The sequence below is a fragment of the Acinetobacter sp. ANC_7553 genome (genome assembly GCF_056779895.1).
Genome location: NZ_JBWYIV010000001.1, coordinates 287,952 through 345,622, shown reverse-complemented (window position 1 = coordinate 345,622; position 57,671 = coordinate 287,952). Strand labels below are relative to the sequence as shown.

The window sequence follows — 57,671 nt, the reverse complement described above, 5'->3', positions numbered from 1 at the left end:
TTAAAATCATTGATTGCATCGAATGAATTTGTTCTGTCAAAAAATGGATATGTTGATCTGTAATTTTTTTCACATCAGCACTTTTTCTGTCAGGATTTTTCCAAAGCTCAACTAAACTTTTGATTTGATCGATCGAAAAACCAAGATCTTTAGCATGTTTAATAAAACTTAAAGTCGAAAGGTCTTGCTCTGTGTAAACACGATAACCGCTAGCGTTTCTGATCGGAACAGAAATGAGATCGATTTTTTCGTAATATCGAATCATTTTAGCAGTTAAGCCTGAACGTCGTGCTAATTCGCCAATATTCATGATCTTTCCTTTGTTTTAAGCTGCTAATTTAATTTCAAAGTTTTGAGTCTTAAGGCATTCGCTAATACAAATACCGAAGAAAGTGCCATTGCGATTGCGGCTAAAACAGGTGAGAGCAGGATACCAGTCAAGGGATAAAGTACGCCTGCAGCAATCGGAATCAGACAAATATTGTATAGAAAAGCCCAGAACAGATTTTGATGAATATTTCTAATGGTCATTTCGCTTAATTTGATGGCTTTAGATAAGTTATTCAAATTTGATGACATTAAAATAAGGTCAGCCGTTTCAATGGCGACATCTGTACCTGAACCTATCGCAATACCGACTTGAGCTTGCGCAAGTGCTGGAGCATCATTAATCCCATCACCAACAAAAGCAACATTTCCATATCGGGTTTGAAGGGTCTCAACAATGTTTAACTTTTGATGTGGTTTGACCTGTGCATAAACTGCATTGATATTAAGTTGATTCGCCACATATTGCGCTGCATTTTGATGATCGCCAGTAATCAAAGCAATGTGCTTGTCGTTCTTTTTAAGTTGAGTCATAACCTCGTAGGTTTCAGGTCTTAATTGATCCGTGATTAAAATAATTGATGCAAGCTCACCATCGATCGAGACCGCGATGGGTGTTTGAGCTTCATCTAGTAATCTTTGATGGTGGGAGAGTGCATGAGAGATCTTAGCGTTTTCTCGAGTAATAAATTCTACAGATCCAATTTTAATATCCTGATCATCCAATTGTGCTTGAATGCCGAATCCTGAAATACTCTTAAATTCTGAAATTTCGATCATCTTTACATGATGATCGGATGCATATTGAACAATCGCTTTAGCAATTGGGTGCTCGGAATGATATTCAACGGATGCAACAGTTTGTAGAACCTGTTGATGTGTAAATGGTGCGAAAATCTCGATATGACTAATCGCAGGTTGCCCTATTGTTAATGTTCCAGTTTTATCAAATGCAAATGTTGAAATTTCTCGAAGTTTTTGAAGTGAAGTCGCATTTTTAAATAAAATTCCGTGTTCAGCAGCACGTCCCGTCGCAACCATTATCGACATCGGGGTTGCAAGTCCCATCGCACAAGGGCATGCAATAATCAAAACAGAAACGGCATTAATCAACGCATAGCTGAGATTAGGTTCAGGTCCAATCACTAGCCACGCGATGAAAGTAATCATCGAAATCAAGAGGATAACTGGAACAAACCATAAGGTGACTTTATCGACTAAAGATTGTATGGGGAGCTTTTGTGTCTGAGCATTTTCAACCAACTGAATAATTGAAGATAAAATGCTACTTTCAGAAGAATGTTTGGTTTCAATGACAAGAAATCCATTTTGATTGAGGGTTCCACCAACGACTTCTGAACCCATCAATTTGTGGATTGGAAAAGATTCACCACTGATCATTGATTCATCCACAAAACCCTCACCTGAAATAACCACGCCATCTACAGGAATTTTTTCACCAGGCCGAACTTCAACCTGCATACCGATTGTAATTTTATCAATCGATATATCTTTAGTCTGGAGGTCAGATACTCTAACTCGCGCTGTTTTAGGTTGTAAGCCAATCAGATGTTGAATTGCTGCAGAAGTTCGACCTTTAGCTCGTGCTTCTAGATATTTGCCTAACAAAATAAATGTAATAATGAGTGTTGCAGGCTCGTAATAGACATGTACTGATTGTTGTGGCAATAAACTTGGAAAGAACGTAGCAACAATAGAATATAAATAGGCAGCTCCTGATCCTAAACTCACCAAAGAATTCATGTCAGGATGTAAATTTATCAGTGACTTGATACCTTGTGTGAAAAAATGCCGTCCAGGTATAAAAATAACTAAAGTCGCAAGAATAAATTGGAATAACCAGCTCTGATTCTGACTGATGTAAGTACCTATAAAATGATGAAATGAAGGCAAGAGGTGCGAGCCCATTTCAATGATAAATATAGGTAAACTGAGTACAAGTGCGATAATAAAATGCTTGAGAATTTTTTTTGATTCAAGTTCGCGATTTGGAAGTGCTGTGATCGTTTGCTGTTCAAGTACAGCTTCAAACCCTGATCTTTCAATACGCTCAATAACTTGATCAACAGGAACTGGATAAAGTAGATCAATGCTTGCTATCTCAGTTGCCAAACTTACTTGTGCTGCTAATACACCTGGTATTTTTAGTAAAGAACGTTCAACTCGGCTCACACATGCAGCACAAGTCATGCCTAAAATTTTTAATTTTATTGTTGCACATTTTTTAATTTTAAAACCTGTTTTATTTACGGCTTGAATGATTTGTTGATCTGTTACGTCTGTTGTTAACTCAATTTGAGCTATTTCAGTGGCGAGGTTCACACTGGCATCTTGAATACCATCGACTTTTTTTAATGAGTTTTCAACTCGGCTTACACAAGCAGCACAGGTCATTCCTTCAATTTTGATTTGAATAGATTTAGTTGAAGTAGATGACATACTTAACTCCATATGCTGATTGAAATAAGGTCACGATCATTCTAAACCTTCCCATTGTGGTAAGGTCAATAAGATTTGTTTCTTGTTTCATCATTACTGATTGGAATCCAAATTAGGCGTACGTTCTTTCCTCACTTAAATTAAAAACAATATTCCAAAAATCCATTTAAATTGAATAAATTTTCTTAAATAAAAAATCATCAAAACAAATCAGAATAAAAAATAACCAACAAAAAGAATTATCGATATGATCTAAAGCATTCAATTTAATTGATTAACAATCTTCAAAATTTCAGATATTTATAAAAAATGGGTAATGATATGAATGATAAATTAAGTTTTGGTTTATTCGCGATTTTATTGAGTACCATGGCATTAAGTTCTAATGCGCACAGCGCAGATTATAAATGGAAGATAAGAGGTGCGATTAGCAATATTGATCCCACATCTTCTCCAGGTAGTATTTTTAATCAAACAGCACCCGTCACAATAGATGATGCTTGGGGAGTCACTGGCACGATCTCTTATTTTTATACACCAAATATTGCATTTGATGTATTAGTCGGTTTGCCACCACAGCATAAAATTAATGTTGCTGGTAATGAAGTCGCAAAAACAAAACATTTACCTCCAATTTTTAGTGTGCAATATCACTTCTTACCCAATGAAAAGTTACAACCTTATGTGGGTCTGGGCTTAAATTACACCTATTTTTTTAATGACCGATTATATAGTGGTGATAAGTTCGATCTCTCAGATTCTTTTGGTTGGGCTGGTCAAATAGGCGTAGATTACCAATTTAACCCTCAATGGAGTGTTGGTGCTGATATCCGATATGCGGATATCAAAACTGATGTAAAAGTAAATGGAGAAAAGGTAGGAAGTGTGGACGTAGATCCAACGGTGTATAGTTTAAATATCGGATATAGATTCTAAATATTAGGGTTTAAAAAAAGGAGTCAATGATAAGACTCCTTTTTTATAAATATCAACAACAACCTTCAATTAGTCATTGATGATCCCAGTAACACCAGTCACGATCATATCAATGGCAATCGTACCGATAAGCAATGCAGCAACACGACCCACGATATCTACATATAAGTCGATATAATTAGAATATTTATGCTGTAAATTATCATGCAAATATTTCATTAATATCAAAAGACTACAGGTTAAGAATAAGGTCATAAAGATGACTGTGATCGTCTGCCATAAACTTAATTGAATGCCAGTGATTACAGATGCAGAGATTGTTCCTGGACCGATCATAAAAGGCATGGCGATCGTACCAGCCAAATGGTTTGGTGCTCCACGCATGACCCCAATCGTATCAGCACCTTCAAATACATAACGATAACCGATCACCAAGAAAATGATTCCACCAAAAATTTGGAAAGATTCAAATCGTGCATGAAGTACATCATTAAAAAAAGCTTCACCTGTTTTAGCAAAAATGACAAAAACCACAAAGCTAATCAAACTACCTTGGATCAGCGCCATATTAAAAACTTTTGCATCTGAATTTCGAATAATCCCAAGCATATAAATGCTCATTAAAAAGGGATTAAGCAACGAAAAAAATAGAGCAAAGGCGTTTAGACTTTCTGACATGGTCATTTTCCTTGTTTAGATGAGCTACTACTAACTAAATGTCACGATCAGGAAATTGTGGACGTTTACCTGGACTGATACGGTTAATATGAAGGTACATCATATGACGTTCATATTTGTCCAAAATGTCGTTAATCACTTGTTCTTTGTTGTAACCGACCAAATCATTACCTTGCGAACCTTCAAACAAGTAACTTTCTAAACGATAGTAATAACGCTTTGTTCGTTTAGCACGGGTACTAAAGTTAGGGGTGTCATAACGAACGGGCCAAATCTCATATACGAAATTTTCTTCTTCATTCAAGTGAATAATGAGGTCCAAATGATAAAGCTCAGCATTATCTTCAAGACGCTTTGTATTCACATCGACTTTGACACCTTTGGATAAAAGTTCCTGTGCCACGGCATTCATTGCAGGTTTACACACGTCATCTAACATTTTTAATGTTTGTTCATGGCTTGGATGCAGCATTACGCGACTGAGTCGCTTTTTCCAATTGAGAATATCCACATTGCCCACGACTGGCGCGGCATTTAAGCTAGTACTGGCTTGTCTGAAATCTTCCAATCTCAAAGATTTATACAAACCCGCCATCACAAAGAATATGACAAAGCTAAAAGGCAGACCCATGATGATGGTTGTGTTCTGTAAGGCAGTAATACCATTTGCCATCAGCATCGCCAAGGTGAGTAAACCAATGGCTATAGCCCAAAATACGCTGAGCCATCTTGGAGAGTCATGCTCGATATTGGTGAATTTTGTCGTGAAATTACCCAAAACAAGAGCGCCTGAGTCTGCAGAAGTAACGTAAAATAATAATCCTGTAATTGTTGCTATACCTGCTAAGAAGGTAAAACCAGGATATTGTGCAAGTAGGTCATAGAAACCATGCGCTGGATTTTCTAAAACGGTTGTTGCAAGTTGTGCATTACCATCAAAAATTACATTGTGAAGTGCACTATTTCCAAAGATGGATAACCAAGTCAGTGTAAATAGTAGAGGAATAATCAACGTACCAAATACAAACTCACGAATGGTACGACCACGAGAAATACGTGCTAAAAACAGACCAACAAATGGCGACCATGCAATCCACCAAGCCCAAAAGAAAAGCGTCCAACTGTTCATCCATTCTTTAGGTTGTTCGAATGGAAAACTCATTAAACTCAATTTCGGAAATTGACTGAGGTAATCACCTAAATTTTGGATTAAGCCTGCGAGTAAGAATTCTGTATTACCAATCAAAAGAATAAAGAGGAGTAACCCAATCGAGACATAGATATTGATTTCAGAAAGTACGCGAATCCCTTTATTCACACCTGCCGTTACTGAAATTACAGTAATGACCACCGCGATACCGATCAAGCCAGCTTGAATCCACAAATTTTCAGGTAGATCGAAAAGAACATGAAGGCCATAATTGAGTTGTACGACACCAATACCGCAGGTAGTCGCGATACCAAAAATCGTACCTAAGACGGCTGCTGTATCTACAGTGTGACCTATAGGGCCGTTAATTTTTTTTCCAAAAATAGGGTAGAGAGCTGAACGGATCGTAAGGGGAAGGTTATAACGATAACTGAAGTAACCTAAGGCTACACCAACCAATGCATACATGCTCCAACCAGTTAAACCATAATGAAACAAGGTCCATACCATAGACTGACGTGCTGCTTCAAAGGTTTGTCCTTCGCCCACAGGTGGGTTCATGTAATGCGATAAAGGTTCAGCCACGGAAAAGAACATGAGATCAATACCAATACCCGCAGAAAAGAGCATTGCAGACCAACTTAGTAAACTAAATTCAGGCTTAGAGTGTTTAGGTCCTAATTTAATTTCGCCATATCGAGAGCATGCGATAAATACAATAAAGACAAAATAGAGTGTCGCAGCCAACAGGTAATACCAACTAAAGGTTCTGCTTACCCAATTGAGGGTTTGTGTAATGACGTTATTAGCAGCTTCATTAAACAAAATTGTGGTGATCGAAAACAAAAGTATCAATGATGCTGATACATAGAACACGACCTTATTCAAACTATCCTGCGTTTGATCATTTTTGTTATGCATAAATCAGTGACCATTCAATGAGTAATGAAATGATCTACAGCGCAGTTCGATTTATATCCTGATAGAAGCTTGCTTGATCCACAATTACAAACTTTTGCAAATACAAAACAAACTGAGCTGTACATCATGGAAGTAATAGCACTATAATTTTTATTGATTGAACGTTCAATTAAAAAAACGTTTACTAATGTTACAGCGTTATTATTGATAAACGCTGATTATAATCTCCTGTAGGTTTAGGTCATCTTATGCCAAAAGTTGGTATGCAACCCATTCGTCGTCAACAATTGATTGATGCTACTCTCTCCACTGTAAATGAGCTCGGTTTTGCTGATGCATCCATTCAACAGATTGCGCAAAGAGCAGGTGTCTCCACGGGTATTATTAGTCATTATTTTGGTGGCAAGAATGGATTGATTGAGGCAACCATGCGCTATTTACTACAGCAACTTGGAGAAAGTGTAAGGGATCTAAAATCAGAGGTTGGACATTCTCCAGAAGATCGTTTAATGGCGATTGTTAAAGCGAATTTTGCAACTCCTCAGACCAATCAAGCCGCGATGAAAGTATGGCTCGCGTTTTGGGCTATTAGTTTGCATCAACCAGATCTACACCGATTACAGCAAGTGAATCACTGTCGTCTACATTCAAATTTAAAACATGAGTTTTTAAAACATTTAAGCCCCCTAAAAGCTGAGCAAGCAGCCCAAGGGTTGGCTGCATTAATTGATGGGTTCTGGTTAAGGGGCGCATTAACAAGAAGTGAGATTGATACCGATCTTTCTATCCGTCTTTGCCATGCCTTTATCCAGCAGCAACTTACACAATAATTTTTAATATTTACTATATCTGAGGCTAATCGTATGAATAAATTCCCGTTACAACGTCCTTATATTCATGGACAATTCGTCGATGCTCAATCAGGTCAAACTTTTGATTCGATTAATCCAGCCACGGGTCAAGTTCTTGCGACCATTCAAGCATGTTCTCAACAGGATGTGGATCAAGCCATTCTATCTGCCCAACAAGGACAGAAAGTTTGGGCTGAAATGACTTATATGCAGCGTTCAAGAATTTTAAATAAAGCTGTAGCTATTTTACGTGAAAGAAATGATGAACTTGCCACCATTGAGTCCTTAGATAGTGGTAAAGCATATAGTGAAACATCGACTGTAGATATTGTGACAGGGGCTGATGTACTCGAATACTACGCTGGAATTTTACCTGTACTCGAGGGTCAACAGATTCCTTTAAGAACAGATTCATTTGTCTATACACGCCGTGAACCTTTGGGAATTGTAGCTGGTATAGGAGCATGGAATTATCCAATTCAAATTGCCTTATGGAAGTCAGCACCTGCTTTGGCGGCAGGGAATGCAATGATTTTCAAACCCAGCGAGATTACCCCATTAACAGCCTTTAAATTGGCAGAAATTTATACCGAAGCTGGAGTGCCAGATGGGGTATTCAATGTTGTAACAGGGGGCGGTGATATTGGTGCCTATTTAAGCCAGCATGTAGATATTGCGAAAATTTCATTTACTGGTGGTGTGAGCACTGGAAAAAAAGTGATGGCTCAAGCTGCTGAATCGAGTCTTAAAGAAGTCACGATGGAGTTGGGTGGGAAGTCACCATTAATTATTTGTGAAGATGCTGATTTAGACTTAGCTGCAGATATTGCAATGATGGCAAATTTCTATAGTTCTGGACAGGTATGTACGAATGGGACACGAGTGTTTATTCCAGAATCATTAAAACTAAAATTTGAAGAAAAGCTATTAGAACGTATTCCTTATATCCGCTTAGGTAATCCGCTCGATCCAGAAACAAATTTTGGACCAGTATCTAGCTTTGCGCATATGAATAAAATTTTGGCATTCATCGATTCTGCTAAAAGCGAGGGAGCACGTTTAGTGTGTGGTGGTTCTAGAGCAACAGATGATCATTTAAAAAATGGTGCTTTTGTACTGCCTACAATCTTCAGTGATTGTCGAGATGAGATGACCGTTGTTCAAGAGGAAATCTTCGGTCCTGTGATGAGTATTTTGACATATACATCAGAAGAAGAAGTGATTCGTCGCGCTAATAATACTTCTTATGGATTAGCTGCTGGCGTGGTTACCCCTGATATTGTCAAAGCACATCGAATCATCCACCAAATTGAAGCAGGTATATGTTGGATCAATACGTGGGGTGAATCGCCAGCTGAAATGCCAGTCGGTGGCTATAAGCATTCTGGTGTAGGAAGAGAGAATGGTTTAACGACTTTACAACACTACACGCAAATCAAATCGGTACAAGTGGAATTAAGTCCATTTCAATCTGTATTTAAAGCCTAAGGAGAACACTATGACATATGATTACATTATCATAGGTGCAGGTTCTGCTGGGAATGTACTTGCAGCGAGACTCACCGAAGATCCAGATATTAAAGTTCTGCTCCTTGAAGCGGGTGGCCCTGACTACCGTTTAGATTTTAGAACTCAAATGCCTGCTGCTTTGGCTTATCCTTTACAAGGTCGACGTTATAATTGGGCATATTTGACCGATCCAGAACCACATATGAATAACCGCCGTATGGAATGTGGACGTGGTAAAGGTTTAGGTGGTTCATCATTAATTAACGGTATGTGTTATATCCGTGGGAATGCCATGGATTTAGAGCAATGGTCTCAAATGAAAGGACTCAGTCATTGGCGCTATGCTGAATGTTTACCTTACTATAAAAAAGCAGAGTCTAGAGATATTGGTGCAAATGAATATCACGGTGATCAAGGCCCAGTAAGTGTTGCTACGCCAAAGTCAGACAATAATGAGTTATTTCATGCAATGGTTGAAGCGGGTGTGCAAGCTGGATATCCACGTACGGATGATTTAAATGGATACCAACAAGAAGGCTTTGGTCCAATGGATCGTACGGTGACACCTCAAGGCAGACGTTCCAGTACCGCTCGTGGCTATTTAGATATGGCTAAAGGTCGTCAGAATTTAACGATTATTACGCATGCCACAACCAATCGAATCTTATTTGAAAAAAAACAAGCTATCGGTGTTGAATACATTCTTGGTCAAGATGCAACTAATTTACACAAGGTCTATGCTGAGCGAGAAGTATTGCTGTGCGCAGGTGCTATTGCATCGCCTCAAATTTTACAGCGCTCTGGGGTAGGAGCTAAGTCATTATTAGAGTCACTGGATGTAAAGGTTGTGCAAGATTTACCGGGAGTGGGTGAAAATCTGCAAGATCATTTAGAAATGTATCTTCAATACCAATGTAAGAAGCCCGTCAGTCTTTACCCTGCATTAAAATGGTATAATCAACCTAAAATTGGCGCTGAATGGCTGTTTTTGGGTAAAGGAATTGGTGCAAGCAATCAGTTTGAAGCAGGTGGATTCATCCGCTCTAGTGATGAGTTTGAGTGGCCGAATCTCCAGTATCACTTTTTACCAATTGCAATTAACTACAATGGTACCAATGCAATCAATGAACATGGTTTTCAAGCACATGTTGGATCTATGCGATCGCCGTCAAGAGGAAGAATTCGCTTAACCTCGAAAAATCCTTTTGATCATCCGAGCATTTTATTTAACTACATGAGCACTGAACAAGATTGGCGCGAATTCCGTGATGCAGTGAGAATTACACGAGAAATTATGCATCAGCCTGCATTAGATCAGTATCGAGGTAGAGAAATTAGCCCAGGTTCAGCATTAAAAACAGATCAGCAAATTGATGAATTTGTAAAAAATCATGCAGAAACAGCGTATCATCCTTCGTGTAGCTGTAAAATGGGTGAAGATGATTTAGCTGTTGTAGATGGTTACGGTCGTGTCCATGAAATAGATGGGTTGCGAGTGGTCGATGCTTCTATCATGCCGCTGATTATTACTGGTAATCTCAATGCAACGACGATCATGATGGCCGAGAAGATTGCTGATCACATTCGTAATCGACCTGCTTTAACCCCTTCAGATGCACCATTTTATCGTGCAGAAACTTCACCCTTATTTTCTTAATTATAAATTTTATGATGATTAAAACGACTCAAGCAGTGCTGTTGAGCACTGCTAGCTTTATTATTTTACCCAGTTATGCAAATTCTACGAATCAAGAAACAAATTCACCAATTCAATTTGATGGATATGTCACATTAACCTCCAAATACATTTCACGTGGTTTAACAAATGCACCAGAAAATGATGACCTCGCAATTCAAACAGGTCTAAACCTTAGTTATAACAACTTCTATGTCGGGTATTGGGGGTCTACACTAGGCTACTCTTATGCTGAACTTCAAGGTGATAAGCGCCGTAAAACTGATAAATTAGAGCACGACTTTATTGTCGGCTACAGTTTTGATACTGGTAGGACAAATTGGAATATTTGGAATGCCACTTATTTCTATCCGAACACGTCAAATACAACTTCCAATGAAATGGGGGTAACTGCCACACACCAATTCAATGATAAAAACTCTTTATCAACCAGTTTATCTGCATATACATATGATGTCGTGTATGCAAACCAAGGGGATACTTATCTAAACGTAATATATACCCATCAACTCAATGATAAATTATCTGCTACAGCAAGTGCTGCAGCGAGCTATTATAATGATAAAGGGAAATATGAAGGTCTAGAGCTTGGTGATACAGAACGAGAATTTGCTTATCGCTTCTCATCTATCGGGCTAGACTATGCCTTGACACCAGAACTCGGATTGAGTGGACAATATATTTTTGGTGGTAAGAACCGCTATAACGAAAAACAAAAAAATTTAGGTGTAGTGTCTTTCACCTATAGTTTCTAATTTAAGAAAATCCACAAATGCTTAGGCTTAAATTCTGAACACCAAAATAGCCTAAGCAAAATTGTAATTTTTAAATTAAACTCATCAATAAATAAAATCTCGACATATCAAAGATTACTAGTAAAAAACTTATCAACTTGGTATCTATTTAATGAGTGATAGAAATAGGGATTGAGCAAAAATAGGTCATGAATATGACGAGGAGAATAAAATTTTACGCATTTTTTTATTCAAGAATCTATTTAGAAATAGTTCATGTGAAAAAAGTTCAGTGAGATTTTTTGATGTTACATAGATGACTATGCTCAAGTACTAACTGATTTCAGCCAAATTCATAAATCAACTAAACATCCTATAATTTATAATTCGTGAAGGGCAATGGATTGAAAAAATAGAACTATGAATGTTCATATTAAACATAAGGTTAGAATTTGATTCTCTCCAATATTAAAAAAGGGCTTTTGATTGCTATCTTCAGAGATAAACAACTAAACGTCTAATCTCATTTATTAAGTTTTAATATTTTGAAGAATTTTTTTCTCATCCTTAACGTCGCTATCGGAAAAATAGCAAAGATTTATGAAGAATATTTTTAATTGTTTTTATTTTATTGCTGTCATCAATATTACAAATATACCTTAGACAAATATCTCCCTAAAATCATTGAACTTATTTCGCTTTTTGAGCCAGTATTAAGAATGCTTTTAACCTGAGTGAGCTGGCTTATCTATGAGTAAAATCTCTAATTTAGATATCAAATTGTACTAAAAGTAGTAGAGTCACTCAAAGAAAGCAAAAAAATTAAAATTTCAGCATTAAAATTCAGAGCTTTAAATGCTAAAGCTCTGAATTTAATAAATTAACGTGTAATTTTCCAAGTTTGATATGAATTATTGCTTTGACATCCAATCATTTGTAAGCGTGCCATACTATTTGCACCATCAGCGGCATCAAGGCATAGACCTGTTTTTAAGTTGATATATTGGCTTGTATGGCGGCTATACATCCATCGTTGACTACTATCATTATTGCACGGCGCAACTTTAACGAAATTATCTTTAACATCGCCCATCAAACAAGCATCCCGATGAGTTAAATATAAGCGATGTGTGTGATCCGTACTCAGACGTTGATTACCGTTGTTAGGATCGCATGAATACAATCCCATTTGTTGACCACCATCCAAGCTATCTGCACAAAAACCTCGTGCGCCATTTTTCAAAATGAAAGGTTTTTGCTGGGTGTAATTGGCATTATTCACAGTTGAAATACAAGTAGAATCATCCGTGCAATGCGCTGATGCCACTTGTACACAATTTCCATAAGTTTTAGTCGTTTGTGATTTAGACTTAATTGAAGCGTTTGCTACTGCAGGGTAGGTCGCTGAAACAGATGTATGAACATCATTACAACTGTTATAGCCATAAATACCGTTGGGTTGTTGATGCTGTCTGAAATTTTCGGTAAATGTAACTAAACTATCAAAACCACCCCAGGTCTGCGGCACATTGATTTTTGCAATTTCAAGTTGTTTACCAGTACTCATATTTTTAACAAAGGCTGAGACTGTACTGTCATTATTTTTCACAATCTTAAAATTATATTTCGTGCCTTCTTTCCATTCATAAGGTAAGTCACATTGAACGCCATCACCTTCATGATCAAATTGTCTGCAATACGCAGGGTATCCTGATTTCCAAGATGTCGTTTTCCAGATTGAGAAATTTAAATACTTCTCATCATTGCTTCGTTGCTGTAATCCAACATAACCGATATTTCCATTTTTTAATGAAAATTGATTGGCCCAAAATGTATTACCATCATTTCCTGGCTCATTGTTAATGATGATTTGATTTTCAAGTGTTGCAAAGCCATTAGCAGGAATACTGTTCCAATGGTAGTCAGTCGAAACTATTCCGCCTGCAACCACGGCATACGCATTTGAAACTCCAAGTAACACAGAAGTACTTAAGGTGGTACGAATAATGAGATTGGGCAAATTCATTGTTATATGCTCATATGATTATAAAAATTAGGTCATAGATTCTTTAGTTTTACTTATGATTCTACAGTGATGAATACAATTTAGAATCACTATAAATAAATTTTATTAAAGTTTAACTAAACACTAAACATATTGAAATGTTATAACATAACAATTATGATTTAGGTTATTTCAAAAATCAAGATCATTCATTGATTGCAATAAGCGATCAAATGATGTGGTTGAACATGAAAACGAGTAACTCACCATGAATATTGATTCTTCAAAACCTTATAAATTACCTGTCACTGTTCTGTCTGGATTTCTTGGTGCAGGAAAAACCACACTTTTAAATCATATTTTAAATAATAGAGAAGGAAAACGTGTCGCAGTAATTGTGAACGATATGTCAGAAGTCAATATTGATGCTACTTTAGTCAGAGAAGGTGGGGCGGAATTATCACGAACTGAAGAAAAACTCGTTGAAATGAGTAATGGATGTATTTGCTGTACTTTGAGAGAAGATTTGTTAGTAGAAGTAAGACGATTAGCGGAAGAGAAAAAATTTGATCAACTCGTCATTGAATCTACCGGAATATCAGAGCCTCTACCTGTAGCCGAAACATTTACATTTGAAGATGAAGACGGCGTATCTCTAAATGAGTACGCTCGTTTAGATACCATGGTGACGGTAGTCGATGCATTCAATTTTTTACGAGATTATCGTTCATATGATCTTCTTCATGAGCGTGGCGAATCACTTGGAGAATTTGACCAACGTACTGTTGTGGATTTACTGATAGATCAAATCGAATTTTGTGATGTTATTATTTTGAATAAAACTGATTTAATCGATGAGCATCAGAAGTCCGAACTTTATGCGATTCTCAAAAAGCTTAACCCTAGAGCAAAAATTGAGTCATCCACATTTGGTCAGGTTGAACTCGATAAAATACTCAACACAGAGCTTTTTAATTTTGATGAAGCCTCACAAGCACCTGGTTGGTTAAGAGAGTTGAGAGGAGAGCATAAGCCTGAAACTGAAGAATATGGAATCGAAAGTTTCGTATATAGAGCAAGAAGACCCTTTCACCCACAACGTTTTTACAATTTTATTCATTCAGAATGGAAAGGTGTTATACGCTCAAAAGGATTTTTTTGGCTTGCTGCGGAACCAACAATGGCTATGTCTTGGTCACAAGCTGGAGGTATGGCTCGGCATGGTCAAGCAGGATATTGGTGGACTTCGGTACCACAAGAGGAATGGCCACAAGATACGCAATCTATTCAGGAAATTGAATCGAGTTGGCATTCAGAAACGGGGGATGCCAGACAGGAAATTGTTTTAATTGGTCAAGAGATGGATAAAGAGCAATTAATCCAAAATTTTGATCAATGTTTACTTACTGATTCGGAGATGAGTTTAGGACCAATCGTTTGGTGTAATTTCTTTAACCCATTTGAAACTGAAAAAGAACTACTCGCCTAAATTGTGCAAGTGATTCCTTAACAAATTAAAAGTAATCTGAGTTCTCCTGCATTTTCTTTTGGAGCACGGTGAACACAAGGAAGTACTTTCTGATCAGGATGATCTACAGCCAAACGCCAGAGATGACCAACTCCTAAACTTAAAGGTGTTGCACTATTTTTAGGTTGATAGTGAAGATCCATATAGGTCTCTTCAAGAAAATCGTCAAACTCATGGTCTTCGCCATCAAACAAGGATTTAATTTTTTGACGGATTTCTGGGATAAGAATTTTTTGTTCGACCTGATCATTGGAAATAATATCGCTAGCCGCCCCGTAATAGGTACACAAATATGTATCCGTTGCTAATGGCGATCGATCTACATGAAAAGAATATACATCAGTGCTGATAAAATCCAATTCTTCATCACGCTGATACTCTTTGATTAAGTTTAAAGACGGCGATGCACCCAATTCGGTGAGCAACATTATATCATTGAGGATAATGTCTCTCGCTTTGCTTGCAGAGTCTGAAAGTTTGAGTTGCTCTAATTGTTCGATGGTAATTTCAGTAATATCTTCTATGAGTGTAAGTTTTTCAACGATTTCTTCGAAATTGAAGTCTAAATGCCTATACCAACATAAAGCATTGACAGGGTCTTCAAAAGCTTCATTCGCTAATGCTTGGAAAGTATTCACCAATTTGGCTTGAGGATATGAGTGAATGAGTTCAAGCATATGATCTAAAACTTTTTAAAAACATATTATAACTTCTAGCTCTAGACTTGATAAGACTGGATTTAGATAATCGATCGTTGTCCTATGTAGTAGGAGAGTGGGGCTTCCACCCATAACTACACGCTGTCAACAATAACGATAGATACTCATTAAGGCTATTCTACAATTGGGTGTAAAAAGCTAAACTTCAAAGCCTCCGTAGTAATCCAATAACTCATCTAAAATGTCAGCGAGTTTTTTGCGATGTAAAGGATCATTGGAGCTGTTCATAATAGATCAACTGAATTGTGTAAGATGAGCATTATAACCTGAGCTAGACAAAAATTGAGAACGTTGCTGTATAAACTCAATGGTCCATCAAAAATGACAGGTTGTGTTTTGGTTTTAAATTTTTTTTCCTAATTTGAATTCTAATCATTCGTTGTTTTATGCCATGTAACAAGACAATAGCTAGTATTGGTGCGCTGTTAAAGATATCCTATTTAACATAATTTGAAATTATGCGACTTCAGATTGACTTAACCATAATTTTTTATTTTAATATTGAACTATAAAAAAAAGTTTTCATATAAGAAAATAAACTTTTTTCTGTGAGTAATATCATGAGTGAAAATTCATTTACAGCAATTCGACAAGTTAAAGAATTATATAGTGATTTCCAAGTAAATCAGCATTTAAAAGCAGGTTGGAAATTACTTGCAGTAACAGCTTTAACACATAGGCATGATCGTGGACACGAAGAAGCCCAAACAATATACGTTTTAGGTAGTGAAGAAGAGCCATCCGAAGAAGAAGTGAAATTTGATTTTGGTGATGACAACCCAATTATTCCAACAGAACATCCATTAAATCCTTAATCATGTTAACTTAATAAAGAGTCCACGTCATCTAATGGTTGACTCTAGTCTTAAATTTGAAAATAAAAGGGCAGTTAATCTTCCTTACCCAAAACTTCTTCTCGGCATTTTATAACTTCTTCTGCTTTTAGATTCTTCAAGTGATATTTAATCAGAGCATGTAGTACATCTGATTCTTTCATCTAAAGTTTTTTCTTAATGACGAATTTCATCGAAGATTCTTTAATGCCGAATTCTTAGCCATCACAAATTATATAAACCCATGTTCAGGGTTATTGTTCTAGATATCTTATTTAACATAATATACATTATGCGAAATTGTGGCGAATCAATCTCTGGTCAATCGACAAATCAATATTTCATGTGTATACATATGCTTAGTCAATTTTAAAGAAAATCGATTATGGATAATCAAAAAAGAATTCATGCTTTCACGGATAATATATTAGGTACAAGTGATGCGATTGAGCTCTCAAACAGAATTCAATCTAAAGACATCTCAATTGATGAAGTTTTAAGAGCTACGATTGAACGCGCAAAATTCGTAAATCCTCTGCTAAATGCAATTGAATTCGAAAACTTCGAACAAATACTTAAATCGCCTACTTTTAAACCTAATCAGATTTTTTCTGCAATCCCTACATTTATTAAGGATAATTTGGATCTTATTGGTTTTCCTACGCAACAAGGATCAACATCGTTCAAATCCAAGGAAAAGATCAAAAATTCTAAAATTACTCAACAAATGTTAGATACAGGCTTAATTGCACTGGGTAAATCCAAAATGCCTGAATTTGGCTTAAATGCTTCAACAGAATTTAAGTCTGGGGATTACACACGCAATTCTTGGCATACTGATTATTCGTGTGGAGCTTCTTCAGGTGGAGCTGCGGCACTCGTTGCATCAGGCGTAGTACCAATTGCACATGCAAATGATGGTGGTGGTTCGATACGAATTCCTGCAGCAAATTGCGGTTTAGTCGGTTTAAAGCCGACACGTGGTCGTTGGTATCCAAATGAAGGTTCGCAGTATTTACCAATTGACCTTGTTTCAGATGGTGTTTTAACACGTTCTGTGCGTGATACCGCGTTTTTCTTTGCTGAAATGGAAAAACAATATAAGCCAAAAAAATTACCCGAAATTGGCTTAATCCAGCATCCATCCAGCAAACCTTTACGGATTGGTCTTGTTTATGATTCATTACAAACCAATACTGATGCTGAGACCCGTCAAACTGTTGAGTCTACTGCTCAACTACTCAGGAATTTAGGTCATCATATTGAAGAGTTTTCACTTCCTATTCCAGATTGGTTTGTAGATGATTTCAGCCACTATTGGGGTTTTTTATCATTTATGATTCAACAGTTTGGAAAACCGCTACTTGGCAAAGATTTTAACGTCAATGAGTTAGATCATCTAACAGTTGGACTTGCAAATTTGTACAAGAAAAATTTCTATAAAACCCCTTTATTTCTGTACCGTTTAAAGAAGATCCAGCGCATCTATCAACAAATCTTCCAGCAATATGATGTCATCCTTTCGCCAGTTTTAGCGCATGTTTCGCCTCAAATTGGTTATCTTTCACCTCAACTCGAATTTGATGTTTTATTTGAGCGTTTAAGAAATTATGTGGCATTCACACCTATTCAAAATATCGCAGGTGCTCCAGCGATATCATTGCCGATGGGTATGACCAAACTAGATTCAAGACCGATAGGTATTCAGCTTTCTGCTGATTTGGGACAAGAACGTTTACTGATAGATCTCGCTTATCAGCTTGAACAGATACAACCTTTTAAAAAAATATACGATTAAATTCATACGCTAAGGATCATTAATCAAATTCTTGATGATCCTTATCAACAATACTCAGTGCTTGTTTATCACTTTTTATGCATAATATATATATAAATGTGATTTAGAGATTTGTATGGATTTAACGAAGCATTCTGTGGAACGAATCATCCCAGCTTGGAAATGGTTAAAAAAATACAATACTCAAGATTTTAAATCTGATCTTCTTGCATCTGTGATCGTGCTTGCAATGCTTGTACCACAAGGCATGGCATATGCCATGATTGCAGGCTTACCTCCAATTATGGGGTTATATGCCAGTATTATCCCTATGATTGCTTATGCATTGATTGGAGGGAGTACTACCCTTTCAATTGGTCCAGTTGCATTAATCTCTATGATGACTTTTGCCACGCTACAGCCATTATATGAAGTCGGTTCACCAGTCTATATTCAAGCTGCCTATTTGCTAGCAGTAATGGTTGGCATAATTTCGTTTTTATTGGGATTATTCAGATTTGGTTTTTTGATTCGTCTCATTAGCCATCCTGTGATTAAGAGTTTTATCATTGCTTCAGCCGTCTTAATTGCATTAGGTCAAATAAAATTTATTCTTAATATTCCATTGCAATCCAGTAATTTAATCGAATTTTTTACGAGTTTGGCTCAATACATTTCTTTATATGATTTGGTCAGCTTATCTTTGGGTTTAGCTTCAATTTTAGCGCTCATTTATTTACCACAATTACTTAAAATTCCAGCATTTTCAAATCATCAAAAAATGATGCAATTTATACAAAAAGCATTACCGTTATGCTTAGTGCTATTTTCTATCTTACTGGTTCAGTCCTTTGATTTAACTGCTTATGGAATTAAAACAGTAGGTGAAATCCCAAGTGGATTACCCCCTATTCAAATGCCGTACTGGACTTGGGACATGGTAAAAATATTGCTTCCTGGCGCAGTAATGATCGCTATGGTGAGTTTCGTTGAATCTATTTCGATCGCGCAAGCTACGGCTTTTCAATCACGTAGCAATTTGAACAGTAATCAAGAGCTTGTTGCGCTCGGTGTTGCAAATTTTGGCGCTGGAATCAGTGGCGCATTTCCTGTCACTGGTAGCTTATCACGTACAGTGGTCAATGCTGATGCTGGTGCTAAAACACCTATGGCTGGGGTTTTATCCTCTCTACTTATTATTGTGGTCAGTCTATATTTTACAAGCCTATTTGAATATTTACCTTTAGGAGTATTGGCTGCAACAATCATTGTGTCGATATGGAAACTTGTTGAGATTAAACCTTTTATAGAGGCTTGGAAATATTCTAAAGCAGATGGTTTAGCAATGACACTCACATTTTTAGGAGTGCTGTGTGTAGATATTACGACAGGCTTAATGGTGGGTATTATTTCAACATTTGTGTTGCTGTTATGGAGAATTAGCCGTCCACATATTGCAGTGATTGGTCTCGTTGAAGGCACGCAGCATTTTAGAAATATTTCAAGACACCAGGTTATTACCAGTAAAAGGCTCGTTTCGGTGAGAATTGATGAAAATTTGAGTTTTCTCAATGCAAACACCCTGAAGGAATTTATTATTTCAGAAGTTAGCCAACATGATGAGCTTCAACATGTTGTCATTAACTGTTCCAGTATCAGTAATATTGACTACTCAGCTTTAGAGACTCTTGAGGAAATGAATTCTGAGTTATCTAAACTCAATATTCAACTACACTTAAGCGAAGTCAAAGGTCCTGTTATGGATCGCTTAAATTCAACCAACTGGATACAACATCTGACAGGTAAAATATACCTCACTCATTTCCAAGCAGTATATGAATTAGACCCGCATTTCAGTGAAAATAAATCATCTTTTGCATAAGAATTTGATATTCTTAAGTAAGAATTATCAAAAAAAATCCAGTGATTTGATTCACTTAATTTTTATTATGAATAAGTTTTATATTTAAAATCATTTTTAAGTATAGAATACCCGACTTATTTATCCGATTTTAAGCCAGACTCGGCATTATTAGGTTCAGTTATGTTCACTGCTCTAGCACGTTTGAGTTTAGTCACCAAAATCCTTATCGCCATTATTCTGGGCGTTTTGGTGGCTATATTTTTCCCTCAAGTTGCACCACAATTAAGCTTGCTGGGTGATTTATTTATTAAAGCCCTTAAATCTGTTGCACCAATCCTTGTTTTTGTTTTGGTCCTTTCTTCGATTGCAAACTTTAAAGTTGGTGATAGCAGCAGTGCGAAAATCAAACCCATTATGATGATGTATGCCGTAGGTATGTTTTTATCTGCGTTAACTGCTGTCGTTGTGAGTAATTTATTTCCAAGCACTCTTTTCCTAGATGTCGCTGCGCAAGCTGATTTACAGCCACCTGGCAGCTTGACTGAAATTCTTAAAAATTTATTACTCAGTTTTGTTGCGAATCCTATCGTTGCATTAAGTGAAGCAAACTTTATTGGGATTTTAGGTTGGGCTGTTGCACTGGGAATAGCATTCCGCCATGCCACAGACACCACAAAACAGTGTCTGACGGATGCTGCGAATGCCGTGAATCACGTGATTCGTCTTGTCATCAGTTTTGCACCTTTCGGTATTTTTGGACTTGTTGCGGTTACTTTTGCAGATGCAGGTCTTAAAACCTTAGCAAGTTATGCACAATTATTATCTGTTCTATTAGGGACTATGTTCTTTGTTGCACTTGTAATTAATCCAATTATGGTGGCATTTGTTACGCGTTCAAATCCTTATCCATTGGTTATTCAATGTCTACGTGAAAGTGGGATCACCGCATTTTTCACCCGTAGTTCAGCAGCAAATATTCCTGTGAACTTGGATCTTGCCAAGCGTTTGGGTGTGAATGAATCGACAGCGAGTGTAGCAATCCCGTTGGGTGCTGCAATTAATATGGCGGGCGCATCAGTAACGATTACCGTATTAACATTAGCAGCGGTGAATACACTTGGTATTTCCGTTGACTTTACTACAATGCTTGTTCTTTCTGTTGTGGCTACTGTTTCTGCCTGCGGGGCTTCGGGTGTAGCGGGTGGTTCACTGTTATTGATTCCTGTCGCTTGTGGCTTATTCAATATTTCACCAGATGTGGCTATGCAAGTTGTAGCCATCGGTATGGTGATCAGTGTTCTACAAGATTCAACTGAAACAGCACTCAACTCATCTACAGATGTATTGTTTACTGCTGCGGTTGATCGCGCTCCTTCAAAATAATATATTCATGGCATAAACTTTTAGAATGAAAGATATGCCATTTCAATTCCTTCCAAACTGGGTACAATTTGGGGCTTTCATGCTTGCGGTAAATGCAGGCATGATCAACGTTTTGGGTCTCATTTCTCTATTACATCAGTCAGTTTCACATATGACAGGCAATGCAAGTCTGCTTGCGATCGGTATTATTGACCATGATTTCAAAGCTGTATTTTTTCTGATTCTTATTATCCTGAGTTATGTTTTAGGCTCTAGTTTTAGCGGTCTGATATTGGGGAATAGTCAATTTAAACTCGGACGCAGATATGGTCTACCATTGAGTTTAGTGACTTTTTTTATTCTGCTCTGTTGGGTATTTATTCCCTATTATCCTCGTTATGCACTGCTATGGGCATGTTGTGCGATGGGTGTACAAAATGCCATGGTAAGTCATTATAAAGGTGCGATTATTCGCACGACTCACCTTTCTGGTGTCTTAACCGATCTTGGTTTAGCATTTGGATATTTTGTAAGAGGTCTTACAACGGAATCCAGAAAAGTTATTTTGCATTTAGTGATTTTATTTGGTTTTATTATTGGCAGTACTGTTGCGGCATTCAGCTATCCTTATTTACAATTAGAAGCGTTTTTAATTCCTGCAGGTTTAAGTTTTTTACTGACCCTGATCTATTGGATTTTATATTTCCGTCATTGTTATTTTCAAAAATCGTAGTTGGTATTACTCATGGTAAAAAATGCCTTGCAAGCACAATTGCTCAAAGCTGGTTTAGTCGATCAAAAAAAGGCTAAAAAACTTTCTAAACAAGCTGTGCATGAGCAACGCACGGGTCAAAGCAATGAAGCTGAGATTAAAGCTAAGATTGAACAAGATTTAAAGCAAAAATTAGAAAAAGATCAGAGTCTAAATCTTGAAATCAAACGCCAGCAAGATGAAAAAGCATTACGTGCAGCAGTAGTGCAAATGATTGGTCAGCATAAAATCAAAGATATTGATGGTGAAATCAGCTACCAGTTCGTTGATGAAAATAAAATTAAGAAAATTTATATTAATCAACAAGTTTACAATGCACTCGTGGCAGGTACATTAGTTATCGCCAAAGATCAAACAGGTTATGCTGTTCTACCAAGAGCGTTATCTGAGCGGATTAATGAAAAAGTCGAAGGATTTATTATTGTGAATAATGCTGAGAAAAATGAGGCTATTACAGATGAGGAAGATCCATATGCAGCTTATGTTATTCCAGATGATTTAATGTGGTGAATTCCTCAAAAGCCTAATTTATTAGGCTTTTTTTACGCTTGATGTGTGATTCAGATTGCGGTGTAGCGGGTATAAATTCATGATTAAGATGCTTTAGGTCATATTGCTGCGTCCAACCATCACGAGAAGACTCTATCAATTTTCTGCGCTCGTCTTTTATTCTCTGATTCGATTTTTTTCAATCGATGTTGTTTTGGAGAGCTTAAAAAAAATAATGGATTGATTTTCTCATATTATTTTTTCATTTTCAAAATGCTGAAAATGAACAAGCTCAATAATGCTTCTTTCAGGACCTTTCGTGTAGGTTAAGAATACAGTGAGATTGAGAATGAAAAAAAATCTGGTTACAAGATAAGCTTTATAATTTAAAAATGTAATGACGATAATCTAGGAAATTTTATAGTGTGACTTAATTCACATTAATTTTATTTAAAATAGAAGTTCATAAAATTTATTTCAAGTAATTAATTTAATCTATTCTGTTTGATAAACGTTAACTCTAATAAATTTAATAACTTAAACCATTAAGCTAATACCAATTCATTTAGAGGTGATCAAGTTGGACAGATTAAATTTTGTAACTCAAATCCAAGAATGGTCAGATCAATTTCCTTGGTTAGAGATGTTGACCTCTCTGAGCATTCTTATTCTCATTGCATTTATCGCAAATTTTATTGCTAAACAAGTGGTCGTCCGTGGTATTCGCAAAATTATTAGCAAACTACGTTTTAGTTATAGTGATGTCTTAGCGGAACATAGCGTTATTCGAAGAATTGCAAACATTGTCCCAGCATTGGTGATTATGAATGGAATTGTGACGGTTCCTCACCTGTCTGAAAAAGTCATTACATTGATTCAGATGTTTGCACAAGCCTTCATTTTCTTAACCATTGCCTTGGCAATTAGTCAGCTTCTCACCATTTTTAATATTATTTATCAACGTAATCCTAAATCTCACAATAAGCCAATTAAGGGTTATTTACAGTTAGTTAAACTCATTATTTTTGTTGTTTGTGCACTGATGGTCATAGGAACATTTCTTAAAAAAGATGTTTTCACGCTATTGGCAGGTTTCGGGGCAATGGCAGCAGTGCTCATGCTGGTTTTCCAAAATACAATTCTATCTCTAGTGGCTTCAGTTCAAATCTCTTCATATGACATGGTTCGGATTGGTGATTGGATTGAAATGCCAACCTTAAATGCGGATGGCGATGTCATTGATATGTCATTACATACGGTGACCGTACAAAACTTTGATAAGACCTATACCACTATTCCGACCAATCGTTTGGTGACAGATACTTTTAAGAACTGGCGAGGTATGCAAGAACAAGGTGTTCGTCGTATTAAACGTGCACTCTATATCGATCAAAATAGTGTTCACTTCTTATCTGCAATGGAATACAGCAAACTTAAAGAATTTCTGATTTTAGAAAAATATCTGGATGAGAAACAAACTGAGTTAAAAAACTTTAATCAGCAATATGCAAATAATGGGGTCAATAACCAACGTCGTTTAACCAATTTAGGAACATTCCGCGCATATATTGAATACTATTTAAAAAATCATCCAGGTATTGCACAAAATCAGTCCTTAATCGTTCGTCAATTACAACCGACAGGTGAAGGTTTGCCTATAGAAATTTATGCTTTTACAAATACGACAGCTTGGGTGGCTTATGAGGCGATCCAATCCGATATTTTTGATCATCTTTTGGCGATTCTTCCTGAGTTTGGATTAAAAATATTCCAGATTCCTTCTGGGAATGATTTCAAGATTCCTCAAGACACAGTAAACTGAGTTTTGATTAGATGAATTAAGATTAGTCGTATGCTGCAGTGGTTTGAAAGACTCGTTGATCCATATCCATCCAAAGATTTAAATCAGCCCTTGCCGAAGAAATTTTTTCCATTTGTTTGGCAAGCAGCATCAGGAGTTAAGCGCTATCTCTTGGTGTTGGTGTTATTTACTGCAGCAACAGCTTCATTTGAAGCTATTTTCTTCTCTCAAATTGGTCATTTAGTTGATTGGTTGTCCGCATCGACGCCTCAAAATTTTCTCGAAAATAACCAAACAAATCTGATGATTTTGTCTGGTTTTCTACTTGCTAATATTTTCTTTGCAAGTTTGCAATCAATCATAAGGCATCAGATTTTATTCAGTAGCTTTCCAATGCGCTTGCGTTGGCGTTTTCACAACTTATTACTTCTTCAAGGTTTAGACTTTTTTCACAATGATTTTGCAGGTCGATTGTCAGCTAAAGTCATGCAAACTTCACTTGCAGTTCGTGAATTTTGGGTAATTTTGGGGGATATCGTTACTTATGTGGTGATTTATTTTATTACCATCAGTGTGGTTTTAGGAAACGTCTCCCCTCTTCTCCTTATTCCCCTGATGGCATGGTTGATTTTATTCATTGGCGCGGCATCCTTCTTTATCCCGCGACTTGGAAAAATTTCAAAAAAGCAGGCTGATGCACGCGCGGTGATGACTGGTCGTGTGACTGATGCTTATACAAATATACAAACAGTAAAATTGTTTGCACATGCTGGTCGTGAAAGCCAATATGCCAAAGAGTCTATGCAACTTTTTATGAAGACGGTGTATACCCAGATGCGTCTGGGAACTGCTTATGAAATTAGCATTAATCTACTGACCGCAATTTTATTCTTTGGCGTTTTAGGTACAGCAGTTTGGCTTTGGTTTATTGGTGAAGCAAACATCGGTGTGATCGCCGCAACGACAGCCATGATTTTAAAGCTGAATAGTATGGCTTCTTTTATGATGTGGCAAACTTCAGCCTTATTTGAAAATATTGGTACCATCCAAGATGGGATGACCACGCTAGCCAAACCAATAGCAATTCAAGACAAAGAAGCTGCACTGCCACTCGAGGTACGCTCTGGTGCGATTAAATTTGATAATGTGAGCTTTGCATATAATCAAAAAAATGTTATTAATCACTTGAATTTAGAAATTAAACCGGGTGAAAAAATTGGAATTGTCGGTCGGTCTGGTGCTGGAAAATCGACACTGATCCAACTACTACTTCATTTTTATCAAACCCAACAAGGTAAAATTTATATCGATGGCCAAGCGATTGATGAAGTCACCCAAGATAGTTTAAGAAAAAACATTGCTCTCGTGACGCAGGATACTTCTTTGCTGCATCGAAGTGTTGCTGAGAATATTAAATATGGTCGACCTGAAGCGACTGATGAAGAAATGTATGAAGCTGTCCGTAAAGCTCGAGCAGAAGAGTTTATTCCACAGCTTACAGATCTACGTGGTCAGACAGGATATGACGCTTATGTAGGTGAGCGTGGTGTAAAATTATCTGGTGGGCAAAGACAGCGTATAGCAATTGCACGGGTATTCCTAAAAGATGCTCCAATTTTGATTTTAGATGAAGCAACCAGCGCACTCGATTCAGAAGTGGAGGCTGCGATTCAGGCAAGCCTTGATGACCTGATGGAAGGTAAAACGGTAATTGCAATTGCACACCGCCTTTCAACAATCGCTCAAATGGATCGATTAATTGTTTTGGATCAAGGAAATATCGTAGAACAAGGATCTCACGATGAGCTGATCCAACAGAATGGAATTTATGCCCAACTTTGGCAACGCCAAACGGGTGGATTTTTAGTTGAACAAAAAGTGAAAGACAAGGAATTAGACGAAGATGCTTTATCTTGATGATTTAAAAGTGGGTGATCAGTTTAAAAGTCGTGAATATGAGTTAACACTCGAAGAAATTAAAGAATTTGCACAAAAATATGACCCTCAAGTCTTTCATACTGATGAAGAGGCTGCAAAAGATCATCCTATTTTTCAAGGTATCGCAGCCAGTGGTTGGCAAACTTCAGCCATTACCATGCGTCTCTGGACTGAATGTTTTCCAATTGCCAAGGGGCTTATCGGTTCAGAGTCAAGCTTAAGATGGCCAAAACCAGCTCGTGCAGGTGATCGTTTGCATGTGGAAGTTGAAATTGTTGCTATCAATCCTTCAAAAACAAAGCTAGATCGTGGAATTGTGAGTTATGTCACACAAACAAAAAATCAGCATGGTGATGTTTTGTTGATTTCAACCACAAAAATTGTCGTTTTTAAGGCTTAAACATCGGTTTCACACTAGATTTGTCCGACAAAATTGGTATTTTCTATCTGGAATTTATGTCAGTATTATTTTCACCAAAAATTATGAAAAAAATTGTGTAAAGCAATGGATCGCACATGAAAACAGTTTCAGTTCGCCCAGATTTAGGCATTCCAGGTGTTTACGGACTCTTACTTTTAGATGTTGTTTCTCGTTGGGGTTATAGTGCTGAGTCGCTATTCGCTCCCTTTGGATTCACCAACGAGCAACTTGCCGATCCTGAATTTAGAATTCCACTCCATGTAGCGAATGAGATGATTATTCTCGCGCGCAAAATGACAGGTGAAAGTTCTCTTGGTTATCATCTTGGTAACCAAATGCGGATTTCTATCCATGGTTTTATTGGCTATGCCATTATGACTTCGAATGAGATTACTGATGCACTTATTTTAGCCAACCGCTTTATACAACTGCGTATGCCTTTTCTGCAATTTCATTTTTCGACATTTACAGAACAAGTTTCTTTGCAGTTACAATGTGATATTGATCTTGAACCGCTGAGAACTGAAATTGTCATGGCTTTGACTTTTGGTGTCATTACCATGGCAAAAGCACTGACAGGCATAAATGATTTGTATGGCGAAATTAATTTCGACTTTCCTAAACCTGAAGGCTTTGACAAATACATCAGTCGTCTACACCCTAAAACGATTATTCATTTTGACCAGACTCATTTTCTTGCCAGTTTCGATAAAAGTTATTTAGGCTTGAAGATGGTTAACGCAGATCCGATTGCCAGTCAAATTGCAATTAATCAGTGTGAAGCAGAACTATCAGAGCTTGGAGAACGCCGTCGAATTTCAATGCGTGTTCGCGATATTTTGACACATTCTGAACAGCACTATTTAAGTATTGAAAATGTGGCAGATCGCCTGCATATGTCTGATCGTACACTGAAACGTCAGTTGGCTGCAGAAGGAACTTCTTTTTCAACCTTAGTGGATGAAGTTCGATATCGTCATGCAACCTCCCTACTGTCACGTACTGACTATTCACTTGAACAAATCGCAGATGAACTCGGTTATTCAGATGTTGCGAATTTCAGTCGTGCATTTAAACGTTGGAGTGGTCGAAGTCCAAGCAGTTGGCGTAAAGATCCATATTTATAGAACTTTCGTTTTTAAATAAAACACTGTATAACACAAGAAAATTTTTCAAATCGAATTGAGGAGTCGTGATGAATCATCCTTCAGAGCTTAAATATGCTCGCACACACGAATGGGTACGTATTGAAGGTGATCTCGTTGTTACTGGGATCTCAGATCACGCACAAGATGCATTGGGTGATCTTGTCTATGTAGAAGCACCTGAAGTAGGTCGTGAATTGACTGCTGGTGAACAAGCGGGTGTAGTTGAGTCTGTGAAAACAGCTTCTGATATTCATGCTCCTGTAAGTGGTGTAGTTGTAGAAATTAATGAAAATCTAGAAGATGATCCAGATTTTGTAAATGATGATCCCTATGGCAAAGGCTGGATCTACAAAATCAAACCATCTAATTTGGCAGATGTAGAACAACTTCTCTCAAATACAGATTATGAATCAGGTTTGTAATATTTATGACCAGTCTACGGACTGGTTTTTTATTTATACATTTTCGGATGAATGGCTCACTTTTTGCTGTAATTTTCATGTAATTTGATTATAATTAATTCAACTTCTCTCCCTACTTCATTGCTGACCAAAACCAAAAATAATTTTATTTGGCACAGATTGAAGCTTTTAATGGTTCAATATTTCAAGGTTGTCTATGTCTTCTATACATGCTGAGCATCTATGGAATAAATCTTTTATTCTGTGTCTAATTAATAACTTATTTATTTTCATCTTTTATTTTGCTCAGACAACGATATTGCCAATTTATATTCTGAATGATTTAAATGGTAATATTACCCAAGCTGGGCTTGCACTGACTTTATTTCTAGCTTCATCGATCGCAATACGACCGTTTACCGGTCTCATTATCGAGAAGATTGGGCTTAAAAAAGCACTTTATATCTCTGAGTCATTTTTTGTACTGCTCTCTTTCGCTTATATCTTTGCTGATAATCTAACCCTATTACTGGTCATTCGGTTACTACAAGGAATTTGGTTTAGTATTTTGACCACTGCCATGATACCAATCGTCAATGACTTCATTCCAAATCAGCGTAAAGGTGAAGGCATGGGCTATTTTGTCATGTCAGTCAATCTTGCCATTGTACTAGGACCCATGTTGGGCTTGATTCTCATTCAACCATGGGGATATATTCCAGTGGCTACCCTTTTAGCTGCAATTGTTTTTATTGGTTATTTGTTCTGCTTTTTGATTCCGATCCAGACACAATTTCAAACTTTTAAGCGCAAAACAAAAATTAGTCTTCATGATTTTGTTGAGATTAAAGCTTTACCTGTTGCGATGATGGCGATGCTCATCTCATTTTCTTATGCAAGTATCATGTCTTTTATCTCGACATATGCTGAATCAAAAAATTTATTGACCTATGCGAGTTTATTTTTTGCTGTTTTTGCAGTTTCCATGATGCTCCTAAGACCCTTCACAGGAAAGTTATATGACTCCAAGGGTCCTGCCTACGTTGTCTATCCAGCGATTGTGAGCTTTAGCATTGGGCTATTCATTCTAAGCCAAATTCATTCTGCTGCCGGATTATTGATATCTGCTGTCTTTATTGGTATAGGCTTTGGATCTGCTCAGCCATGTCTTCAAACGCAAGCCATTCAAGCTGTAGCACGTGAACGTGTTGGACATGCGAGTTCAACTTTTTACACCTTTTACGACATTGGCATCGCATTAGGTTCTTTTATTTTAGGGATTGTGATCACACACTATCAGTATTCGATTGCATATATATTATGCGCAATATTGACGCTATTAAGCTTGCTGTTTTACCGCTTCGTTGTTCAAACTAAAGTAAAAGCGGTCTAGATAGTTAAAAATTTTTCCAAAAAAAGCCTTCAGATGAAGGCTTTTTTTTTATTCAATTAGCTTTCTGCATCTTCATCAAACATACTGAAGGTTTGTGAAGACGTTTCAGCATTCTCTCGGATGCGTGTACTTTTCAGTTTAATTTGTAGACGTAATTCATTTTTAGAGTCAGCATTACGAATGGCTTCATCATAACTGATCGCACTTTCGTTATATAAATCAAACAATGCTTGGTCAAATGTTTGCATCCCCAGTTCTCGAGACTTGGTCATAATTTCTTTCAACTCATGAAAGTTACCTTTCAAAATCAAATCCGAAACTAAAGGTGTATTTAGCATGACTTCTACAGCAGCTCTACGTCCGACACCATCTTCAGTTCGAACTAAACGTTGAGAAATAATGGCTTTCATATTTGATGAAAGATCCATAAGCAACTGATTACGCCGTTCTTCAGGGAAAAAGTTGATAATTCGATCTAAGGTTTGATTGGCATTATTAGAATGCAACGTGCCTAGGCACAAATGACCAGTCTCTGCAAAAGCGATCGCATGCTCCATGGTCTCCATATCACGGATTTCGCCAATTAAAATTACATCTGGTGCCTGACGAAGTGTGTTTTTAAGCGCATTATGCCATGAGTGACAGTCCACTCCGACTTCTCGGTGAGTGACCATTGATTTTTTATGTTTATGCACGTATTCAACTGGATCTTCTACAGTAATGATGTGCCCTGCTGAGTTCTCATTACGGTAATCAATCATGGCAGCAAGTGAGGTAGATTTACCCGATCCAGTGCCACCAACCACTAGAATTAAACCTCGCTTTTCCATCACCACATCTTTCAATGTTTCTGGTAATTTCAACTTTTCAAAGTTTGGAATTTCAGAGGTAATGGTACGAATGACCATCCCTACATTAAGTTGCTGTTGAAAAACATTCACGCGAAAGCGCGATACATCTGGGACATTAATGGCAAAATTACATTCTAATTCACTCTCGAATTCTGCTCTTTGTTTTTCATTCATTAAGCTATAAGCGAATAGTTTTGTTTTTTCTGCAGTCAAAACTTGAGAACTTAAAGGCTTCATTGAACCTTGATGTTTCATACTTGGAGGAAAATCAGCTGAAATAAATAAATCTGATCCCTCATGGTCAAAAACGCTTTTAAGCAATCTGAACATGAATTGCCGAGCTTCGCTAAGTAATTCATTACTGAACATTAATTTCCCCAAGTTATAAATATTAAATACTTAAAATACTAATAGAAATATAAGGTTATTTCAGCTGTTTCATCAAATATTTAATGCTTTAAACAAACATTCAAATCTTAAAGGCAAAAAAAGAACCCATATTTCATGGGTTCTTTTTTACGAATTATATTAGGAGAGTTGTTGAGCAACATCCAAAATCAATTGCTCTGTACTTAACCAATCCAAGCATCCATCAGTCACTGATTGACCGTAAGTCATGTGATCAGAAATTTTCTGATTGCCATCGACTAAAAAGCTTTCTAGCATGACGCCACGGACTTGTGTTTGAGGTCGTTCATTCACAATTTGCTTTAATACAGCAGGTTGATTCAATGGATTTTTAGCACTGTTCCCATGGCTACAATCAATAATCAAAGCTGGTAATACATGGTTATTGTTTTCTTGAATCTTTTTAATTTCAGCGAATTGGTAATTTGTACCCTGATTCGATCCACGTAAGATCAAATGTGCGTGCGGATTACCCTTTGAAGATAAAATGCTTGGACCACCATCTTGGCTTAAACCAAGAAATTGATGCGGCTGTGAAGCGGACTGAATCGCATCCAATGCAATTTGGATTGATCCATCTGTACCGTTTTTGAACCCAATGCTATAAGGCATATGGCTAGATATTTCGCGGTGAATTTGCGACTCGCTTGTTCTCGCCCCAATCGCACCCCATGAAATCAAATCATCAAAATATCCTGTTGCCATTGGGCTTAAGATTTCTGTAGCCAATGGCAAACCCATTTCAGCAATTTGAATGAAGAGCGATCTAGACTGTTCAAGTCCTTTTTGCATATCTGCTGAACCATTTAAATCTGGATCATATAAAAAGCCTTTCCATCCTACAGTGGTGCGGGGTTTTTCAATATAAGTACGCATCACGATGAAAATCTGATCTTTGACTTGTTCTTGCAGTTTTTTTAATTTTTGTGCGTATTCGAGGGTTGCTTTAGGATCATGAATCGAACATGGACCAGTAATGACCAATAAACGTGGATCATGACCAGCTAAAATATCTTGTATGGTTTGGCGATGTTGACGAATCTGAAGTGAAACTATCGGACTAACAGGTAAAGCTGATTTTAGTTCTAATGGTAAGCTTAATTTTTTTTCTAAAGTATGTTGAGCTGTCGTTATAAGCTGAGAATTAATTGCATTCATCTTGAATTCCTTTGGGCAGCAATTGCCCTATCTTTTATTTGAGCGTGAGGTGTCTATTGGCTGGGTTTTGTTCTTGACTAAAATAGAACCAATAACCGTTGCTAAAATAAAAAGTATTCAATGTTTTCATGAGATGCTCCTATATTTGTTGAGATGAAAAAAAACCTGATTGGTGTTGCCAATCAGGTATAAACTTGATGGGCAACATTTTTGTTGCCCGAACGCGTCTAGGCAACTAGATGTTAAATTGCCAAAAATAATAATAAGCGTTAGTAATCAAGTGTGTCGTTTTCATCAAATTATCTAAAATATAACCCTTAAAAGTAAAATACGCATAAATAGACTGATTGACAAGCAATTTATATAAAAAATATTGTTATATCAGTCATAACTCAAAGATATCAATGGTTTATTGCTTATCTATAGGAAGCCAATCTTTTATAGCGCATATTTGTTTGAGCATCAGTTGCTCAGCCTCAGACTTACAAATCGCTTGGCTAAATAAAAAGCCTTGACCATATGCACAGCCAACATCCTGAAGACTTAAGAGCTGTTGGCATGTTTCAACGCCTTCAGCGATCACATCCAATGACAGAATAGGTCCAAGCTTAGCAATGCCCTCTACAATTGAATTGATTGACTTCTCCTCATTCATTCGATTCACAAAAGCGTAATCAATCTTGAGACAGTCGACAGGATAATCTCTTAAATGCGTCATTGAAGAATGACCGGTTCCGAAATCATCCAATGAAATTCGAAGACCATAGTTTTTGAGCTTTTGCAGTGCTCGAATCACAAATTCTATTCCGCGCTCAGACAGGATATGTTCTGTAATTTCAACCTCGATTAAATGAGCAGGAATTTGATGTCGTTCTAAACGTTGAATCAACAATTCTGCATAATTGTCACGCATGAATTCAACTGGAGAGGCATTAATTGAGATCGGTACAAGTTGAACTCCCTTAGACATCCAATCCGCCATGTCACTCAGAATCTTTTCATGCATGATTTCACTGATTTTACTGGCCAGCTCATAATCGTTAAACGCTTCTGAGATTGAAGCTGGATAATGAAGTTGCTGCTGTGCATCATGCCAACGCATCAAAGCTTCAAATCCGATTAGCTGACAGTTATCTAAGCGAACCTTAGGTTGATAATACGGTTCGATTAAATTGTCCTGTATGATATAGCGAGCAGTATCAAGTTGTTGCATCTTCTTTTCAGCAAGTGCAAACATTTCGTTATCATACATACGATACCCACCACGACCTTTTTCTTTAAGATCATTTAAAGCGGTATCCGCACATTTCATCAATCCGAATACATCTTGAGCATCTTTAGGATAAATGGCACATCCAATACTCATCCCACTATTAATCACTTTTCCTGCATAAGTGATGGGGGCAATATTTTGTTTAAGCACTTTCTGTGTGGTTTGATGTAATTCTTCTTCTGAGGTCATCCCTGTCACGATAATTGCAAATTCATCTCCACCTAAACGTGAAACAATACACTTGCGATCCAAACTCTTTTGCAGACGTTTAGATAAGACTTTAAGTAGATGATCTCCAGCAGGATGACCTAAAGTATCGTTAATGTTTTTAAAATGATCGAGATCAATAAACATCATACCAATAAGTGTTTTCTCACGATTTGCCTGTGAAATCGCCGTTTTTAATTTATTTTTGAAGGCACGACGATTCATCAGATCGGTCAGATCATCATATTCACTGCTGATTTTAAGTTTAGCTTCGGCAACACGTTGACGGGTAATATCACGTGATACACAGAGAATACTGGTCGTATTTCCTTGTTCATCATGCACAGGTGTTAAAATATTATCCCAATACATCACAGTATCGCCGTGTGTGCTCATGCCCGCAAAACGGGCATTCTTCCCTCGAGCTGCTGTTTTAATCGCTTTTGCCCCCTGTTCGCGTACTTCAGGTGGTAACAGCGTTAACCAGTCCATTCCAAATTTCTTAACACGCTCTTGACCCAGTAATGCCATGCATCCAGATTTGTTCATGTGTTCAAGCTTGCCATCTGGTGTGATAATTTTTATACAGTCTACGCTGACATCGAGCATATCTGTATTGGCACGTAAGGCCTCAGCAGTTTCACGCATTTTGATTGTACGATCATGGATATTTGTGCAACTTATCATCCAATTTTGCTGGTTGGATTGAATCACCTTAGGTTCAGCAAGCATTAAGAACCAAAAATATTCACCTGATTTATTTTTTATACGACACTCTTTTTCAAATTTCTGACCGTTTTTTTGAGCATCATTCCAAATCTGATAAAGATGTTCAGCATCATCAGGATGAACAAATTTAAGCCAGTCTACGTCACGTAAGATTTGCGTATCCGCACCGATATATTGTTTAAGTGCGAGGTTACAATACCCTGAGTTGGTGTGACTGACCCAAATCAAATTGGGCAGTAAATCGAGTGCAAATTTAAAGTCATCTGACAGTGTTATATGCAAAGGCACAGCTTTGGACTGTAAATGATCAGCTCTATTCAGATCCAGAATGCTCATAGTTCACCTATTCGAAAATAACAACCCATCAAAATGACGAATACAAAAATCAGCGTAAAATTTAGAATTTAATTAATCAGTATTTAAATTTCGTTAATAATGATTATCAAACATCATTAATTTTAAAATACGTGATAATAATAACACTTAAATGGATTAAATTAATACAAATACCATTTCTGCATGATACATAATTTTTATAACTTGTGAATATTAAATAGACAAAATGCATAAAAAATAATGAAATACGACACAATAATGAATTTATTTGATAATTCTACATCTTAGAATTAAATAATTCCGATTTTAATTAAAAAAACACCTACTTATATTAAGTAGGTATCGAATAATATAAAAATAATCTAAACTTATTATTAATTTATTATAAAAAATCTTTAATGTTTTTGATAACCTCACTTGGTTTTTCTGCATGTAACCAATGTCCAGTGCCATCAATCGTCACAAATTTAGCTTTAGGATATTGAAACCGAATAAGATCATTATCGCGCTCCAGATTAATATAATCGGATAATTCTCCTTTTAAAAACAAAGTTTCATTCGATTGTGGATTAAGACGTTCCCATGACAAAATCTGAAAATATTGTTGTTTAAGTGCATCTAAGTTAAATAGCCACTGTCCATTGCGGAAAGATTTGAGCAGAAATTGAATAACGCCAATTTCATTAATATATTTCTGCATCAACTCGGTTGCCTCCTTTCTTGAAACAACTTGAGCTTTTTGAACTTCTTCTAAAGCTTTGAAAATTTGATCATGATGAGATTTTTGATAAGCGACGGGTGCCATATCAAGTACAATCAACTTAACTACTCGATGTGGTACAAGGTTTGCTAAGTGCATGGCAACTTTCCCCCCCATCGAATGACCAATGATGTGAAATTGTTGCACATTCATATCATCTAAAGTTTCTACAACATCTTGCGCCATGAGTTGATAACTCATTTGATTAGAATGAGGTGATAAACCGTGATTACGCAAATCAATTTGGATGACATCATGCGTTTCCTGAAATGCTCTCGCGAGCATGCCGAGGTTCGATAAACTACCAAAAAGACCATGAATCAGAACAAGAGCAGGTTGACGTGGATTCGCATTTGATTTGGTGATCTCAGCATTTAGTCGCATATATATACTCAAATAGCTTTAAAAATGTGATTCAAATTCTAACAGTAGAGTTTGTATTTTAGTGTTAGTTTAATTTTTATTTATATAATTCAGTAAATTAAAGACAATCAAAAAAATTCGGTTATAAGTAAAAGTATTGAGTTTTATAAAAATTAGTCCTGTAATTCGATCTTGAGATCGTGCGGAAATTATATATATTATCCGATTAAACTTTTTACTTTGAACATTTTAGGAAATTTAGACCATGTTTCATCATGTAGATGCTTATGCAGGTGACCCTATTCTTTCACTTATGGAAGAATATAGTAAAGATGAGCGTACTCAAAAAGTGAATTTGAGTATTGGTCTATATTATAACGAAGACAGTATTGTACCTCAGTTAAATGCGGTCAAAGCTGCGTACAAAAATATTGAACCGAGCAACGATAAAGTTAAACTTTATTTACCAATGGATGGTTTGAAATCTTATAACGAAGCGACTCAAGCATTAGTTTTAGGTCCTGATAGTCAAGCGCGTAAAGATGGTCGTGCTGTCACGATTCAAACACTTGGTGGCTCAGGTGCACTTAAAGTTGGTGCTGATTTTTTGAAAAAATATTTCCCTGAGTCAGATATCTGGGTAAGTCAGCCAACTTGGGATAACCATATCGCAATTTTTAATGGCGCTGGTATCCAATCTCATTTCTATCCTTATTTTGATGCTGATACAAATGGCGTTAACGTTCCAGCAATGCTTGAGGAATTAAAAACACTAAAAGCAAAAAGTATTGTTTTGCTTCATCCTTGCTGCCATAACCCAACTGGTGCAGATTTAACGCCAGCAGAATGGGATCAAGTGATCGAAGTACTTAAGACGAATGATCTTATTCCATTCCTTGACATCGCTTATCAAGGTTTCGGTAAAGGTCTTGAAGAAGATGCATACCTTATTCGTGCTTTAGATAAATCAGATATGAATTTCATTGTGAGTAATTCATTCTCAAAAATCTTCTCACTGTATGGTGAGCGTGTCGGCGGCTTAACATTTGTCTGTGATGATCAAGCTACTGCTCAAAAAGTGCTTGGACAATTAAAAGCAACTGTACGCCGTATTTATTCTAGTCCAGCAAGCACAGGTGCATTGTTGGTTGAAAACGTGTTAAACAACGCAGATCTAACTGCTCAATGGCAAGCTGAATTACAAGAAATGCGTGAACGTATTATTAAAATGCGTGAATTGTTAAATTCTAAATTGAGTGCGGCTCTACCTGAACGTGACTTTAGCTATCTAGTGAAACAACAAGGTATGTTCAGTTATACAGGTTTGACTGGTGAACAAGTGGACATTCTGAAAGATAAATATGGTATTTATTTAGTCCGTAGTGGTCGTATGTGCGCAGCAGGATTAAACTTAAATAATATTGATTATGTGGCTGAATCAATTGCAGAAGTTTTGAAAGCTACCGCTTAAAAACAAAAAACGGGCATATCGCCCGTTTTTTATTGCTCAATTAAAAATGTACAACAGTACGGATTGATTTACCTTCGTGCATTAAATCAAAGGCTTTATTAATGTCTTCTAGACCCATAGTATGAGTGACGAAAGGTTCTAATTGAATGTCACCCTTCATCGCATCTTCAACCATTTTTGGTAATTGAGTACGACCTTTTACCCCACCAAATGCTGTACCCATCCATTTACGTCCAGTCACTAATTGGAATGGACGAGTTGAGATTTCTTGACCTGCACCAGCCACACCAATAATGACAGATTGACCCCAACCACGGTGTGCACATTCAAGCGCTGAACGCATTACGTTTGTATTACCGATACACTCAAATGAATGATCAACACCCCATCCAGTCATCTTTACAATGACTTGTTGAATAGGTTGATCATAGTCTTTAGGATTAAGGAAATCTGTAGCACCAAACTGCTCAGCCAATTTAAATTTTTCTGGATTGGTATCCACTACAATAATTCGGCCAGCTTTGGCTTGTTTAGCACCTTGAACAACTGCTAAACCAATACCACCTAAACCGAATACAGCAACAGTGTCACCTTCCTGTACTTTAGCAGTATTGTGAACCGCACCAATACCAGTCGTTACGCCACAACCCAATAAACAAACGTGTTCAGGGTTTGCTTCAGGATTAATTTTTGCTAACGATACTTCGGCAACAACTGTGTATTCACTGAATGTTGAACATCCCATATAATGGTAAATAGGTTCGCCGTTATACGAGAATCGAGTCGTTCCATCAGGCATAACACCTTTACCTTGAGTGGCACGTACAGAGACACATAAGTTTGTTTTATTTGATTTACAGAACAAACATTCGCCACATTCTGCAGTATAAAGTGGAATGACATGATCACCTGGTTTTACACTGGTTACACCTTCACCAACTTCAACTACAATACCTGCACCTTCGTGACCCAGTACCGCAGGGAATACGCCCTCTGGGTCTTCACCAGAAAGTGTAAATGCATCAGTATGACAAACACCTGTATGCGTAATTTTCACCAATACTTCACCAGCTTGTGGTGGAGCAACATCTAATTCAACAATTTGTAATGGCTGACCTGGACCGAATGCCACCGCTGCACGTGATTTCATGATGAAAACTTCCTTTGTAAATTAAGATTTAACAGATAAGTTACAGTAACCGCTTTTGATAAAAACATTCAACTATTTGATTGATGATATTATAGCCATACAACTGAACAATAAGATTTAGGAACGACAGCTTTGATGCTTATGTTGCGATATATATTGTGTTTACTCACATTCTTTATTTTAACTGGATGTAATTTGGCGATGAATACAAGTATAAAACAAGCCCCAATCCAACCTCATACCACACATTGGCTCAGCAATACACCAGAAACAAAACGCAATATTGAACAAGGTTTAACTGCATTCTTACCGCTTCATGATCCTTTTATGAGTATGGCTTCACGTGTTCATTTAATACGTGAAGCACAACATACGATCGATTTACAGTACTATATCTGGGAAAATGATGTGATTGGTCAGCATTTATTGTCTGACCTACTTAAAGCAGCTGATCGTAATGTGAAGGTTCGACTGTTAATTGATGATCAAAATGGCACTCAATTAGACTCGACCTTAAGTGCATTGTCTGCACACCCCAATATCGAAATTAAGCTATTCAATCCCTACAAATTTCGCAGCTTTAGAGTTTTGGATTATGTGTTTCGCTTTAATAAAATCAATCATAGAATGCATAACAAACTGATTATTGCTGACGGAGCGATTGCTGTTACTGGGGGGCGTAATATCAGTAATGAATATTTTGATGCCAGTGACAATTTTCAATTCGCGGATATGGATATTTTATTTGCAGGGCAATCAGTTTCAGCTGCAAACACGGTGTTTCACCAATTTTGGAATGATGAGCTGAGTTATGATATTCAGCAAATAATTCCTGAGTCTCAAAAAGAATTGGCGCATTTAAGATCGTATTATTCAACCAAGCAAAATTTTCAAGGTGCTGAAACTAAAAAACGTATTGATCAAGCAGAACGTTTTTTAGAAGAAAATTTAAAAAAACATCCTATTCGCTGGTCTAAAGCTCATTTTGTTGCAGACAGCCCCAATAAAATCAGAGCGAAAGCTCAATCTCATGAACTGCTGTTTAATCAGTTCAAATCCATTATGGGGAAACCTGCTCAAGAAATAAACTTGGTGTCTGCCTATTTTGTTCCTACTGTTCATGGTGAGTCTTTACTCAAACAATTGAGTGAGCAGAATGTCAAAGTTCGAGTTTTAACAAACTCATATTTGGCAAATGATGTCCCGATTGTTCATGCATTTTATCAAAAATATCGAACCTCACTCTTAAGGTCAGATGTAAAACTTTACGAGTTTAAACCTTATATTGAACGGTCTGATCGGACTTGGTATGAAATTATGACGGGTAATGTTATTCCTGCGAAAGGAAAAAATGCGTCGCGGCTTCATGCTAAATTTTTTACTGTAGATGATAAAGTTTTTATTGGAACATTCAATTTTGATCCACGTTCAGCGTATTTGAATACTGAACTTGGACTAATCATTGAGTCAGCCGATTTTAAAACAGAGATATCTCAATCTTTAAATGAAAATCTTCCCAAAGTTGCCTATCAACTACATTTGGATGCACATCAAAACTTAAGATGGGAAGAACAACGAGGTGAAGAAAAGTTAATACATGATCATGACCCTGAAACGACTCGTTTTCAGAGATTTATGTTCAAGTCTTTGTCCTATCTCCCAATCGAATGGATGATGTAAATTCTTTGTTGTGACTGGTTTGTACAACCAGGATAAATTGCATTATTATTCACGTTTTATTTTTTGAACCCTTGGTTCTACTCTACTCCCATGCAATTTTTTGATCTTAGTCGACAGTATAATCTGAACGACATACTCACGCCTTTTTTATCCCTTGAAGATTTATCTCAGCATGAATGGTATTTAGCTAAAATCAGTGTTGATTATGATTGCCTTACTGATGAAGACCTAATTGAAGGTTCTATCACCTTAAAGTCTAACCATAATGTTCAAATTGAATTGGCTTGGTTAATTTTAGACAATGGTCATGAGTTACAAGTTTTGTTCAAAGGCATTGAAACCTCTGGCTCAGAACAAACGCTTGTGATTGTTAAGGGTGCTCGCTTAGTTGATGAAGAAGGACAAGAATTATCTGCTCAAGCATTATCTTTATGGATTGATGGTACTCTACTCAATATGCTTCCACATATTCGTAAAGAAATTAAATCACGTTTAAACTTGTGGGATTATGTAGATTATGATGTGTAATAAGCATCTCGATTGACTTTAATAGGTTGTTAAATTAATCCAATTGACTGGAAAAGTTCACGATAGTATTCGGCTTTCTTTTCAAGAGCTAAAGGATAAGCTCTTGAAGAAGATGGCATACGATGAATTCGGATTTCTTTGTTATCAAATTGCAGATCCACGACTGTACCCATTTTAACTTTAGTGTGTACAGATGCATTCATTGACTTTAATAAGGTCTCAGTTGCTTTATCACCTGTGGTCATAATATCTCGACAATATGGAATTTTTTTAAGCAATAGAAACATATCTGTCGGTGTAACGATTTCTAGAAATTGATCTGAGGCATTGTCTTTCAAACGCCGTACTTGATAGGCTGTATCAAATATTGCAATGCCCAACTCATTTAGAAAATCTTTCAGCATTTGCTCTTTGAATTGTTTATTTTCACGGTCTAGAAAATAATGAGAGTCTTGAAAAAAGATCAACCCATATATTTTCCACATATCATTTTGAAAATTCGGATAATAAAAATCCATTTTCCATCTTGCTTTCGGCGGAGGAAAACTGCCAAGCATGAGCAATTTGGCTTGATGAGGTACAAATGGCTCAAGTGGATGTGTTTCGATATCAGTCATATCAAATTTCGGTCTAACTTTTCGATCTAAAGTGATTTTGAATAATCGAACTAATTTTTTTTGCCCAAAGCTGATAGATTTCTTTACTTGGATGAAATCCATCCTCAGCCATCTTCAAATTGAGTTGTTTATACTCATCCAAATCATATTTAACCAATTCAAATTTTGGTTGTGGTTCAATCCAATTTTCCAATTCAACATTCATTTGATGGGCATATTTTCCAAACAACCAAGCTAAAGGATTTGGTAATGCAGGAAACTCATTCATCGGTGGAACTCCAGTCGCGATAATGAGCTTGGGTGAAAATTTCTCAGCGATCAGTGAATATAATTGTTCTTGTAGGCAGATCCATTTTTGCGGTGAGATGAGCTGTGTTACATCATTGACCCCTATCGAAGTTACTACAATATCAAACTGATCGTCATTAATAGCCTGTATAGTTCGAATTACATCTGAAGTACGATTTCCAGTTTTTGCAATTAATGACCAGCGAATTTGAAAATGATCTCTAAGTTCCTGTAATAATGTTCCGCTTAACGCATCTTCTTGAAATTGCACACCCACACCAGCAGCAGCTGAATCGCCTAAAATTAAAATTGATATTTGAGGACCATTCCCAACCAAACCATTTCTTTCCCCCAAAGCTTCTGCTAAACGAGGTGTATTTTTCTTGACTTGGTAACCTTGCACAAGTAAAGCTGGAATGAGTGCGATTGTCGCTAATTTAAGAAACATGTAATTGATTTTAGGTTTTGATATTTTCTATTTTAAACGATTTTTTGATATTTTCATTGCTATTTATTATTGAAAATAATTATCATTTACATAATTAATTCAAAGCTAAAATCCATGAATCATCCTATCAAATTTTTTTCTATATTGATGTTAATGAGTTCCACAGTAAGTGCTGATCTTTCTTTAAATCATTCATTACAAGTCAGCACTCAACCTTATGCCCCTGCATGTGAGGATATGGATCCCAAAAGTAAGGTGCTTCAACAAATCCAAAAACAGATTCAGATGTATCCTGATCAAAAAAATCATCTCCTCGATCAATTTTGGTCGGAAATTCGGAAAAATCAAACCCCTATAATTGAAGATTTTAATGAAACACACCAACGTGTCATTTATTTATATCGTGGTGCAAAACACAATGTGCGATTAATCGGTGGTCCGAGTAATGATCATGAATGGTTAACTCGGCTTAAAGGTACTGATATTTGGTTTAAAGAAAGTATTGTTGATTCAAGATTTATCGGAAGTTATAGTTTTGCTGTGGATTCGCCGAATATCGATGGATATTTATCAAATTACTGCCCACATTTAAACCCAAATTTAAAAGAATCACGAGATCAGCGTAGATCTATTTTAAAGGTTCAACAACTCGACCCTTTCAATCCTCATAAGTGGTTTGATTCTAAAAACATTGCCATAAAAACGAATACCACGCTGAGGAATGAAAATATCGCAAAACTTAGTCGAGCGCCTAACTTTATTGATCCAACTCAAATGGCTGAAAATAGTGAAAAACAATTAGTTTCATCCGTGTTGAAAAGTAAAGTTTTGGGAAATGATCGTCTTATTCAGATTTATGAAACTCCACCTCAAGTCGGAAAATCATATATCACTCTGATTTTTTTTGATGGTGAGCAATATGCACATTTAGTTAAAGTTCCTCAGATATTAGATCAGTTGGTTCAACAACAGCAACTCCCACCTATACAAGCTGTTCTTGTTGGACACCCAAATGATCAATTACGTGCTAAAGAACTTAGCCCCAATCCAGAATACACACAGTTTTTTCAAGAAGAATTATTGCCTTGGATGAGTCAACATTTGCCCTACCAACGTGATCACAACAAAACAGTCTTATTGGGTTCAAGTTTGGGTGGTCTGAGTTCTGCTTATTTGGCGTTGAAAACATCCAATGAGATTAGTCACGTCGTGCCACTTTCTGGTTCATTTTGGTGGAAATCTGATCCAAACGATACAATCAATGGTATGAGTAAACTGATCAGAGCTTCAACATTAGACAATACAAAGAAACTCAATTGGTATATTTCAGCCAATAGCTATGAATATTCGAGACAAAATAATAGCTTAAGCATTCTAGAAACCTCTCCGATTGTCGCTCAGGATTTAATCGATCAGGGACACAATGTTCACTATCAAGAATATATAGGCGGACATTCATATGCCGTTTGGCAAATCGTCATACAGGATGCTTTGAAATATTTCTTTAAAAATAAATCCCACTAAATGTGGGATTTATAAGACGTTTTTTTAACTCAACTTATTGACGAGCTGAAGCGGTAAAACCTTCATTGCAAAACCCAATGGCAACCATGGCCACTTTGGTACATATGCTTTGACTGGTTGCTTTTCGATTGCTTCAGCTAATAGTCGTGATCCTGTGGCTTGATCGACCTCAAAAGGTAATTTTCCAGCACCTTCATTAATTTCAGTTCGAATGTAACCAGGATAAATCGTTGAAACTTTAATTGGTGTTCCAAGAAGTTCAGCTCGAATCCCTTCGGCTAAATGCGCAATTCCCGCTTTACTGGCAGCATAAGCTGTAAGATGTTTTGGCATACCACGCAAAGCACTCATCGATGATATTACAACTAAATGTCCTGAATTTTGAGATCTAAAAATTTCGACCGCAGCCTCACATTGTGCCATCGCAGAAATAAAATTAGTTTCAACTGTTGCTTTATTAATCGCAAAATTACCTTTACCGATACGACGTCCTTCGCCCACACCAGCATTGACTATCACTCGATCGATAGTGCCTAGCTCATCTTTAAACTCTTTAAATACACGGAAGACTTGCTCATCATCCGTGACATCCAATACCTTCGCACTTACTTTTACCTGATAGCGTTGTTCTATTTCATCTTTTAAAGCATACAACCTTTCTAAACGACGAGCACAGATCGCTAGGTTATATCCTTTTTTTGCAAACTCTTGTGCCATCCCAGCACCGATACCTGAGCTTGCACCTGTAATTAATATAGTTTTGTTCATTCCATTTTCTCTCTATGGCATATAGCCTTGATCAAATCCAAGTGAGCAAATCACGATCCTGTTCTTTTAAATAATGATGTTCATTTAAACTGAGTAATTGTGGTTCGGTACCAACTAATCTTAAGGTGGTAAAACTGGTATTAGTGATTGCCCAGTTCAATGCAAAAGTTTTGTCTGCACTTAAACCAAGTAAATGCCCTGCAACGACAGATATCACACCACCAGACGTATAAACTACGGCATAGCGAGATTTTTCTGTTTCAAGTTGTATACATAGTTTGTTCAAGCCTTGAAGTACTCTTTGCTGAAATTGAGGCCAGCTTTCATCATAATCATGATGATGATCCCCCTTAGTCCAACGTTGAATTGCACCTTCAAAAATTTTTCCTAAATAGGCACGAGGATCTACCGCTTGACCAACATCTTTTTTAAGTAATGCAGGATCTGCAAAACGTGGTTCATATTTTGCAAACACTTGTTGATGATTGAACTCGTTCCAATGTGGATCGATATCAATCTGACTGTCAGGAAAACATTCATTCAAAGAGATATACGCCGTTTGCTGATGACGTTTCATCGAGCCAGCTATGACATATGGTCGCTCTTGTAGTAACTTTTGAAAATATTGTCCCAACACACGTGCTTGAACTTCACCTTTCTGAGAAAGCTGATCATAACTTTCAGCACCAAATGAAGCTTGACCATGTCTGACCAAATATATTGTCGTCATCTTGGCAGAATATCCTGTAATTTTGCGAGATAAGTTTTTGCAATTTCATTCGCTTCAAGCTTTTGTATACCTATAAGTTTTAAAGCACGAATATGTAATGCATGAATCACAATCCAAAAATCCTTAAATGCAGGATTATCCGTTTGTTTATGGTAATAACGATAATAAATTTGTTGTGCTATGACCGCTAATCTAAAGATCCCAAATACTTCATAGAACGTCCAGTTAGATGGCTTTAGTCCTGTTTTTTCTAGGTAATAATCCACAACTTCTTTACGTGTAAACATACCTTTAAGATGTGTAGGTTGTCGACGTGTCGATTTAAAGATCATATTGTCGTTTTCTTCAACCCAATATGCTAAGGCTGATCCTAAATCCATAAGTGGATCACCAATTGTCGCCATTTCCCAATCCAACACCCCGATGACCTCAGTAGGCTGTTGAGGATTCAAAATGACATTATCAAAACGCCAATCGTTGTGAATAATACAGTTGGTTGAATCCTCAGGAATATTGTCTTTAAGCCAATTTCTTACAAACATAAAGGTCGGCACATTGATAGTATGGGCTTTTTCGTAGCGACAGTCCCAACCCTCGATCTGACGACGGCAGTAACCCTCACCTTTTCCAATTTTTTCAAGTGCTGTTCCTTGATAAGGAACTTGGTGCAATTCAATCAATTTGTCTAAAACATTTATACAAAGCTGATGCACATCAAATTCAGTGAGTTTTAGTTCTGGTGGAAGCTTTGCCCTTGGTATAATTCCCTCTATTCGCTGCATCACATAAAAATCGCATCCGAGTACAGATTCATCCTGACATAATGCCAGCATTTTGGGTACGACTGGATATAGATCTTTTAAAGCTTTCTGAACATTATGTTCTCGAACCATATCATGAGCAGATTTGGCTTTGGTTCCTGCGGGTGGTCTTCTTAATATCAGATCTGCATTGCTATATTTGAGCCGGTATGTCCAGTTCGAAGCTCCACCAGAATATTGTGTAACTTCTACAGGTTCAATCACTTCCACGCCATTTTGATTTAACCAGGTTGTGACTGAAACGATATCGAGCTCTTCACCACGTCTGACTTGCCCTGCTGTATCTATAACTGACATATTTCTTCCTTAAATCGAGTACGCATCTTATTGAGAATGACGAGTTGAAAAACCACGTTTCGCGAGTTCCAATTTTGCAATCATGCCTTTATGCACCTCATCTGGCCCATCTGCCAAACGTAATGCACGCGCTTGTGCAAAAAAACCTGTCAATGGCGTATCTCTAGATAAACCTGCACCGCCGTGAATTTGCATTGCCATATCGACAACTTTTTCCAAAACACTAGGTGCAACGACTTTAATTGCAGAGATTTCAGTGAGTGCAGCCATATTGCCCAGTTTATCCATTTTATATGCCGCATATAAGGTCAAGAGACGTGCTTGATCGATGGCAACACGCGCTTCCGCGACTCTTTCCAAATTACCACCAAGTTTCAAAATTTCCTTGCCGAATGCTTTTCTTTGCATTCCACGATCAATCATTAATTCCAATGATTTCTCTGCAGCACCGATACAACGCATGCAATGATGAATACGTCCTGGACCAAGTCGCCCCTGTGCAATCTCAAACCCTTGACCTGCTCCACCAATAATATGAGTGACTGGAACACGAACATTATTAAAGGTCACCTCTCCATGACCGTGTGGCGCATCATAATCACCAAATACAGGTAACATTCTTTCAATTTTTACGCCCTCAGTTTCAACTGGAACTAAAACCATTGAATGTTGTTGATGTCGACCTTTATGTGCGTCTGGTGTATGTGCCATAAATATAATGAGTTTTGCATTAGGATCGCCTAAGCCCGACGACCACCATTTGCGTCCATTTAAAACAATTTCGTCTCCCTCAATTACAGCAGTAGCTTGCATGTTCGTTGCATCTGAAGAAGCAACTTCTGGTTCAGTCATGCAAAATACGGATCGAATTTTTCCTTCTAAGAGAGGTTTTAACCATTGTTCTTTTTGTTGTTCTGAGCCATAGCGCCAAATTAACTCCATATTACCGCTATCTGGCGCATTACAATTGAAAACTGTAGGAGCCAATAAACTACGGCCAGTTAACTCAGCAATGTGTGCATATTCTTGAACTGTTAAACCTTGACCAAATTCTGGGTCTGGTAAAAAAAGATTCCACAGATTTTGTGATTTAGCTTTTTGTTTGAGTACTTCAAGTTCTGCTGGCCACGTCCATGATGTCCAATCATCACTTGGATTTAATTGATGAACTTTATGCCAAAATTCTTGTTCTATAGGCTCTATTTCGTCTTGAATAAAGCGTTGTGCTAAATCGTAAAAGTGTTTAGCTTTTTCCGTTAATTCAAACATTAATCCCTCAAACTATATTCTCATCACGCTTTACATCAACATAGCTTGAAATCTACTATGAATAAAATGATTTATTTAAATATTACTTTATGAATAGAATTCATCAGGAATCTGTGGATCTGAGCGCTTTTTCACACATTGATATCAATCTATATCCATTATTTATTGCGATATACGAACATCAAAGTATCAGCAAAGCCGCAAATTTGATGTGTATTACACAATCTGCAGCTAGTCACGCTTTACAGCGATTAAGATTACAATTGAAAGATGATCTTTTTATCCGAAGTGGTATAAAGATGGTTGCGACGCCCTTTTCACATCAAATTTATCCACGAATAAAAGAAACATTAATCGCAATTCAGCATATCTCGACTCATCATATATCTTTTGATCCACTGACGATTCAATCTATTCGTATAGCAATTCATGATGAAATTGAGCCTTTGATTTTTCCGCAGTTAATTCGTCATTTTCGTGATCTTGGACTGGCGACACGGTTTCAAAGTATCAAGTTAGATCGAACTAACTGGGCAAAAGATTTATTATCACAGCAACTTGATTTAGTGGTCGATCTTCAACAGAAAGTTGATGAGAAAATTTATTTTACCCCTTTAGTGAATGATCGCTTTGTCATATGTGGTTTGACAACCATCGAAAATTTAGAACAATATAAACATGCCCAACATATTGGTGTTTCATCAAGGCATTCTGGTGTGCTTATTGAAGATTTACATTTTAAAAAGTTGAATATTCAACGTGATATTTTTTTACGCTGTCAACACTATTCAACAGCACTACAAATTTTGAAGGAGTATCCTGACACATTGCTAACCTTACCTTTTAGTATTTTAAAAAATTTGAAATTACCTCAAGATTTAAAAATTTCTGAACTCCCTATTGAACTGCCTTTAATGAAAATGGGAATTTATTGGAATTCACAATTAGCATCGCATCAAAAGTTTCAGTATTTAATTTCAGAAATTAATAAAATTTATGCTTAGGCTATTTGTAGCGGTGATAGAAGATGAAACTTAGGCTATTTTCTTGAAAATATGTGGTAAATACCATCTGTTCAATATTGAATCAAACACTCACTTCGAGTTGATTTATCATATTAAGGCTTGTTTTTTCTTGTGTTTTCTATGTTTGATCAACTCCCTGCATCATGGCTTATTGGGCTAGGTGCGATTTTATGCTTATTACTTCTTATCATTTTTAGACAAGTAAGAATTTATCTTCTTCAAGTATTTAAACCTTTTAAAAAAGGAAAAACTTATTGGTGCCGTGTTACAGCGGTGAGTGATGGTGACACTCTCTCCTGCCATCGTTTGAATCTAAGACGTTCTAAAACTAAATTACGCTTTGCTTTTGTAGATGCGCCTGAATCTAATCAAAGTTACGGGCTTGAATCCCAACGCTTAGTTAAGAAAATGGTTCAAGGTAAAATTGTTCGTGTAAAAATCACGGATATTGATCGTTATGGACGTTGCGTGGGTGTGGTCTACCGCTATCGCAAGAATATGAATGAAGAATTAGTGAGGCGTGGTGGTGCGTGGGTTTACGAAGAATACATACGTGATCCAAAGCAATTAAAATATATGATCTCGCTACAAGATAGTGCAAAACGCAATAAACGAGGTCTCTGGCGCGGGACCCGTCCTATTCGACCAAGTACTTTTAGAAAACAAAAAAGCTAATATTTTCAGTACCCTGATTATCAATAAGTGCATTACGCTTGATTCGTCTAATAATTGAGCGTAAATTCAAGCCAACAAACTAGTTAGCTTGGTTAACTATATGCAAAACTCTCTCAAATTCCGTGTCGTATTACTGCGAAGTGCGCGACTCTTTAGTGACCGTTTAAATGATATCTTGGCTCAATACCAACTGAACTATTCAATGTGGCAGTTGATTTATCATATCTATGATCATGACTCCATCACTTCAATTGATTTGGCTCATGAACTCAATGTTTCTAAACCATCAATTGCAAAACGCATTAATACTTTACATAAATTAGATGTTATTCAGTTTTTAGAATCATCTGATAAACGCCAAAAATTAATTCAATTAACCGAAAAAGGTAGAGATCTTTATCAAATTTGTACAATTCAGATTGATCAATTTGAACAACAGTTTTTGAATCAAGTAAATCCTGAAGACATTGCTCAAAGTGCTGAGACACTTCAACTGTTTTTGTCTATTTTAGAGCGTGATAAAAGCTTAAATATCGTGGAGGAGTTATGAGTACTTCCTCAAATCAAGTTAATCAGCCTCTTTGGACACGTAACTTTATTTTGGTCAGTTTAATTAACTTTCAATTGGTACTGACTTTTTATCTTCTCGTCATTGTCATTGTGGGATTTTCGATAGCAGAACTTGGAGCGACGACGGCGCAGGCTGGTTTAGTATCAGGACTTTTTATTGTGGGTACACTGATTGGTCGTTTATTGGTGGCTAAATTCCTCGTTAAATTCGGTTCTAAAGTCACCATGCTGGTCGGACTCACTGGATTTCTCATATTTTCAGGCTTTTATTTTCTCCATTTAGAGGTTGGAACTTTATTAATCGTTCGATTCTTGCATGGCTTTATGATGGGGGTTGCCTCCACCGTATTTGGCACAATTATCGCTCAAATTATTCCCGCAACCCGTCGTGGTGAAGGTATAGGTTACTACAGTATGAGTAGTACTTTAGGAACTGCAATTGGACCATTTTTGGCAATCTGGCTAATGCTTCATGTCAGTTACAACATTATTTTTGCCCTATCTTCAATCCTTGCAGTTTTATGTTTAATTACAGCATTATTTATTCAAGTTCCTCAAGTGCATCAGGTTCCTTCTATACCTGATCAGATTCATACACAAAATAGTTTTCTATCTCAATATATTGAAAAGAGCGCCTTACCCATTGCTCTGATCATGTTGGTAAGCTCCCTCTTTTACTCTGGTGTTCTATCGTTTATTAATTTTTATGCCAAAGAAATTGATCTGGTTGAAGCAGCATCATTTTTCTTTCTCATTTATGCGTTGACGATTCTGCTCTCTCGTCCTATTACGGGACCACTGATGGATAAGAAAGGCGAAAATATAATTATGTATCCGGCCTTTCTCATTATGGCACTTGCATTCTTCTTGTTGAGCCAAGCTAACAGTTCGGGCCTTTTGTTGATTTGCGCAGGATTATTAGGTTTAGGCTACGGTAATATCCAGTCAATTTGCCAAACGATTGCAGTGAAAAGTACTAGTTTGGAACGAATGGGATTTGCAACCTCAACTTACTTTATCTTTTTAGATGCAGGTTTGGGATTCGGTCCTTATTTCTTAGGTTTAGCTTTAGATTTGATCAGTTACCAACAACTCTATTTATATAGTGCTATTGGGACGTTATTTTGCATTGTCTTATATTATGTATTACATGGGAAAAAAGTTCGAAATATGAATATTGCTTAGGCTATTTATGGGTTTAAAAAAGCACTCCAATGAGTGCTTTTCCATATTTTATTTAAACACTTTAAAACGTGTGGCGTCGTCAATATAGCCTTTATCGAAAGCTTCACCTTCTTTAGATCCAAATACCAATTGTGCGCTTAGTTTCCACGAAGCTGGTACAGCCCATTCAGTGTGGACTTGATCATCTACAATCGGATTATAATGTTGAAGGTTTGCACCTAAACCTTCTGTATGCAAAGCTGTCCAAACCGCAAACTGTGCCATTGCTGTTGAATGTTCCGCCCAAATTGGGAAGTTTTCCGCATACGAAGAATATTTCTCTTGTAAGTCAGTGATCGTATCCATTTCTTCGAAAAATAATACAGTTCCTACGCCCGCAGCAAAGCTATCCATTTTTGCAGAAGTTTTCGCTGCACTCGCCTCGTCCTTCGCATATGACTTTAGCTTCTCTTTCACAAAGCCCCAAAACTTTTCATGTTCAGCGTTAAATAAAATCACCGCACGTGAAGATTGAGAGTTAAAAGATGATGGGCTTTGTTTAATCGCATTCTGAATAAGATCTGTTAAGTACTCAGGAGATTGTTCAACTGCTTTTCCTAAAGCATAAATCGTACGGCGTTTTTTAATTAAATCTAAAAATTGATTCGACATTTTCTGAAATCCTTTGATATTTCCTCGGGGAAATACGATACTCTGACTTTTAATTCATTAGAAATACTTAACCTAAGATTAAATATTCAACAAATCAAATATGTTGTAGTGTTACATTAAGCATTTATCAGACCAACATCTATCCATTTTGAACCCTAATTAGAAGATTTGATTTTATTCGTATTTTTTTTACCCAGCAGTAAAAAGCCCTCCATAATAGAGGGCTTGTCTTGGCATATGTAAGCTTAAAATTTAGCCTCAAGAACCTGAGCCGATACTTGGTTTTTCCATAGGGAGCGTAAGGTTGGCAAATAGAATTTTTCACCTAACTCTACTAATTCAGCATCAATCGCCGTATGAACTTCATGCATGAACAAATAGTCTAAATCTACCGTACTGAGCTTAGGTTGTTCTTTAGAAAACTTTGCTCTTTTTTGTTGAGCAGTTTTTACTAGCTGATCTGCAAATTCACGATTTTTGAATTGTGTAATGGCATTCAGACGCAGTTCAATCACACCCCAACCTGTCACTAGGAGTTTGAAGGTTTCAAAATCTTTTGTTGTTGATTCCCATGTCATGTCTTCTAGATTTTCATCTTTAGGTAGAACAGGAAGTAGTAATTCCATAATACTTGGGAAGATTTTTTTAAAGTTAAGAATAAATTTAACAGGATGTTCACCTGGATAATCTTGAAATTGAACATTTTTTTGAACATCTGTTAAATATATATCGAGCATTGAAAATTTCCGTAGATTGGCTGTCTTAAGTCTAAGATAAGAACTTTGATACAACAGCAATTAAAAGCAATGTGTATTTTAACAATTGCGACGAGTTAATCAATCTCATAATAATTACATGACTATGTGATGAAGTTTTTACTTATTTTTTTAATGTTTTGCAGTTATCGCATAATAAATCTTCCTCTGTTGAATATTTCGTTAATTTCTCTATTAATCTCATAATAGCTATCATTATTAGCCACCCTGAGCCCGTTAAAATTGTTAATGTAATGTTCCAAAGATTATTAAATTTATGTTTCTTTCTATTTTGAACTTCATCATCAATACCTTGCTTACAATTGATACATTCTGGTTCTTTGTTCTCTTCCCACCTTTTATGCAAAATTTCGAGTTGATTGTAAATTTTAGGACTATCAATATCTCTTAAATATTCAATTACAGGTTGGAAGAGGTTGTAATTAGCTTTAAGTATTGATTTGAAACTACTTTTTATTAAGTCTTCATCTAAGTTGTTATGCCTGATTCCAATTGCTACAAATTCCAAAAAATTTAATAAATATGTTACAGCCGATTTTTCCTCATCTTCCAATGAATTAAATTTTTCTCTAGTCAATTGCACTTTATCTTTTGACTCTACGTTTTGATCCTTCCCCAAATTCCTTCTTATTTTGGTTGCAATATCAACCTTAGCAATATACGCAGTAGAATTCCTACTATTCATCAATACTTGTACTGAATGACTTCTTATAGTGTTTATAATTTGCACCCTTGAAGTAAAAATCCAACCAAAAACGGCAGCTATAGCTGCTAAAACCGTAACTAATGCTGTCGTTTTAAACTGCCCATCTGTATTCTCTATATCAAAATTTAGAAATTTATAATCTTCAAAAAAACTTTTCCAAATTAATATTTCTACAAACGTGATACCTAATAAAATTAAGATGAGAAGGAGTTGATTACTACTTCTAATCTTAATAAAGAAATTATCTCTATGATAAATATAAAAATAAGCAATTACAGTGACATATGGAATTATCAGAAGATAAGTATAAAAGTAATTCAATTTTATTTTACTCAAAAATAAAGCACCCTAATGGATGCTTTTTTATTACACAAATTTAAATGAGTCTCAACCTAATCCATAGCCTTCTTCAAGGATTAGACGAGCTTTATAATTATTCATGATTGTCTCCTTTGTAAAAGCCTTAAGTGACGTATGAAAGGTCGTTTTATAAATAGTATTCTGAAATGAATAATTGGTCAATATATTAAAGACAGTTGCTTGTCAATATATGTTATCAACATTCAAATCATAAAATTCACCAAATCGAAATCACTTCACATTAGGTGAAACCATATTCTCAGGTACAACGACTTCATCAAACTGCTCAGCTGTGACTAAATTCAGCTCTACAGCAACTTGTTTAAGTGTTTTACCTTCCTTATATGCTGTCTTAGCAACTTTTGCCGCGTTTTCATAACCAATCACAGGATTCAACGCAGTCACTAGCATCAATGAGTTATGCAAGAAATAATCGATCTTATCTTGGTTTGGCTCAATCCCCACAGCACAATGCTCATTAAAGCTATTACATGCATCACCTAGCAGTTGAATTGATTGCAGTAAATTATAAGCAATAACCGGCATAAAAACATTTAGTTCAAAATTACCTGAAGCACCAGCGATATTAATTGTCGTGTCATTACCCAAAACCTGCGCAACAACCATCGTCATGGCTTCACTTTGAGTAGGATTCACCTTACCCGGCATAATACTCGAACCTGGTTCATTTTCAGGAATACGAATCTCCCCAAAACCACAACGAGGACCACTCGCTAACCAACGAATATCATTGGCAATCTTATTTAAACTCGCAGCAAGTGTTTTCAGTGCGCCAGAAGCAAATACTGCAGCATCACGTCCAGCTAGTGCTTCAAATTTATTTGGTGCAGTCACGAAAGGTAAACCCGTAAGCTCAGCCAATTTCTTTGCTGCATTTATAGCATAATCAGGATGGGCATTTAGACCTGTCCCGACAGCTGTACCTCCTAATGGCAATTCATATAACCCCTCTAAAGCTTGCTCTAGACGTTTTAACCCATGATCGAGTTGAGATACATAACCACTGAATTCCTGACCTAAAGTTAACGGCGTTGCATCTTGTAAATGTGTACGCCCAATCTTAACGATATTTGAAAATTCTTGAGACTTCTGATGCAAAGTTTCTCTTAAAGCTTGAACTGCTGGAATCAATAACTCATTGATCTGTAAACTAGCAGCGACATGAATCGCTGTTGGAAATGAATCATTTGTAGATTGAGCTCGATTAACATGATCATTTGGATGAACGGGTTTCTGTGCTCCAAGCGGATTACCCAGCTTTTGATTCGCAATATTTGCAATTACTTCATTACAGTTCATATTACTTTGAGTACCAGAACCTGTTTGCCATACCACTAATGGAAATTGACTGTCCCATTGCCCCGTAATCACTTCTTCTGCTGCACCCACAATATAATTCGCCAATTCAGCAGGAATCTGATTTAACTCAGCATTGGTAAGTGCAGCCGCTTTTTTGACCAGCCCCATACCACGGATCATCGCACGAGGAAGTCGCTCACCACCAATTTTGAAATTTTGCAAACTGCGCTGGGTTTGAGCCCCCCACATCGCATCACTTGGTACTTCTACATCACCCATCGTGTCGTGTTCTATACGTGTTTGCATATCAACCTCAAATATTTCGCTATTCCTTGGAAGAATCATGTTTGATTCGGATTCATCCACCGTTGATTTGATGCTAATCAAAAAAACTATAAATGTAAATGATTATCATTTTAATTATTAAAGGTGCTTTGATAGTATCGCCATTGATCTTCAATCATTTGTTCTAGTGATCGATGTGCTTTCCATTTCAATAATTCAAATGCTTTTAAACTATTCGAACCAATTTGATCTAATTCTTGGAAAACATAATCAGTTTCCTCAATTCGAATTTTTGTTTCAGTCACTTTTTCTACCGTATTAATCAAGTTTTGAATTGAACTTGGCTGACCTGCGATATCAAATGCTTCGCACGTTGATCTTTGATTAAATAACCACTTTAAAGTTGCAATGACTGCCTCGCACACATCAATGATATGCACAAAACTTCGTTCAACCGTTTGGTCTTTTGTCTTGGCATTCTTTTGTAATTGAATGGAATCGCGCTGCATGGCTGCAACTTGTAACACCAAAGGCAAAATATTTTTAGGTAAAGGGGCAACCACTTCACCCAAAACTCCATGTTCAAAAGCACCAGCTACATTTGCTAGTCTCAGGATCGCAATACTCCATTCTTCATCCGTTTTAGAGGTATCACGGATGATCTCTTCAATCATTTGCTGGGATTTAATATAAGGGTTTGGATTGGCAAAATTGAGAGGATGCTCTTCATTTAAATTCAAACTCGAAGTGCCATAAACCACCATACTTGAAAGATGCAATAATGTTCGTACACCAGTTCGTTGCATTGCACGCATCAGACTCATAATGCAACTGACATTATCATTATAATATTCAAGCGGTTTTAAGCGAGACTCCTCTAAAGACTTAAATCCTGCAGTATGTATAACAGCACGGATTGAGTACTGCTCAAAAACTTTATTCAGAGCAGGCGTATTTCTAACATCTAGCTTTACAAAAGGTACATACATTCCAGAAATGTATTCAAGACGTTCAAGTGTTTGTAAATTCGCATTGGCAAGATTATCTACAATGACGACTTCTTGACCATGTGCCAATAAGCTTAAAACAACGTGTGAACCTATAAAGCCTAATCCACCTGTCACTAAAATCATTGTATACTACCTTTTTGTTTAAAAGCCTGAACAAGCTATTTTCAGTTTGATCACCCTATGCGAAGTTTTAAATGAGTACGTTATTACTAATTACCTCGGCACCTAGCTCAATCCATGCTTGGCATGCATTAGGACTCGCACAATCATTGCAAGCGAAAGGCGAAATTTTTCGAGTTTTCTTTTATCAAGACGGCGTTCAAGTTGCAAACAACTTACAGTGGTCGCCAGATGATCAAAGAAGTCTCACACAAGAGTGGCAAAAATTAAATATCAAACTTCCTGTTTGCGTAAGTGCTGCCCTAGCACGTGGAATCACTGATGCTGAAAATGCTCAACGCCATCACATTGAGTCCCATAATCTGGCTGAAGGTTTTCAGCTGGTAGGACTCGGTGAATTGGCAGATGCTGTCTCATCTTCAGCACGTCTAGTTCAATTCTAAATTATTCATTTTTCATTGATTGTTGCAATTGAAAGGTAAATTGTGTGAAATCTGTACTGGTTATATTAACCCAATCAAATCTCAACTCGCTACAAGTTCATGAGAGCCTTTCTGCAACCATGGTTTTAGCAACTTTTGGCGCTGAAGTAAAAGTTTTATTGCAAGGCGCAGCCTTAAGTTTACTCCGTTCCGAATTAAGCTTCGAACCCATTAAACATGCGTTTAAACTGGCTTCCAACCTCGTCGATAGCTTTGAGTTTTATGATCTAAGCCCTATTTTGGTTGAATCCAATCAACAAGATAATCCCTTTGTTCAACATACTACGCATGAAATTAAATTTATTGAATTTAATAAAGAGTTAATTCAAAGCTTTGACCATGTACTGTATTGGTAACTCATATGACCGATAAAACGCTTTATTTAATACAATCTCAATTTGCAAATACTGAACATTGTATTCAACAGGTTCAAAAAACACTGGATACCAATGATGCTTTAGTGCTTATGGGGGATGCGGTGTTGGCATTGTTTACACCATCTGTACTTACGATTCAAAACAAGGTCTACGTTTTAGATCGAGATGCTGAGTTATTACCTTCGCATCTATTGAACGGCGAGTATTTTCAAATTGAAGTGATTGATTACACCACTTTTGCAGATATCATTCTGGGCTTTACACGCTGTATTAGCCTTAAATAAAACAAATTTATTGACTTAGGTTTTACCATGACCACTGAATTATCCCTTGAACTCGATCAAGATGGTCATTTAGTTGACTATACCATTTGGAATGAAAATGTAGCGCAAGTACTCGCGAATACGCTCGAGCTTGAGCTAACAGCTTGGCATTTCGAAGTATTGCATGCGGTGCGTCAGTTCTACGCTCAATTTGGTCATTCTCCTGCAACTCGTCCCTTAATCAAATTTTTAATGAAACACGTCAGCGCTGACATTGATAATGCAGTATTGCAAGAAAAGTTTAAAACAGGCCTAGTTGCTCGCCATCTAAGTCGATTAGCCGGAATACCAAAGCCTGCCAATTGTCTGTAAACCAAAACTACTTTTTGATTTACATAGCATATCGAGTCAGTTCGTAGCTTTAAAAAATGAATTAATCAGTGAAATAGACATTAAAAAACCCGCTATGCAGCGGGT

Annotated in this window: 52 protein-coding genes (1 of these 52 only partly in view); 30 read left to right on the top strand and 22 right to left on the bottom strand. The window is 36.8% G+C overall.

The features are described from left to right. Together AC1M9I_RS01710 and AC1M9I_RS01705 are read right to left on the bottom strand one after the other, a co-directional pair. Positions 1-310, bottom strand: the 5' portion of a protein-coding gene (locus AC1M9I_RS01710) for a MerR family transcriptional regulator (RefSeq protein ID WP_481594655.1). Its footprint begins 86 nt before the window's first position; the window shows 310 of its 396 coding nt (coding positions 1-310); its start codon is at positions 308-310; its stop codon lies beyond the left edge, outside the window. Positions 311-333: 23 nt separating this feature from the next. After that, on the bottom strand, positions 334-2,799 hold the full coding sequence (locus AC1M9I_RS01705) for a heavy metal translocating P-type ATPase (protein ID WP_481594654.1): 2,466 nt from the start codon (positions 2,797-2,799) through the stop codon (positions 334-336). A gap of 309 nt (positions 2,800-3,108) precedes the next feature. Between AC1M9I_RS01705 and AC1M9I_RS01700 the strand changes: the two genes are divergently transcribed. Next, positions 3,109-3,723 (top strand): OmpW/AlkL family protein, encoded by a 615-nt coding sequence (locus tag AC1M9I_RS01700; protein WP_481588106.1) that lies wholly within the window; start codon positions 3,109-3,111, stop codon positions 3,721-3,723. A gap of 69 nt (positions 3,724-3,792) precedes the next feature. Here AC1M9I_RS01700 and AC1M9I_RS01695 read toward each other — a convergent pair whose 3' ends face one another. After that, the gene (locus AC1M9I_RS01695; protein WP_481594653.1) at positions 3,793-4,401 is read right to left on the bottom strand and encodes a MarC family protein; all 609 of its coding nucleotides are present in this window, start codon (positions 4,399-4,401) and stop codon (positions 3,793-3,795) included. A 34-nt stretch (positions 4,402-4,435) separates the two neighbouring features. After that, positions 4,436-6,472: a choline transporter gene (locus tag AC1M9I_RS01690; RefSeq protein ID WP_481594652.1), complete on the bottom strand. Its 2,037-nt coding sequence runs from the start codon at positions 6,470-6,472 to the stop codon at positions 4,436-4,438. Between the two features lie 248 nt (positions 6,473-6,720). On the opposite strand from AC1M9I_RS01690, the gene betI reads away from it, so the two are divergent. From betI to AC1M9I_RS01670, 4 genes are read left to right on the top strand one after another with little or no spacing between them, the layout of a single operon-like run. Next, a complete protein-coding gene (gene betI / locus AC1M9I_RS01685) occupies positions 6,721-7,302 on the top strand; it encodes a transcriptional regulator BetI (protein ID WP_481594651.1) in 582 nt (193 codons plus the stop codon). 33 nt (positions 7,303-7,335) lie between these two features. Next, entirely contained in the window at positions 7,336-8,811 is a 1,476-nt protein-coding gene (gene betB, locus AC1M9I_RS01680; protein WP_481594650.1) for a betaine-aldehyde dehydrogenase, read from the top strand. 10 nt (positions 8,812-8,821) lie between these two features. Continuing rightward, positions 8,822-10,489 (top strand): choline dehydrogenase, encoded by a 1,668-nt coding sequence (gene betA, locus AC1M9I_RS01675; protein ID WP_481594649.1) that lies wholly within the window; start codon positions 8,822-8,824, stop codon positions 10,487-10,489. Positions 10,490-10,503: 14 nt separating this feature from the next. Further along, on the top strand, positions 10,504-11,283 hold the full coding sequence (locus tag AC1M9I_RS01670) for a TorF family putative porin (protein ID WP_481610603.1): 780 nt from the start codon (positions 10,504-10,506) through the stop codon (positions 11,281-11,283). An 859-nt stretch (positions 11,284-12,142) separates the two neighbouring features. Here AC1M9I_RS01670 and AC1M9I_RS01665 read toward each other — a convergent pair. Further along, a complete protein-coding gene (locus AC1M9I_RS01665) occupies positions 12,143-13,288 on the bottom strand; it encodes an RICIN domain-containing protein (protein WP_481610599.1) in 1,146 nt (381 codons plus the stop codon). Positions 13,289-13,535: 247 nt separating this feature from the next. On the opposite strand from AC1M9I_RS01665, the gene zigA reads away from it, so the two are divergent. Then, entirely contained in the window at positions 13,536-14,756 is a 1,221-nt protein-coding gene (zigA, locus tag AC1M9I_RS01660; RefSeq protein ID WP_481610598.1) for a zinc metallochaperone GTPase ZigA, read from the top strand. A 17-nt stretch (positions 14,757-14,773) separates the two neighbouring features. Here the strand turns inward: zigA and AC1M9I_RS01655 are convergent, their stop codons facing one another. Continuing rightward, positions 14,774-15,472 carry a DUF1826 domain-containing protein gene (locus tag AC1M9I_RS01655; RefSeq protein ID WP_481588111.1) on the bottom strand — a complete coding sequence of 233 codons (699 nt, stop codon included), beginning with the start codon at positions 15,470-15,472 and terminating at the stop codon, positions 14,774-14,776. 602 nt (positions 15,473-16,074) lie between these two features. On the opposite strand from AC1M9I_RS01655, the gene AC1M9I_RS01650 reads away from it, so the two are divergent. The 12 genes from AC1M9I_RS01650 (at position 16,075) to AC1M9I_RS01595 (ending at position 29,713) form a co-directional block, all read left to right on the top strand. Next, positions 16,075-16,329, top strand: coding sequence for a hypothetical protein (locus AC1M9I_RS01650; RefSeq protein WP_481588113.1), 255 nt, complete (start codon positions 16,075-16,077; stop codon positions 16,327-16,329). Between the two features lie 403 nt (positions 16,330-16,732). Next, positions 16,733-18,145, top strand: coding sequence for an amidase (locus AC1M9I_RS01645; RefSeq protein WP_481610597.1), 1,413 nt, complete (start codon positions 16,733-16,735; stop codon positions 18,143-18,145). Between the two features lie 115 nt (positions 18,146-18,260). Continuing rightward, positions 18,261-20,006, top strand: coding sequence for a SulP family inorganic anion transporter (locus tag AC1M9I_RS01640; RefSeq protein WP_481594645.1), 1,746 nt, complete (start codon positions 18,261-18,263; stop codon positions 20,004-20,006). Between the two features lie 162 nt (positions 20,007-20,168). Beyond that, positions 20,169-21,371: a serine/threonine transporter SstT gene (sstT, locus tag AC1M9I_RS01635; RefSeq protein WP_481592583.1), complete on the top strand. Its 1,203-nt coding sequence runs from the start codon at positions 20,169-20,171 to the stop codon at positions 21,369-21,371. Positions 21,372-21,405: 34 nt separating this feature from the next. Next, on the top strand, positions 21,406-22,083 hold the full coding sequence (locus AC1M9I_RS01630) for a YoaK family protein (protein ID WP_180027852.1): 678 nt from the start codon (positions 21,406-21,408) through the stop codon (positions 22,081-22,083). Between the two features lie 12 nt (positions 22,084-22,095). Then, positions 22,096-22,632, top strand: a complete 537-nt coding sequence (locus AC1M9I_RS01625; RefSeq protein ID WP_481592584.1) for a DUF2058 domain-containing protein — start codon at positions 22,096-22,098, stop codon at positions 22,630-22,632. A gap of 559 nt (positions 22,633-23,191) precedes the next feature. Next, a complete protein-coding gene (locus AC1M9I_RS01620) occupies positions 23,192-24,433 on the top strand; it encodes a mechanosensitive ion channel family protein (protein WP_228143075.1) in 1,242 nt (413 codons plus the stop codon). Between the two features lie 30 nt (positions 24,434-24,463). After that, a complete protein-coding gene (locus AC1M9I_RS01615; RefSeq protein WP_481594644.1) occupies positions 24,464-26,329 on the top strand; it encodes an ABC transporter ATP-binding protein in 1,866 nt (621 codons plus the stop codon). Beyond that, a complete protein-coding gene (locus AC1M9I_RS01610; RefSeq protein ID WP_035267505.1) occupies positions 26,316-26,750 on the top strand; it encodes a MaoC family dehydratase in 435 nt (144 codons plus the stop codon). Before AC1M9I_RS01615 ends, AC1M9I_RS01610 begins: the two co-directional genes overlap by 14 nt. Positions 26,751-26,866: 116 nt before the next feature. Continuing rightward, on the top strand, positions 26,867-27,898 hold the full coding sequence (locus tag AC1M9I_RS01605) for an AraC family transcriptional regulator (protein ID WP_179997980.1): 1,032 nt from the start codon (positions 26,867-26,869) through the stop codon (positions 27,896-27,898). A gap of 68 nt (positions 27,899-27,966) precedes the next feature. Then, on the top strand, positions 27,967-28,341 hold the full coding sequence (gene gcvH / locus AC1M9I_RS01600; protein WP_035267502.1) for a glycine cleavage system protein GcvH: 375 nt from the start codon (positions 27,967-27,969) through the stop codon (positions 28,339-28,341). Positions 28,342-28,537: 196 nt separating this feature from the next. After that, on the top strand, positions 28,538-29,713 hold the full coding sequence (locus tag AC1M9I_RS01595; protein WP_481594641.1) for an MFS transporter: 1,176 nt from the start codon (positions 28,538-28,540) through the stop codon (positions 29,711-29,713). Positions 29,714-29,769: 56 nt separating this feature from the next. Here AC1M9I_RS01595 and AC1M9I_RS01590 read toward each other — a convergent pair whose 3' ends face one another. The 4 genes from AC1M9I_RS01590 to AC1M9I_RS01575 all read right to left on the bottom strand — a co-directional run bounded on the left by AC1M9I_RS01590 (position 29,770) and on the right by AC1M9I_RS01575 (position 35,819). Further along, the gene (locus AC1M9I_RS01590) at positions 29,770-30,933 is read right to left on the bottom strand and encodes a PilT/PilU family type 4a pilus ATPase (protein WP_481610596.1); all 1,164 of its coding nucleotides are present in this window, start codon (positions 30,931-30,933) and stop codon (positions 29,770-29,772) included. A gap of 159 nt (positions 30,934-31,092) precedes the next feature. Continuing rightward, complete coding sequence (locus AC1M9I_RS01585; protein ID WP_481592589.1) at positions 31,093-32,130, bottom strand: 3-deoxy-7-phosphoheptulonate synthase; 1,038 nt, start codon at positions 32,128-32,130, stop codon at positions 31,093-31,095. A 409-nt stretch (positions 32,131-32,539) separates the two neighbouring features. Next, entirely contained in the window at positions 32,540-34,675 is a 2,136-nt protein-coding gene (locus AC1M9I_RS01580; RefSeq protein WP_481594639.1) for a sensor domain-containing protein, read from the bottom strand. A 382-nt stretch (positions 34,676-35,057) separates the two neighbouring features. After that, positions 35,058-35,819: an alpha/beta fold hydrolase gene (locus tag AC1M9I_RS01575; RefSeq protein WP_481594638.1), complete on the bottom strand. Its 762-nt coding sequence runs from the start codon at positions 35,817-35,819 to the stop codon at positions 35,058-35,060. Between the two features lie 244 nt (positions 35,820-36,063). Between AC1M9I_RS01575 and AC1M9I_RS01570 the strand changes: the two genes are divergently transcribed. Next, complete coding sequence (locus AC1M9I_RS01570) at positions 36,064-37,269, top strand: amino acid aminotransferase (RefSeq protein WP_481594637.1); 1,206 nt, start codon at positions 36,064-36,066, stop codon at positions 37,267-37,269. Positions 37,270-37,309: 40 nt separating this feature from the next. Here AC1M9I_RS01570 and AC1M9I_RS01565 read toward each other — a convergent pair whose 3' ends face one another. Then, positions 37,310-38,419 (bottom strand): S-(hydroxymethyl)glutathione dehydrogenase/class III alcohol dehydrogenase, encoded by a 1,110-nt coding sequence (locus AC1M9I_RS01565; protein ID WP_481594636.1) that lies wholly within the window; start codon positions 38,417-38,419, stop codon positions 37,310-37,312. 135 nt (positions 38,420-38,554) lie between these two features. On the opposite strand from AC1M9I_RS01565, the gene AC1M9I_RS01560 reads away from it, so the two are divergent. Together AC1M9I_RS01560 and AC1M9I_RS01555 are read left to right on the top strand one after the other, a co-directional pair. Continuing rightward, positions 38,555-40,099 carry a phospholipase D family protein gene (locus tag AC1M9I_RS01560; RefSeq protein ID WP_481610595.1) on the top strand — a complete coding sequence of 515 codons (1,545 nt, stop codon included), beginning with the start codon at positions 38,555-38,557 and terminating at the stop codon, positions 40,097-40,099. A gap of 90 nt (positions 40,100-40,189) precedes the next feature. Beyond that, on the top strand, positions 40,190-40,627 hold the full coding sequence (locus tag AC1M9I_RS01555) for a hypothetical protein (RefSeq protein WP_481610594.1): 438 nt from the start codon (positions 40,190-40,192) through the stop codon (positions 40,625-40,627). A gap of 29 nt (positions 40,628-40,656) precedes the next feature. Here the strand turns inward: AC1M9I_RS01555 and AC1M9I_RS01550 are convergent, their stop codons facing one another. Together AC1M9I_RS01550 and AC1M9I_RS01545 are read right to left on the bottom strand one after the other, a co-directional pair. After that, positions 40,657-41,244 (bottom strand): uracil-DNA glycosylase family protein, encoded by a 588-nt coding sequence (locus tag AC1M9I_RS01550; protein ID WP_481610593.1) that lies wholly within the window; start codon positions 41,242-41,244, stop codon positions 40,657-40,659. A 13-nt stretch (positions 41,245-41,257) separates the two neighbouring features. Further along, a complete protein-coding gene (locus AC1M9I_RS01545; RefSeq protein ID WP_481594633.1) occupies positions 41,258-41,980 on the bottom strand; it encodes an SGNH/GDSL hydrolase family protein in 723 nt (240 codons plus the stop codon). A gap of 153 nt (positions 41,981-42,133) precedes the next feature. Between AC1M9I_RS01545 and AC1M9I_RS01540 the strand changes: the two genes are divergently transcribed. Beyond that, complete coding sequence (locus AC1M9I_RS01540; protein ID WP_481610592.1) at positions 42,134-43,504, top strand: alpha/beta hydrolase-fold protein; 1,371 nt, start codon at positions 42,134-42,136, stop codon at positions 43,502-43,504. Positions 43,505-43,528: 24 nt separating this feature from the next. On the opposite strand, the gene AC1M9I_RS01535 is transcribed toward AC1M9I_RS01540, so the two are convergent. From AC1M9I_RS01535 to AC1M9I_RS01520, 4 genes are read right to left on the bottom strand one after another with little or no spacing between them, the layout of a single operon-like run. Then, positions 43,529-44,272, bottom strand: a complete 744-nt coding sequence (locus tag AC1M9I_RS01535; protein ID WP_179997992.1) for an SDR family oxidoreductase — start codon at positions 44,270-44,272, stop codon at positions 43,529-43,531. 31 nt (positions 44,273-44,303) lie between these two features. Continuing rightward, a complete protein-coding gene (locus AC1M9I_RS01530; protein ID WP_481610591.1) occupies positions 44,304-45,002 on the bottom strand; it encodes a histidine phosphatase family protein in 699 nt (232 codons plus the stop codon). Beyond that, entirely contained in the window at positions 44,999-46,120 is a 1,122-nt protein-coding gene (locus tag AC1M9I_RS01525) for a phosphotransferase family protein (protein ID WP_481610590.1), read from the bottom strand. The genes AC1M9I_RS01530 and AC1M9I_RS01525 overlap by 4 nt, the downstream gene beginning before the upstream one ends. A gap of 27 nt (positions 46,121-46,147) precedes the next feature. Beyond that, the gene (locus tag AC1M9I_RS01520; RefSeq protein ID WP_179997995.1) at positions 46,148-47,389 is read right to left on the bottom strand and encodes an acyl-CoA dehydrogenase family protein; all 1,242 of its coding nucleotides are present in this window, start codon (positions 47,387-47,389) and stop codon (positions 46,148-46,150) included. An 89-nt stretch (positions 47,390-47,478) separates the two neighbouring features. Between AC1M9I_RS01520 and AC1M9I_RS01515 the strand changes: the two genes are divergently transcribed. The 4 genes from AC1M9I_RS01515 to AC1M9I_RS01500 all read left to right on the top strand — a co-directional run bounded on the left by AC1M9I_RS01515 (position 47,479) and on the right by AC1M9I_RS01500 (position 50,844). Further along, positions 47,479-48,393 (top strand): LysR family transcriptional regulator, encoded by a 915-nt coding sequence (locus tag AC1M9I_RS01515; RefSeq protein WP_481592599.1) that lies wholly within the window; start codon positions 47,479-47,481, stop codon positions 48,391-48,393. A gap of 141 nt (positions 48,394-48,534) precedes the next feature. Further along, positions 48,535-49,089, top strand: coding sequence for a thermonuclease family protein (locus AC1M9I_RS01510; RefSeq protein ID WP_481592600.1), 555 nt, complete (start codon positions 48,535-48,537; stop codon positions 49,087-49,089). Between the two features lie 100 nt (positions 49,090-49,189). Further along, positions 49,190-49,639 (top strand): MarR family winged helix-turn-helix transcriptional regulator, encoded by a 450-nt coding sequence (locus tag AC1M9I_RS01505; protein WP_481592601.1) that lies wholly within the window; start codon positions 49,190-49,192, stop codon positions 49,637-49,639. Further along, on the top strand, positions 49,636-50,844 hold the full coding sequence (locus tag AC1M9I_RS01500) for an MFS transporter (protein ID WP_481592602.1): 1,209 nt from the start codon (positions 49,636-49,638) through the stop codon (positions 50,842-50,844). Before AC1M9I_RS01505 ends, AC1M9I_RS01500 begins: the two co-directional genes overlap by 4 nt. A 48-nt stretch (positions 50,845-50,892) precedes the next feature. Here the strand turns inward: AC1M9I_RS01500 and AC1M9I_RS01495 are convergent, their stop codons facing one another. From AC1M9I_RS01495 to AC1M9I_RS01475, 5 genes are all read right to left on the bottom strand, one after another. Next, on the bottom strand, positions 50,893-51,495 hold the full coding sequence (locus AC1M9I_RS01495) for a nitroreductase family protein (RefSeq protein WP_481610589.1): 603 nt from the start codon (positions 51,493-51,495) through the stop codon (positions 50,893-50,895). A gap of 245 nt (positions 51,496-51,740) precedes the next feature. Beyond that, complete coding sequence (locus AC1M9I_RS01490) at positions 51,741-52,232, bottom strand: hypothetical protein (protein ID WP_481594627.1); 492 nt, start codon at positions 52,230-52,232, stop codon at positions 51,741-51,743. 142 nt (positions 52,233-52,374) lie between these two features. Beyond that, a complete protein-coding gene (locus tag AC1M9I_RS01485) occupies positions 52,375-53,313 on the bottom strand; it encodes a DUF4760 domain-containing protein (RefSeq protein WP_481610588.1) in 939 nt (312 codons plus the stop codon). Between the two features lie 255 nt (positions 53,314-53,568). Continuing rightward, positions 53,569-54,963, bottom strand: a complete 1,395-nt coding sequence (gene fumC / locus AC1M9I_RS01480) for a class II fumarate hydratase (RefSeq protein WP_035267804.1) — start codon at positions 54,961-54,963, stop codon at positions 53,569-53,571. A gap of 110 nt (positions 54,964-55,073) precedes the next feature. Further along, positions 55,074-56,075 carry an NAD-dependent epimerase/dehydratase family protein gene (locus AC1M9I_RS01475; RefSeq protein ID WP_481610587.1) on the bottom strand — a complete coding sequence of 334 codons (1,002 nt, stop codon included), beginning with the start codon at positions 56,073-56,075 and terminating at the stop codon, positions 55,074-55,076. 71 nt (positions 56,076-56,146) lie between these two features. Here AC1M9I_RS01475 and tusD point away from each other — a divergent pair, with 71 nt between their 5' ends. Genes tusD through AC1M9I_RS01455 form a run of 4 tightly spaced genes read left to right on the top strand, consistent with a single transcriptional unit; the run spans position 56,147 to position 57,566 of the window. Then, a complete protein-coding gene (tusD, locus tag AC1M9I_RS01470) occupies positions 56,147-56,515 on the top strand; it encodes a sulfurtransferase complex subunit TusD (RefSeq protein WP_035267807.1) in 369 nt (122 codons plus the stop codon). Positions 56,516-56,559: 44 nt separating this feature from the next. Then, the gene (locus tag AC1M9I_RS01465) at positions 56,560-56,910 is read left to right on the top strand and encodes a hypothetical protein (protein ID WP_035267809.1); all 351 of its coding nucleotides are present in this window, start codon (positions 56,560-56,562) and stop codon (positions 56,908-56,910) included. A gap of 5 nt (positions 56,911-56,915) precedes the next feature. Beyond that, positions 56,916-57,215: a DsrH/TusB family sulfur metabolism protein gene (locus tag AC1M9I_RS01460; protein ID WP_035267811.1), complete on the top strand. Its 300-nt coding sequence runs from the start codon at positions 56,916-56,918 to the stop codon at positions 57,213-57,215. A 27-nt stretch (positions 57,216-57,242) separates the two neighbouring features. After that, positions 57,243-57,566, top strand: coding sequence for a TusE/DsrC/DsvC family sulfur relay protein (locus AC1M9I_RS01455; protein WP_035267814.1), 324 nt, complete (start codon positions 57,243-57,245; stop codon positions 57,564-57,566). The last annotated feature ends 105 nt before the right edge of the window (positions 57,567-57,671 follow it).

Excerpts from the sequence above, each read along its gene's own strand:
- AC1M9I_RS01575 (WP_481594638.1), bottom strand. The coding sequence starts at position 35,819 with ATGCGACTAAATGCTGAGATCACCAAATCAAATGCGAATCCACGTCAA.
- AC1M9I_RS01570 (WP_481594637.1), top strand. The coding sequence starts at position 36,064 with ATGTTTCATCATGTAGATGCTTATGCAGGTGACCCTATTCTTTCACTT.
- AC1M9I_RS01525 (WP_481610590.1), bottom strand. The coding sequence starts at position 46,120 with ATGTCAGTTATAGATACAGCAGGGCAAGTCAGACGTGGTGAAGAGCTC.
- AC1M9I_RS01625 (WP_481592584.1), top strand. The coding sequence starts at position 22,096 with ATGGTAAAAAATGCCTTGCAAGCACAATTGCTCAAAGCTGGTTTAGTC.
- AC1M9I_RS01560 (WP_481610595.1), top strand. The coding sequence starts at position 38,555 with ATGCTTATGTTGCGATATATATTGTGTTTACTCACATTCTTTATTTTA.
- AC1M9I_RS01500 (WP_481592602.1), top strand. The coding sequence starts at position 49,636 with ATGAGTACTTCCTCAAATCAAGTTAATCAGCCTCTTTGGACACGTAAC.
- AC1M9I_RS01460 (WP_035267811.1), top strand. The coding sequence starts at position 56,916 with ATGACCGATAAAACGCTTTATTTAATACAATCTCAATTTGCAAATACT.
- AC1M9I_RS01605 (WP_179997980.1), top strand. The coding sequence starts at position 26,867 with ATGAAAACAGTTTCAGTTCGCCCAGATTTAGGCATTCCAGGTGTTTAC.
- AC1M9I_RS01565 (WP_481594636.1), bottom strand. The coding sequence starts at position 38,419 with ATGAAATCACGTGCAGCGGTGGCATTCGGTCCAGGTCAGCCATTACAA.
- betA (WP_481594649.1), top strand. The coding sequence starts at position 8,822 with ATGACATATGATTACATTATCATAGGTGCAGGTTCTGCTGGGAATGTA.
- fumC (WP_035267804.1), bottom strand. The coding sequence starts at position 54,963 with ATGCAAACACGTATAGAACACGACACGATGGGTGATGTAGAAGTACCA.
- tusD (WP_035267807.1), top strand. The coding sequence starts at position 56,147 with ATGAGTACGTTATTACTAATTACCTCGGCACCTAGCTCAATCCATGCT.
- AC1M9I_RS01590 (WP_481610596.1), bottom strand. The coding sequence starts at position 30,933 with ATGTTCAGTAATGAATTACTTAGCGAAGCTCGGCAATTCATGTTCAGA.
- sstT (WP_481592583.1), top strand. The coding sequence starts at position 20,169 with ATGTTCACTGCTCTAGCACGTTTGAGTTTAGTCACCAAAATCCTTATC.
- AC1M9I_RS01510 (WP_481592600.1), top strand. The coding sequence starts at position 48,535 with ATGTTTGATCAACTCCCTGCATCATGGCTTATTGGGCTAGGTGCGATT.
- AC1M9I_RS01595 (WP_481594641.1), top strand. The coding sequence starts at position 28,538 with ATGTCTTCTATACATGCTGAGCATCTATGGAATAAATCTTTTATTCTG.
- AC1M9I_RS01505 (WP_481592601.1), top strand. The coding sequence starts at position 49,190 with ATGCAAAACTCTCTCAAATTCCGTGTCGTATTACTGCGAAGTGCGCGA.
- AC1M9I_RS01630 (WP_180027852.1), top strand. The coding sequence starts at position 21,406 with ATGCCATTTCAATTCCTTCCAAACTGGGTACAATTTGGGGCTTTCATG.
- AC1M9I_RS01555 (WP_481610594.1), top strand. The coding sequence starts at position 40,190 with ATGCAATTTTTTGATCTTAGTCGACAGTATAATCTGAACGACATACTC.
- AC1M9I_RS01540 (WP_481610592.1), top strand. The coding sequence starts at position 42,134 with ATGAGTTCCACAGTAAGTGCTGATCTTTCTTTAAATCATTCATTACAA.
- AC1M9I_RS01495 (WP_481610589.1), bottom strand. The coding sequence starts at position 51,495 with ATGTCGAATCAATTTTTAGATTTAATTAAAAAACGCCGTACGATTTAT.
- AC1M9I_RS01655 (WP_481588111.1), bottom strand. The coding sequence starts at position 15,472 with ATGCTTGAACTCATTCACTCATATCCTCAAGCCAAATTGGTGAATACT.
- gcvH (WP_035267502.1), top strand. The coding sequence starts at position 27,967 with ATGAATCATCCTTCAGAGCTTAAATATGCTCGCACACACGAATGGGTA.
- AC1M9I_RS01475 (WP_481610587.1), bottom strand. The coding sequence starts at position 56,075 with ATGATTTTAGTGACAGGTGGATTAGGCTTTATAGGTTCACACGTTGTT.
- AC1M9I_RS01615 (WP_481594644.1), top strand. The coding sequence starts at position 24,464 with ATGCTGCAGTGGTTTGAAAGACTCGTTGATCCATATCCATCCAAAGAT.
- AC1M9I_RS01670 (WP_481610603.1), top strand. The coding sequence starts at position 10,504 with ATGATTAAAACGACTCAAGCAGTGCTGTTGAGCACTGCTAGCTTTATT.
- AC1M9I_RS01455 (WP_035267814.1), top strand. The coding sequence starts at position 57,243 with ATGACCACTGAATTATCCCTTGAACTCGATCAAGATGGTCATTTAGTT.
- AC1M9I_RS01705 (WP_481594654.1), bottom strand. The coding sequence starts at position 2,799 with ATGGAGTTAAGTATGTCATCTACTTCAACTAAATCTATTCAAATCAAA.
- AC1M9I_RS01585 (WP_481592589.1), bottom strand. The coding sequence starts at position 32,130 with ATGAATGCAATTAATTCTCAGCTTATAACGACAGCTCAACATACTTTA.
- AC1M9I_RS01490 (WP_481594627.1), bottom strand. The coding sequence starts at position 52,232 with ATGCTCGATATATATTTAACAGATGTTCAAAAAAATGTTCAATTTCAA.
- AC1M9I_RS01640 (WP_481594645.1), top strand. The coding sequence starts at position 18,261 with ATGGATTTAACGAAGCATTCTGTGGAACGAATCATCCCAGCTTGGAAA.
- AC1M9I_RS01550 (WP_481610593.1), bottom strand. The coding sequence starts at position 41,244 with ATGACTGATATCGAAACACATCCACTTGAGCCATTTGTACCTCATCAA.
- zigA (WP_481610598.1), top strand. The coding sequence starts at position 13,536 with ATGAATATTGATTCTTCAAAACCTTATAAATTACCTGTCACTGTTCTG.
- betI (WP_481594651.1), top strand. The coding sequence starts at position 6,721 with ATGCCAAAAGTTGGTATGCAACCCATTCGTCGTCAACAATTGATTGAT.
- AC1M9I_RS01515 (WP_481592599.1), top strand. The coding sequence starts at position 47,479 with ATGAATAGAATTCATCAGGAATCTGTGGATCTGAGCGCTTTTTCACAC.
- AC1M9I_RS01520 (WP_179997995.1), bottom strand. The coding sequence starts at position 47,389 with ATGTTTGAATTAACGGAAAAAGCTAAACACTTTTACGATTTAGCACAA.
- AC1M9I_RS01545 (WP_481594633.1), bottom strand. The coding sequence starts at position 41,980 with ATGTTTCTTAAATTAGCGACAATCGCACTCATTCCAGCTTTACTTGTG.
- AC1M9I_RS01645 (WP_481610597.1), top strand. The coding sequence starts at position 16,733 with ATGGATAATCAAAAAAGAATTCATGCTTTCACGGATAATATATTAGGT.
- AC1M9I_RS01650 (WP_481588113.1), top strand. The coding sequence starts at position 16,075 with ATGAGTGAAAATTCATTTACAGCAATTCGACAAGTTAAAGAATTATAT.
- AC1M9I_RS01530 (WP_481610591.1), bottom strand. The coding sequence starts at position 45,002 with ATGACGACAATATATTTGGTCAGACATGGTCAAGCTTCATTTGGTGCT.
- AC1M9I_RS01700 (WP_481588106.1), top strand. The coding sequence starts at position 3,109 with ATGAATGATAAATTAAGTTTTGGTTTATTCGCGATTTTATTGAGTACC.
- AC1M9I_RS01665 (WP_481610599.1), bottom strand. The coding sequence starts at position 13,288 with ATGAATTTGCCCAATCTCATTATTCGTACCACCTTAAGTACTTCTGTG.
- betB (WP_481594650.1), top strand. The coding sequence starts at position 7,336 with ATGAATAAATTCCCGTTACAACGTCCTTATATTCATGGACAATTCGTC.
- AC1M9I_RS01690 (WP_481594652.1), bottom strand. The coding sequence starts at position 6,472 with ATGCATAACAAAAATGATCAAACGCAGGATAGTTTGAATAAGGTCGTG.
- AC1M9I_RS01580 (WP_481594639.1), bottom strand. The coding sequence starts at position 34,675 with ATGAGCATTCTGGATCTGAATAGAGCTGATCATTTACAGTCCAAAGCT.
- AC1M9I_RS01535 (WP_179997992.1), bottom strand. The coding sequence starts at position 44,272 with ATGAACAAAACTATATTAATTACAGGTGCAAGCTCAGGTATCGGTGCT.
- AC1M9I_RS01695 (WP_481594653.1), bottom strand. The coding sequence starts at position 4,401 with ATGTCAGAAAGTCTAAACGCCTTTGCTCTATTTTTTTCGTTGCTTAAT.
- AC1M9I_RS01610 (WP_035267505.1), top strand. The coding sequence starts at position 26,316 with ATGCTTTATCTTGATGATTTAAAAGTGGGTGATCAGTTTAAAAGTCGT.